The 57,671-nt window shown below is 46.6% G+C and carries 51 protein-coding genes (2 of these 51 cut by a window edge); 22 read left to right on the forward strand and 29 right to left on the reverse strand.

Going from position 1 to position 57,671, the window contains the following annotated elements; translation table 11 throughout:
- Positions 1-1,598, forward strand: the 3' portion of a protein-coding gene (locus tag WH95_RS02960) for a GcvT family protein (RefSeq protein ID WP_046502703.1). It extends 889 nt beyond the left edge of the window; the window shows 1,598 of its 2,487 coding nt (coding positions 890-2,487); its start codon lies off the left edge, out of view; it ends in the stop codon at positions 1,596-1,598.
- Between the two features lie 205 nt (positions 1,599-1,803).
- Here the strand turns inward: WH95_RS02960 and WH95_RS02965 are convergent, their stop codons facing one another.
- From WH95_RS02965 to WH95_RS02980, 4 genes are all read right to left on the reverse strand, one after another.
- Positions 1,804-2,355: a hypothetical protein gene (locus WH95_RS02965; RefSeq protein ID WP_046502705.1), complete on the reverse strand. Its 552-nt coding sequence runs from the start codon at positions 2,353-2,355 to the stop codon at positions 1,804-1,806.
- Positions 2,356-2,488: 133 nt separating this feature from the next.
- Entirely contained in the window at positions 2,489-2,812 is a 324-nt protein-coding gene (locus WH95_RS02970) for a hypothetical protein (RefSeq protein ID WP_046502708.1), read from the reverse strand.
- On the reverse strand, positions 2,805-4,280 hold the full coding sequence (locus tag WH95_RS02975) for a hypothetical protein (RefSeq protein ID WP_046502710.1): 1,476 nt from the start codon (positions 4,278-4,280) through the stop codon (positions 2,805-2,807). The genes WH95_RS02970 and WH95_RS02975 overlap by 8 nt, the downstream gene beginning before the upstream one ends.
- A 421-nt stretch (positions 4,281-4,701) precedes the next feature.
- Positions 4,702-4,935 (reverse strand): type II toxin-antitoxin system ParD family antitoxin, encoded by a 234-nt coding sequence (locus WH95_RS02980; RefSeq protein ID WP_046502712.1) that lies wholly within the window; start codon positions 4,933-4,935, stop codon positions 4,702-4,704.
- A 272-nt stretch (positions 4,936-5,207) separates the two neighbouring features.
- On the opposite strand from WH95_RS02980, the gene WH95_RS02985 reads away from it, so the two are divergent.
- Both WH95_RS02985 and WH95_RS02990 read left to right on the forward strand, forming a co-directional pair.
- A complete protein-coding gene (locus WH95_RS02985) occupies positions 5,208-6,842 on the forward strand; it encodes a hypothetical protein (protein ID WP_046502713.1) in 1,635 nt (544 codons plus the stop codon).
- A gap of 198 nt (positions 6,843-7,040) precedes the next feature.
- Positions 7,041-7,592 (forward strand): response regulator, encoded by a 552-nt coding sequence (locus WH95_RS02990; protein ID WP_157845873.1) that lies wholly within the window; start codon positions 7,041-7,043, stop codon positions 7,590-7,592.
- Positions 7,593-7,701: 109 nt separating this feature from the next.
- Here the strand turns inward: WH95_RS02990 and WH95_RS02995 are convergent, their stop codons facing one another.
- The 5 genes from WH95_RS02995 to WH95_RS03015 all read right to left on the reverse strand — a co-directional run bounded on the left by WH95_RS02995 (position 7,702) and on the right by WH95_RS03015 (position 11,429).
- Complete coding sequence (locus WH95_RS02995) at positions 7,702-8,460, reverse strand: anti-sigma factor family protein (RefSeq protein WP_046502716.1); 759 nt, start codon at positions 8,458-8,460, stop codon at positions 7,702-7,704.
- Complete coding sequence (locus tag WH95_RS03000) at positions 8,457-8,948, reverse strand: RNA polymerase sigma factor (RefSeq protein WP_204247685.1); 492 nt, start codon at positions 8,946-8,948, stop codon at positions 8,457-8,459. The genes WH95_RS02995 and WH95_RS03000 overlap by 4 nt, the downstream gene beginning before the upstream one ends.
- Positions 8,949-9,172: 224 nt before the next feature.
- A complete protein-coding gene (locus WH95_RS03005) occupies positions 9,173-9,673 on the reverse strand; it encodes a MarR family winged helix-turn-helix transcriptional regulator (RefSeq protein ID WP_082113956.1) in 501 nt (166 codons plus the stop codon).
- A 168-nt stretch (positions 9,674-9,841) separates the two neighbouring features.
- Positions 9,842-10,285, reverse strand: a complete 444-nt coding sequence (locus WH95_RS03010) for an organic hydroperoxide resistance protein (protein WP_046502718.1) — start codon at positions 10,283-10,285, stop codon at positions 9,842-9,844.
- A gap of 187 nt (positions 10,286-10,472) precedes the next feature.
- Complete coding sequence (locus tag WH95_RS03015) at positions 10,473-11,429, reverse strand: LysR family transcriptional regulator (RefSeq protein WP_218044429.1); 957 nt, start codon at positions 11,427-11,429, stop codon at positions 10,473-10,475.
- 95 nt (positions 11,430-11,524) lie between these two features.
- Here WH95_RS03015 and WH95_RS03020 point away from each other — a divergent pair, with 95 nt between their 5' ends.
- The 4 genes from WH95_RS03020 to WH95_RS03035 all read left to right on the forward strand — a co-directional run bounded on the left by WH95_RS03020 (position 11,525) and on the right by WH95_RS03035 (position 14,259).
- Positions 11,525-11,818 (forward strand): putative quinol monooxygenase, encoded by a 294-nt coding sequence (locus WH95_RS03020; protein ID WP_046502719.1) that lies wholly within the window; start codon positions 11,525-11,527, stop codon positions 11,816-11,818.
- A gap of 18 nt (positions 11,819-11,836) precedes the next feature.
- Entirely contained in the window at positions 11,837-12,055 is a 219-nt protein-coding gene (locus WH95_RS03025) for a DUF2798 domain-containing protein (protein ID WP_046502722.1), read from the forward strand.
- A 19-nt stretch (positions 12,056-12,074) separates the two neighbouring features.
- A complete protein-coding gene (locus tag WH95_RS03030; RefSeq protein ID WP_046502725.1) occupies positions 12,075-12,449 on the forward strand; it encodes a RidA family protein in 375 nt (124 codons plus the stop codon).
- Positions 12,450-12,726: 277 nt separating this feature from the next.
- Positions 12,727-14,259, forward strand: a complete 1,533-nt coding sequence (locus WH95_RS03035; RefSeq protein WP_046502727.1) for an ankyrin repeat domain-containing protein — start codon at positions 12,727-12,729, stop codon at positions 14,257-14,259.
- 2 nt (positions 14,260-14,261) lie between these two features.
- Here the strand turns inward: WH95_RS03035 and WH95_RS03040 are convergent, their stop codons facing one another.
- The 4 genes from WH95_RS03040 to WH95_RS03055 all read right to left on the reverse strand — a co-directional run bounded on the left by WH95_RS03040 (position 14,262) and on the right by WH95_RS03055 (position 18,068).
- Positions 14,262-14,804, reverse strand: a complete 543-nt coding sequence (locus tag WH95_RS03040) for a GNAT family N-acetyltransferase (protein WP_046503318.1) — start codon at positions 14,802-14,804, stop codon at positions 14,262-14,264.
- Between the two features lie 114 nt (positions 14,805-14,918).
- Positions 14,919-15,974: a cupin domain-containing protein gene (locus tag WH95_RS21660; RefSeq protein WP_046502729.1), complete on the reverse strand. Its 1,056-nt coding sequence runs from the start codon at positions 15,972-15,974 to the stop codon at positions 14,919-14,921.
- A complete protein-coding gene (gene pdxA / locus WH95_RS03050; protein ID WP_046502731.1) occupies positions 15,974-16,978 on the reverse strand; it encodes a 4-hydroxythreonine-4-phosphate dehydrogenase PdxA in 1,005 nt (334 codons plus the stop codon). The genes WH95_RS21660 and pdxA overlap by 1 nt, the downstream gene beginning before the upstream one ends.
- 4 nt (positions 16,979-16,982) lie before the next feature.
- Complete coding sequence (locus tag WH95_RS03055) at positions 16,983-18,068, reverse strand: four-carbon acid sugar kinase family protein (RefSeq protein ID WP_046502734.1); 1,086 nt, start codon at positions 18,066-18,068, stop codon at positions 16,983-16,985.
- Between the two features lie 74 nt (positions 18,069-18,142).
- On the opposite strand from WH95_RS03055, the gene WH95_RS03060 reads away from it, so the two are divergent.
- Positions 18,143-19,012: a LysR family transcriptional regulator gene (locus WH95_RS03060; protein WP_046502735.1), complete on the forward strand. Its 870-nt coding sequence runs from the start codon at positions 18,143-18,145 to the stop codon at positions 19,010-19,012.
- 135 nt (positions 19,013-19,147) lie between these two features.
- Here the strand turns inward: WH95_RS03060 and WH95_RS03065 are convergent, their stop codons facing one another.
- From WH95_RS03065 to WH95_RS03075, 3 genes are all read right to left on the reverse strand, one after another.
- Entirely contained in the window at positions 19,148-19,969 is an 822-nt protein-coding gene (locus tag WH95_RS03065; protein WP_046502737.1) for a bifunctional allantoicase/(S)-ureidoglycine aminohydrolase, read from the reverse strand.
- Positions 19,970-20,276: 307 nt separating this feature from the next.
- Positions 20,277-21,059: a substrate-binding periplasmic protein gene (locus WH95_RS03070; RefSeq protein WP_218044430.1), complete on the reverse strand. Its 783-nt coding sequence runs from the start codon at positions 21,057-21,059 to the stop codon at positions 20,277-20,279.
- A 130-nt stretch (positions 21,060-21,189) separates the two neighbouring features.
- Positions 21,190-22,095 (reverse strand): LysR family transcriptional regulator, encoded by a 906-nt coding sequence (locus WH95_RS03075; protein WP_046502739.1) that lies wholly within the window; start codon positions 22,093-22,095, stop codon positions 21,190-21,192.
- A gap of 114 nt (positions 22,096-22,209) precedes the next feature.
- Here WH95_RS03075 and WH95_RS03080 point away from each other — a divergent pair, with 114 nt between their 5' ends.
- Positions 22,210-22,734 carry a DUF2000 domain-containing protein gene (locus WH95_RS03080; RefSeq protein ID WP_082113969.1) on the forward strand — a complete coding sequence of 175 codons (525 nt, stop codon included), beginning with the start codon at positions 22,210-22,212 and terminating at the stop codon, positions 22,732-22,734.
- 25 nt (positions 22,735-22,759) lie between these two features.
- Here WH95_RS03080 and WH95_RS03085 read toward each other — a convergent pair whose 3' ends face one another.
- Both WH95_RS03085 and WH95_RS03090 read right to left on the reverse strand, forming a co-directional pair.
- Positions 22,760-23,203 carry a methyltransferase family protein gene (locus WH95_RS03085; protein ID WP_046502742.1) on the reverse strand — a complete coding sequence of 148 codons (444 nt, stop codon included), beginning with the start codon at positions 23,201-23,203 and terminating at the stop codon, positions 22,760-22,762.
- 64 nt (positions 23,204-23,267) lie between these two features.
- Positions 23,268-23,837 (reverse strand): phosphatase PAP2 family protein, encoded by a 570-nt coding sequence (locus WH95_RS03090; RefSeq protein WP_046502744.1) that lies wholly within the window; start codon positions 23,835-23,837, stop codon positions 23,268-23,270.
- Between the two features lie 284 nt (positions 23,838-24,121).
- Between WH95_RS03090 and WH95_RS03095 the strand changes: the two genes are divergently transcribed.
- The gene (locus tag WH95_RS03095) at positions 24,122-25,378 is read left to right on the forward strand and encodes a cation:proton antiporter (RefSeq protein WP_046502746.1); all 1,257 of its coding nucleotides are present in this window, start codon (positions 24,122-24,124) and stop codon (positions 25,376-25,378) included.
- Between the two features lie 92 nt (positions 25,379-25,470).
- Here WH95_RS03095 and tenA read toward each other — a convergent pair whose 3' ends face one another.
- Both tenA and WH95_RS03105 read right to left on the reverse strand, forming a co-directional pair.
- The gene (gene tenA / locus WH95_RS03100) at positions 25,471-26,151 is read right to left on the reverse strand and encodes a thiaminase II (protein ID WP_046502749.1); all 681 of its coding nucleotides are present in this window, start codon (positions 26,149-26,151) and stop codon (positions 25,471-25,473) included.
- 93 nt (positions 26,152-26,244) lie between these two features.
- The gene (locus WH95_RS03105) at positions 26,245-26,559 is read right to left on the reverse strand and encodes a ferredoxin family 2Fe-2S iron-sulfur cluster binding protein (protein ID WP_046502750.1); all 315 of its coding nucleotides are present in this window, start codon (positions 26,557-26,559) and stop codon (positions 26,245-26,247) included.
- A 432-nt stretch (positions 26,560-26,991) separates the two neighbouring features.
- Between WH95_RS03105 and WH95_RS03110 the strand changes: the two genes are divergently transcribed.
- Positions 26,992-28,005: a TAXI family TRAP transporter solute-binding subunit gene (locus WH95_RS03110; RefSeq protein ID WP_204247686.1), complete on the forward strand. Its 1,014-nt coding sequence runs from the start codon at positions 26,992-26,994 to the stop codon at positions 28,003-28,005.
- A gap of 135 nt (positions 28,006-28,140) precedes the next feature.
- Positions 28,141-30,171 (forward strand): TRAP transporter permease, encoded by a 2,031-nt coding sequence (locus tag WH95_RS03115; protein ID WP_046502752.1) that lies wholly within the window; start codon positions 28,141-28,143, stop codon positions 30,169-30,171.
- Positions 30,172-30,255: 84 nt separating this feature from the next.
- Here WH95_RS03115 and WH95_RS03120 read toward each other — a convergent pair whose 3' ends face one another.
- From WH95_RS03120 to cysE, 4 genes are all read right to left on the reverse strand, one after another.
- Positions 30,256-31,449: an aminotransferase class V-fold PLP-dependent enzyme gene (locus tag WH95_RS03120; RefSeq protein WP_046503332.1), complete on the reverse strand. Its 1,194-nt coding sequence runs from the start codon at positions 31,447-31,449 to the stop codon at positions 30,256-30,258.
- A gap of 71 nt (positions 31,450-31,520) precedes the next feature.
- A complete protein-coding gene (locus WH95_RS03125) occupies positions 31,521-32,633 on the reverse strand; it encodes a cysteine desulfurase family protein (RefSeq protein WP_046502756.1) in 1,113 nt (370 codons plus the stop codon).
- A gap of 132 nt (positions 32,634-32,765) precedes the next feature.
- A complete protein-coding gene (locus WH95_RS03130; protein ID WP_046502758.1) occupies positions 32,766-33,236 on the reverse strand; it encodes an Rrf2 family transcriptional regulator in 471 nt (156 codons plus the stop codon).
- Positions 33,237-33,374: 138 nt separating this feature from the next.
- Entirely contained in the window at positions 33,375-34,154 is a 780-nt protein-coding gene (cysE, locus tag WH95_RS03135) for a serine O-acetyltransferase (protein ID WP_046502760.1), read from the reverse strand.
- A 245-nt stretch (positions 34,155-34,399) separates the two neighbouring features.
- Between cysE and WH95_RS03140 the strand changes: the two genes are divergently transcribed.
- The gene (locus WH95_RS03140; protein ID WP_046502762.1) at positions 34,400-35,053 is read left to right on the forward strand and encodes an alpha/beta hydrolase; all 654 of its coding nucleotides are present in this window, start codon (positions 34,400-34,402) and stop codon (positions 35,051-35,053) included.
- Positions 35,054-35,154: 101 nt separating this feature from the next.
- Here WH95_RS03140 and WH95_RS03145 read toward each other — a convergent pair whose 3' ends face one another.
- Complete coding sequence (locus WH95_RS03145) at positions 35,155-36,225, reverse strand: anhydro-N-acetylmuramic acid kinase (RefSeq protein WP_046502764.1); 1,071 nt, start codon at positions 36,223-36,225, stop codon at positions 35,155-35,157.
- 216 nt (positions 36,226-36,441) lie between these two features.
- Between WH95_RS03145 and tyrS the strand changes: the two genes are divergently transcribed.
- Positions 36,442-37,710, forward strand: coding sequence for a tyrosine--tRNA ligase (gene tyrS, locus WH95_RS03150; RefSeq protein WP_046502767.1), 1,269 nt, complete (start codon positions 36,442-36,444; stop codon positions 37,708-37,710).
- 151 nt (positions 37,711-37,861) lie between these two features.
- Here the strand turns inward: tyrS and WH95_RS03155 are convergent, their stop codons facing one another.
- The gene (locus WH95_RS03155; RefSeq protein ID WP_046502769.1) at positions 37,862-41,179 is read right to left on the reverse strand and encodes a YhdP family protein; all 3,318 of its coding nucleotides are present in this window, start codon (positions 41,177-41,179) and stop codon (positions 37,862-37,864) included.
- 129 nt (positions 41,180-41,308) lie between these two features.
- Here WH95_RS03155 and WH95_RS03160 point away from each other — a divergent pair, with 129 nt between their 5' ends.
- Positions 41,309-44,245, forward strand: coding sequence for a bifunctional [glutamine synthetase] adenylyltransferase/[glutamine synthetase]-adenylyl-L-tyrosine phosphorylase (locus WH95_RS03160; protein WP_046502772.1), 2,937 nt, complete (start codon positions 41,309-41,311; stop codon positions 44,243-44,245).
- A gap of 61 nt (positions 44,246-44,306) precedes the next feature.
- On the opposite strand, the gene WH95_RS03165 is transcribed toward WH95_RS03160, so the two are convergent.
- On the reverse strand, positions 44,307-45,098 hold the full coding sequence (locus tag WH95_RS03165; RefSeq protein ID WP_046502774.1) for a hypothetical protein: 792 nt from the start codon (positions 45,096-45,098) through the stop codon (positions 44,307-44,309).
- 193 nt (positions 45,099-45,291) lie between these two features.
- On the opposite strand from WH95_RS03165, the gene bcp reads away from it, so the two are divergent.
- Positions 45,292-45,759, forward strand: coding sequence for a thioredoxin-dependent thiol peroxidase (bcp, locus tag WH95_RS03170; RefSeq protein WP_046502777.1), 468 nt, complete (start codon positions 45,292-45,294; stop codon positions 45,757-45,759).
- Between the two features lie 119 nt (positions 45,760-45,878).
- Here bcp and WH95_RS03175 read toward each other — a convergent pair whose 3' ends face one another.
- Positions 45,879-46,544 carry a hypothetical protein gene (locus tag WH95_RS03175; RefSeq protein WP_046502779.1) on the reverse strand — a complete coding sequence of 222 codons (666 nt, stop codon included), beginning with the start codon at positions 46,542-46,544 and terminating at the stop codon, positions 45,879-45,881.
- A gap of 357 nt (positions 46,545-46,901) precedes the next feature.
- On the opposite strand from WH95_RS03175, the gene WH95_RS03180 reads away from it, so the two are divergent.
- The 6 genes from WH95_RS03180 to WH95_RS03205 all read left to right on the forward strand — a co-directional run bounded on the left by WH95_RS03180 (position 46,902) and on the right by WH95_RS03205 (position 56,551).
- A complete protein-coding gene (locus WH95_RS03180) occupies positions 46,902-48,011 on the forward strand; it encodes a hypothetical protein (RefSeq protein ID WP_046502781.1) in 1,110 nt (369 codons plus the stop codon).
- Between the two features lie 63 nt (positions 48,012-48,074).
- Entirely contained in the window at positions 48,075-48,884 is an 810-nt protein-coding gene (locus tag WH95_RS03185; RefSeq protein ID WP_046502783.1) for a ferritin-like domain-containing protein, read from the forward strand.
- A 252-nt stretch (positions 48,885-49,136) separates the two neighbouring features.
- On the forward strand, positions 49,137-50,534 hold the full coding sequence (locus WH95_RS03190) for an MATE family efflux transporter (RefSeq protein WP_046502785.1): 1,398 nt from the start codon (positions 49,137-49,139) through the stop codon (positions 50,532-50,534).
- Positions 50,535-50,704: 170 nt separating this feature from the next.
- Positions 50,705-52,243 carry a sensor histidine kinase gene (locus tag WH95_RS03195; RefSeq protein ID WP_046502788.1) on the forward strand — a complete coding sequence of 513 codons (1,539 nt, stop codon included), beginning with the start codon at positions 50,705-50,707 and terminating at the stop codon, positions 52,241-52,243.
- Between the two features lie 204 nt (positions 52,244-52,447).
- Positions 52,448-54,955 (forward strand): cation:proton antiporter, encoded by a 2,508-nt coding sequence (locus WH95_RS03200; RefSeq protein WP_052741751.1) that lies wholly within the window; start codon positions 52,448-52,450, stop codon positions 54,953-54,955.
- Positions 54,956-55,027: 72 nt separating this feature from the next.
- Positions 55,028-56,551, forward strand: coding sequence for an MATE family efflux transporter (locus tag WH95_RS03205; protein ID WP_046502792.1), 1,524 nt, complete (start codon positions 55,028-55,030; stop codon positions 56,549-56,551).
- A gap of 147 nt (positions 56,552-56,698) precedes the next feature.
- On the opposite strand, the gene WH95_RS03210 is transcribed toward WH95_RS03205, so the two are convergent.
- Positions 56,699-57,671, reverse strand: the 3' portion of a protein-coding gene (locus tag WH95_RS03210; protein WP_046502794.1) for a HEAT repeat domain-containing protein. 140 nt of this gene lie beyond the right edge of the window; only the last 973 of its 1,113 coding nucleotides appear in the window; the start codon falls outside the window, past its right edge; it ends in the stop codon at positions 56,699-56,701.

Genomic DNA, 57,671 nt, shown 5'->3' on the forward strand with positions numbered 1-57,671 from the left:
ACTGGGATCAGTTCACCCCGGCACTGGAAAACGCCATGGCGCGTATTCCTCTATTGGAAAGTGCTGGTATCCACACCTTCTTTAATGGTCCGGAAAGTTTTACCCCCGACAACCGTTTCTATCTTGGCGAAGCGCCCGAGATGAAGAATTTCTATGTTGCCGCCGGCTTTAACTCTACGGGAATTCAATCCGCTGGTGGTGCAGGTAAAATTCTGGCGGACTGGATTGTTCGGGGGCATTGCCCGGTTGATATGTGGGATGTTGATATCCGTCGCGTTCAACCATTCCAAGGCGGTGACCAATATCTCTTTGATCGCACGACAGAGGCTCTTGGTTTACTTTATGAAATGCATTGGCCGGAAAAACAACCCGTGACCTGTCGCGATATCAAGCGATCCCCCATCCACGACCGTTTGGAAAAAGCCAACGCCTGTTTTGGACAAATGGCGGGCTGGGAACGCGCCAACTGGTTTGCGCCCGAAGGTGTCGAACCAAAGTATGAATATTCCTATGGTCCGCAGAACTGGCATGACTATTGTGGTGCAGAATGTAAAGCCGCCCGTGAAAATGTCGCCCTTTTCGACATGAGCTCTTTCGGGAAATACATGGTACAGGGCAAGGATGCGGTGAAAATTCTCAACCGGATTTCCGGTGCCAACATCGACGTGCCAGTGGGCAAGATGGTCTATACCCAATGGCTCAACGAGCGCGGCGGCATCGAAGCCGATCTGACTGTGACCCGTCTGGCAGAAAACAGCTTTATGGTGCTTTCATCCGGGGGCACACAGACCCGTGATTTTCATTTCCTCAACAGCCATATTTCAGAAGACGACCATTGCTTTGCAACAGATGTCACATCGGGCTATGCGCTCTTTGCCGTTATGGGACCAAACAGCCGCGAGTTGTTGAAAAAAGTAACCCCTGCGGATCTTTCCAACGCTGCCTTCCCTTTTGGAACCTGTCAGGAAATAGAGATGGGCTATGCCAAGATCAAAGCCGGACGCATCACCTATGTGGGTGAGCTGGGCTGGGAGCTTTACATACCATCCGAATATGCCGTTCATGTCTTAGATACCCTGATGGAAGCAGGAAAAGACATGAACCTCACCCTTGGTGGCATGCACGCTGTGGATACGTTACGCCTGGAAAAAGGTTTCCGCCACTGGAGCCACGAAATTTCGGACGAGGACACCCCACTGGAAGCAGGTCTGGGCTTTGCCATCGCCTGGGATAAACCCGGCGGCTTTATCGGTCGTGAAGCCTTGCTTGAACAAAAGGGCCAACCGCGAACAAAGCGAATGGTTGCCCTACAGCTCAAGGAAGCCAAAACCGCAAAGGGCGAACCACCGATGATGTACCATAACGAGCCAATCTACAAAGGTGATAAAATCGTCGGCAAGATTACATCCGGCCGTTACAGCCATACTCTCGGCAGTTCAATCGGTCTTGGCTATGTCCACGATGAAAACGGTGTTACCGCCGATTGGGTGAACGAAGATAATTTCTCGGTCGAGATCGCCTGTGAGCGTTTCGAGGCAACAGTGTCACTGAAGCCGCTTTACGATCCAAAGTCCGAACGACCTAAAGCAGACGGGTGAAGGTCCGGGAACAAGCCCCAGCCGATTTGTACCAGCCAGTCATCGGCTGCGGGCAGCTTCCCCGCTCGACACCACCTGCCAAGCGGGCACGTAACAAGCCCGTAGAAAACCACTGTACGTATCACTCAAGCCTCCCAAGTTTGAAGTCGTACACCAAGCCATAACTGGGTTCCATCAACCAAGGGACCAACTCTACCGCAGCACTCTAGCGAGTGTTGCGGTATTTTTTTTGGGAATGCTCCGGAATCATTTTTCCTTTAAGGATTCGCTTAGCTTCATTATCAATTCTTGTTTGGATTTTTTTGATAGCTAATTGTAAGGAGGCCATAATTTTGTTTCCGCCTTCCTTCTGACGTTTACTAGTACTCGAAGTATTTCCCATTCTATCAAAACCAGCTAAGGCTTTATCAATCTCAAGCTCAATAAGTAGATGCCAATCTTCACCTTCAATGAACTTTGAATCATTTGCTTTAGCACAGATCCTATAAACCTCATCCACCAAAGAATTAAATTTCTCTTTCTGCAACTTAGAAACTTCTTGAGCCCGACCCTCATGATTCAAGTCTGCATCAAATATCGCGTTTACCTGCTCTATTACAGCCTCAAGTTTTACAATAATTGAGTTAAGAGGCGTGCGAATTACATCTCGTAATTGTTCAAGCTCGTAATCTTGCCGAATTTTTTTATGGTGTAAATGGCGAGTGTGCAAAAAATTAGCAATGTTGCATAATATACTAACTCCAATAGCTATGGCCATTAAAGTTAGTCTCCAGTCCCACTGCACTGTACCCGGGTTTATTATTAGAGCCGTATCTGTGACCTCGGCAAGCACATAAGACGTACTAAATAAAAGTAGATGCAAAGATCCCCCCTTGGCACCAGCTACAAATTTAATCCAGTGCTGTCCTTTTCATAAGGCTACGATCAATCCCACGATTAATCCATTTCATTAATTCAGCATTCGCATGAAACTTATACTGATTAACAAAACCGTCCTTCCCACCCAACTTAACGATACTCTGAGAAAATAAACCTTGGAAAAAGGAAGGAGTAATTACATCCATGTCATCAGGCACACGGACATGTACGACCTCTTTTGAAGAGTCATATTCATCAATTTTAAGAAAGCGACGGACGGCAATTCCCCTATCTTTACCAGACAAGTTATTTATAGACCCGCCTTTCGTAGCTTTAGCTAGGTTAACTTCAACCATTTTCTCCAACCTTTTCTTGTAAATACCCTTCGTCTAAAGTGAAGCGCATCGTAACAATAGTACCTTGCAACTTATAGGGTAGGTCAAACACATAGTCTTCATCGGGTGGATAGTCCAGTGAATTTTTTGCATTAAACCATTGCATCCGAGGTTCTTCAGGGCCTTTTGAAACCCCATTAGAGTATTGCTCTTTGAACATAATGCAGGATTTTCCTGAAACAATTGTTAATTGCGGTTTTCTTTTTACAATCGGACTTGAGCCTAGATCATTCATAAGGCTTACAAATTCCATGATTCCGACCCCACCGCTAATACCTTCCTTTTCTTGATCGAACCTTGAAACACCATCCTGTAAAGCACAAACAGTTCTTAAAGTTTCTCTATTAAATTTTCTTTTAATTAAATGTTTCTCATGTTTGTCACAGTAGGATTCTATTTTTTTATGAGCGCTTTCGGGGGTACTTTCAATTGTTTCACCAATTGACGACCCGACACTCATAATTGATAAATGACACACGTATTCATACGCAGTTGATGAGCTACCGTTTCCTCTTTTTGCCATAAACCCTGCGATGGTCCAATTTCCCGTTTCGCTTTCAGGGTTACTATGCCTTTCACCATTATCTAAAGCTTCGCCTGCCATAACATTTAATTGATTACGGCCACTTTGAGAGAACTCTAAACCAATCTGATTAAGCCATTCATTAATTTTGATAACAAGTTGGTCTTGAATTTTTTCCTTAGTTGTTGGTTCGAGTGCTAGTTTTGAATAACTTTTCTTTGCAGGAATATTTTTTTGCTTCATTGGAAAAGCCCATACATCTTTTTTATTCTTCAAAGACATAAAAGGACCTATTTCAAGAAAATGGCGCAGACCAACAGCCTCAATTACCTTCATGACAGAAGGCTTCATATGCCCACCTTTTGTAATTGGAAGCATATTTTGTTTAATTACGCCAAAAACCAAAAATGGAGCAACATCGAGAACTTGATCATCATCAAAATTAATAATTAAGGATAGAGCTTCAGCTTCAATTTCAGTTAATTTTCTAAAGAACTCCATAGTCCCAACCGGGTTATCCAAGAATGAGAAATCCTGAATAGATAATTCCGTATCTTTCCTCCTGCTAATAGGTGCTTTCCATTTCTCTTCACGAACAGGGTACAAAGCATCCATAATCCGGCATGTTTCATATTTCCCAGCAAGTATTTTTTTAGAAAAACCATGATATTGCGGACCTTTTCGACCGATAACATGGGGCCGAATAAGCTTTGCAGCACCTCTTTTGGCTGCCGCCATTTTTTCTGGAGTTGTCGTATCAACACTCTTTAAATGTTGATCAACTATCAACTTACGCAGTTGCTTAAATTCATCATTTGCCAGCTGGGAAGATAAGTAAACGGGTATTTGAGTACCGTATGTCTTTAGAAGTTCTTGGAGATTTTGTGTTTTTCTTTTTAACCCCATTCAAAAATCCACAGTTTTAAGCTTATTAAGTAATATAAATTTCAACTTTATGTAAGCTAAGCTCATTCTTTCATACACACAACCCCAACAATATCTATATTGTTATTAAAAGATAAAACGTGGTTTCGTATCAAAAAATAAGCTTAAAATTAATATTGGCTGGTGGAACCATTTACTGATTTTCTTGGCTTCCTATTCACCATTTTTGCGCAACAAAGAATACAGTATTTTTTGTGGGGCTTCTGTTACAAAGCTTGAGCAAGACTTACGAAAGTTCTTCCTAACGTCCTTGCTTCCTTTGGCTTTCTCCGGAGATTGAGAATGAATCTCTATATTACCAAAAAGCGTGCGGACATACGACCAGATCAATGCCCCACTATTCCAAGGCATAGTCCTAAATATCGCTCAGGTCTCTTTTGGCTTACAGGCTTAAGGATCGCTTTTTATGGGAAATAAAGGTTTCCAGATCTAGTGGTGTCGCTGTACCAGATTGCTCACCTTCAATCAGTGCTGCGCGGAGTTTTTCCAACCGCAGGTGGTCTTGCCGAATGAGATCGCGCACGTAGTCAGAGGCATTGGCATAACGTCCAGACTGAACATTGTCCTCAACCCACGCCTTCATCTGGTCCGGTAAAGATACATTCATTGTCGCCATCAGACACCTCCTTTAACTAGAAGTTTTATTTAATGGCAAACTTTGTCATTTGTCAATTTTCAGAAAGATCCCTGCTCTTCTCACCACCAGACCATCGCCCTGCATAATTGTTTTGTAGTGAAGAAAAAGACGACTAAAAAAACCTGTTCTCTTTAGGGAAAATTAAGGGCCACTGTTTTAAATAACATCAGTATTAAACGGCCTATGTATTTTTCGTTGGAAGAAAAACACGTTCATTTCCTTTTGTCCGCATCAACATTAAGAGCACATCCTTGACCGACGGAACATCTTTGCAGCATAGAAAAATATTTCTGAAAAACGCGCTATTAATGTGGGCGGGTCTTACTGTGCTGATCGTTGGGCTCAGTGTTTGGCTCTCGGATGGGCATCTGATCTATACACTGGATGATCCCTATATTCACCTGTCTGTTGCCGAGAATATTACTCGGGGGGGTTACGGTGTAAATGCCACGGAATATTCATCGCCCTCGTCTTCAATCCTCTATCCTCTTTTGCTTGCCTTCGGTGAATTTGTCGGGCTTGGGTTTTATACACCGCTTTTATTAAATATCGTTGCAGCCGGGCTTTCCGTTTATATCATTCTGGATTTTTTCTGGTGTTATGTTCTCCCCAGAACCACACCGTCAACAGACAACTTTGCAAATTTGGCCGCGCTGTTATTGATCCTGTCGATCAGCGGTCTTGCCTTGCCCATGACGGGGATGGAACATTCCCTTCATGTCTTGATTGCTTTGACAACCATACGCGGCTTGATTACACTAGCCGAAGGAACGCGCACGCCCCCCTGTCCCAACTGGTTTATCCTTGCTGTGATTTTGGGGCCGCTGGTCCGTTTCGAAGGCATCGCCCTTTCAGGGGCAACACTTGTTGCGCTTTTGTTTTTAGGGCGTTGGCGGCTCGCTGTCTTTATCGGTCTGACGATAACGACACTTATTGCCCTCTATGGCGTCACAATGCTTTCGATCGGGCAATCTATTTTGCCAAGCTCGGTCATGGTTAAATCCAATGTTTTTGTATCTGGAACTGAACAATCAGGTATTGGCAACAGTCTGCTGGCATTGGTAAATAACTTTCAGAACTCCCTATCAGAACGATGGGGAATTATCTTTCTGGTGGCTATTCTGCTGACCTCGCTGTCGATTGTTTGGGCGTGGAGTAAAGGCTCTTTATTCCGTGATCGGCTTTGGTCATCACCCAAATTTATTATTGGCGGCGTTCTTATTCTGACACTGCTGGCCCACATGGTTGCCGGGCGGTACAACTGGTTCCATCGCTACGAAGTCTATGCTGTCAGTGTCATGATCCTTGGCGGTCTTTATCTTTTGAGCAAGAACATCGATACATCAATAATAACCAGCAACTTCAAGGCAAAATTACTCTTTATCGGAACCCTGTTGCTTCTCGTCATCCCCTATGGTCTAGCAACAATCGCAACCCCCTTTGCGTCCAGAGGGATTTATGAGCAACAGTATCAACTGCACCGCTTTGCAACCGATTATTTTGTCCGGCCTGTTGCCGTGAATGATCTGGGGTGGGTATCCTATCAAAATGATCAATATGTGTTGGATCTTTGGGGATTAGGATCGGAAAAAGCACGCAAATTACGTGCGAACGGTAAGTTTGATCCCCAAACAGTTCATACACTGTCGACCAGTAAACAGGTTGACTATGCCATGATCTATCCCGATTGGTTTGAGCAGAGTATTCCTTCGCAATGGTGTCTGATTGCCACGTTGGAAAGCGAAGCAGTAACGGCAGCTTCTGGTACAGTACATTTTTACGCCATTTCAGATTTCGCCACCAAGAACATGCCAGCTTCTTTGGATCGTTTTAGTAAAACTTTGCCTGATAGAGTTATGTTGGAGCGTTTTAAATGCACAAAATAAATGCCTTCATCCGGCTCTAGAACACAACACTGACGCTTAACGAAAAATAAACCATGCTTGGCGCATATCTATTTCTTTGAATATGCAACAACTCTGAAAGATAAGCCTTACGATCGACAATAGACTAAAGTCTGGCCATGATCGGGTTCGGTTATTTTTGATGGGTACTCAGTAGCATGTTTTTGCCAATAGTATGTGTTGAGTGAAGTAAAATTGACTGCCGCCTGTGACCTGAAAAACGTCGAATTTTTGATCGTAAATGATAATCCCGTTATGCAGCGTATTGTGAAAACAATCCTGCGTGCCTTTGACGTAAATGCCCCACGCGTTGCTTCATCTGCCGAAGAGGCCATACAGGCCTTGCGGAATATGCCATCGGATATCGCGATCATTGACCTGGACATGGAGCCAGTGGATGGAAATCAGCTTATCCAGCAACTGCGTACCGAAGAAAATAGTCCGGCCCCTTTTATTCAGATCATTGCTTTGACGGCCTACGCTGAAAAAGAGTTGGTCACAACATCACGAGACAAGGGTATGAATGAATTCTTGCTCAAGCCTCTATCGCCCATGATGCTTTACAAAGCAATCGAACGGATTATCAAACGCCCCCGTCCCTTTGTTCGTATTGACAACTATGTAGGTCCCTGTCGACGCCGTCGGCATGACGACCCGAAAGAAGATCAACGTGAAGACGAAGACGTCAGCTTTATTCCCGAAAACACCTTTCCATGGAATAGAAACGCCTAGCCCGAGGCATCTCTAGAGAAGGTATAGCCCCCTCCTAAACAATAGGGACAGCTAAAGAGCCTTGTTTCCCGTAAGCTTTATAGCCCGTAGATTTATAGCCGAGTAAACTTTATAGTAAGGCCTGAAAACGGGCTGCTCCCTCACGGATAACTGTATCATTTTCTCCCCCAATAAAGAGAAAAGCGTATCCATTTTTACGCCAACTGGCCGCTGCCATGCCTTCCAGCTTTTCCATACCAATGGCTTCAGTATTGCCCTTGTTTGTTTTAATAATGCACAGGGCAACAGGCTGCCCATCGGGGGATAGGTAAGCCATTTGAACCAAGGGCTTCCCCTTGAACCCGAGCAACTGTGCACGTTTGAATGACAACTCAGAATCAGCGGTCATTTTAACCAGATCAAACCCAATCTGTCCTGATATGTCTTTCAGATTTTTCTGTATCTGTTCCGGGGACAACTGAATATTACCGAGGGTATCGCCAACATACAGCGATTGATACGCTGCAACGTAGTGCTTCCACCCCTGCGCTTCGCTTGGTGCAAAATACGTCTTTCCAACCAAACCACCAACAACCAGGCTAATTAAAACCGACGCAGCCAAAGACCCCGCATAAATCAAGCTTCTTGGGCTTTTATTTGATGGTGATGTCCTATCGGTCAGAACATCAGGTAAACCAGGGGCCTGATCCGTCGCCTGTTGCATAGCCGCCTTAAGTTCATCCACCGGGATAGAAAGATCTTCGACGCGCTTTATAAGAACGGCATCATTTTCAAGAGCGGACTCTATTTTTTGTGACAACTCCACAGAGGCTTCGCCATCCAGAAAAGCCGTCAGATCTTCGTCTGAGAAATGTGTCTGCTGGCTCATTCCGACCCCGTCCCTTCTCTGTCCATTCGTTTCGAAATTCTGCCCCGTGCCGCAGCCAGTCGGCTCATAACCGTGCCAATAGGTATATCCAGCACCTGTGCCGCGTCTTTATAACTAAAGCCTTCGACGTAAACCAAAAGAACCGCTATGCGCTGCGCTTCTGGCAATAGGTACACCTCTTTCAACACCTGAGAAGCGTAAATATTCGTTTCTGTGTCCGTTTTTGTATCCGGCACATCAACATCATCAACAGATACCAGCCCGCCGCCCCGACGAACCGCTTGTGATCGTAGCTCATTCAACCAGATCCGTTGCGCAATACGGAAAACCCAACGATCAAGATGCGTACCGGTTTTAAACTTGTCAGCCTTTTCTAAGGCGCGTTCACACGCAGCCTGTGCAAGGTCGTTCGCATTGTCTTTATTTCGCGTCAGAACCAGACAATAGCGCCATAAGCGGGGAAAGATTTCAGCCAATCCCCGACGCACAGTCTCTCTTGATTTTTTTTGACCAAAGATCGGAATAGCCCGGCCTTTCCCTGTTAAATTTGGGTAAAACTAAATAGCTTTAAATCTTCCCATCTAGCAGCTTTAACAAAAGCCAAAGCAATAGACCAGCCCCGACATGAAAGCCTTTATGATTTTGAGGACAATATCCGATGCAGCTCGGAAAGAGGTCAGTTTATTTTGCGCCTGATCTCAAGTCTTCGAACTTATCCCTTCGCACCCATGACCTTTGCCATGTGGTTGAGCTTGGTCAGAAGATCTTGAAATTCATCGAACGTCAGGCCAACAGAACAAGATACATCATGCTGCATCTTTGCCACCCCCTGTTCCAGTAATCGCCCTTGTTCCGTCAGCTTGATCATAACTCTGCGTTCATCCTCGGACGAACGCTGACGGTTGACAAACCCGGCCTGTTCCATTCGTTTAAGCAAGGGAGATAACGTACCAGAATCAAGCCCAAGATCTTTTCCCAAAGCATTCACCGTGGTCTCGTCCTTTGGCTCCAGCGCCAGATACACCAGATACTGCGGATAGGTCAGGTTCAGTTGCTTGAGATAGGGTTGGTACTTTTTTATGATCGCCTGTGAATTACGATAAAGCGCAAAGCACAGCTGTTCTTCCAGCTGTGATACCTTTACCAACGGCAAATCTGCGCCCTCGGAATTAACCTTGGTCCGGGGCAGTGTTTTAAGTGCGCTTTTTGTCATGATCCACAGAAATCATATCAATAAAAACAATAAGAATGGCTGCCTAAGATTACCGTGCTGTTCCAGCTTTGCAACGGGAAAGCCCACAAGCACCAAAGCGCATCGCCTGTCATTTGTGAAGAAGCAGGCAATGCGCTCTGGTTTAACCTTATCAATTAAACAGCCTGATTATGACACAAGCTTGAGTTCAACATCCACATTGCCGCGTGTTGCATTTGAATAGGGGCATACCTGATGGGCTTTTTCAATCAGGTCATTTGCCACAGATGCCTCGATACCTGGAAGACTGATGTTCAATACAACCGCAATGTTAAAGCCGCCAGGGATTGGCCCGATACCAACTTCACCTGCAATTTTTGTTGTATCCGGCAGAGCCACTTTTTCCTTGCCCGCAACAACCTTGAGCGCGCCAATAAAACAGGCAGCATAGCCACCCGCAAACATCTGTTCCGGGTTCACACCGAATGTTCCGGCACCACCAAGTTCTTTTGGTGTTGTCAAAACAATATCCAGCGCCCCGTCATCTGACTTAATGGTTCCTTCACGGCCCCCTGTTGCTTCTGCATAGGCGGTATAAACAACTTTCTCCAGCTTTTGTGCTGCTTGGCTCATAACATTTACTCCTAATAAATTAAATTGTGACAAATTATATTGTGCACAATTTAATTTATGCAAGAAATTATTTTTGTTTTTATAAATGTACTGGACCAATAGTCATTCAACGACCCAAACAACAAAGCCACAAAAGTAAAATAAGACGTTGTGTTGCAACAATTGAACAGCAGGACAAAGTCCAAATTTAAAGTGGTATATGCCCCTGCAAAATCCTGTTCTTTGCGATAAAATCTTGCATAAAGTCTCGTAAACATTTCGCCCGGGCACTCAACAAACGCCCCGTGGGCCAGACAGCAAAAATTTCGCGCTTTGCACCTTGCCACTCTGGTAATACACGTACCAAAGCCCCCTCACTCAATTCCTTTTCAATTTCACTAACAGGTAAAAGAACGATACCATGTCCATCACGGGCAAGTTGGCTTGCCAAGCCTATATCATCGATAATGGTTGTTGCTTGAGGGCGGATCTCTTCCCAACGATGTTTATCGCTATAACCATCGGGACAATACTGAAGTTTCCATAGCGGCACAGTATTTACAAGAATGATCCTGTGTTCTTCTAACGCGTCAAGACCATCTGGCTCTCCTTGATCAGCAAGATAATCTGGTGAAGCAACCAGAATAGTCGACGTCCCCCCCAGCTTCTTTTGAAAAAGCAGAGAGTCTTCCTGGGGACCAACACGCAAAGCCAAATCGACATGCCCCTGATGTATATCCTTGGTCTGATTACTCAGGAAAAGGTTGAGCTGTATTTCCGGATAGAGTCCAATAAATGCCGACCACATAGGCTGTAAGATGCCAACAGAAACATTTGTGGGTGCCAATACAGTTAGCTTACCGTTAAGTTGATGTACATCAGAACTCAAGTTCCTGCTTGTCACCTCAAACTGCTGCACCAAATCTGCATAAGCCCGGTAATAAACCTCTCCCTCTGCTGTAAGACTGAACTTGCGAGCAGAGCGATGAAGTAACTGACACCCCAGCTTGTCTTCGAGCTTTTTCAAGCGACGAGAAACAGTCGCCGACGGCAAGTTCGCATCCAACGCAGCAGCAGCCAGGCTTCGCTTTTGGACAATACGAATAAAAAGAGAGATATCGTCAAACATGATTTCATTAATGGAATTTATAAACTCATTATTCAATATATATCTCATTAATGAAATTTATTAAAGCTATTGCCTGTACCACTCGTCATTTAACCCTCGAGAAATTACTCGAGTAATTAACGGAGCAGAAAATGAACAAACTCTGGATTAGTGCAGGCATCGAACTTCAGGACGGTGCGGATTTAAATACTGTTAAATCAGCGCTCAACCAACTGGTAGCCGACACCGTCAAGGAACCGGGCTGCATCAAATTTGAAATACTACAGCAACAGGATAAGCCTGAATGCTTTACCCTATGGGAATGCTGGGTGAACGATGATGCCCTCAAGGCACATTTCGAAGCCCCACATACCGTCGACTTTCTGGAAAATAATTACACCAAAGTGAACTATATCGAACGCCTGCAAATGAACACTGCGGCCTAAAAAAACAAAGGACGGCACATGAAACACCGCATCGTCTTTTCAATCCTGATGTCCTTCATTCTTTCCCTGTTGATGACCTGTTGGGTTACCTGGATCAATTTGGGATGGGGACCAGACTTCATTGATAAATGGTTTATTGCTTTCCGGCTTGCCTGGCCCGCAGCAGCTGTTATCGCCTTTGCTCTGGGGCCCTTTATCAACATAACGACCCAGCAAATCGTTCGTAAAATTTCGTAATAAAGATAGGTAGGAAATCATGTTACTGGAACGGATCAACTATCCAGAACTGGGATTACCCGTGGGCCCCTATACCCACGCGGTCATACAGGGCGACACGCTCTACACCTCAGGCTTCACAGCCTTTGGCACTGCTGATCAGGATGCGTCAATCGGGGATCAGGCCAAAGCAATCTTTTCTCAACTAAAAAGCATTGCGAAGGCACAAAACATATCTTTACAAAACCTAGTCAAAGTCACTGTTTTTGTGACAGACATGTCAGATATGGATGCCTTGCGAGCCACTTTGGCCGAGATTTATGGGGAACATATTCCCGCAAGCTCCCTCATCAAAATCGAGGCCCTCTTTGCCCCGGAGCTAAAGATAGAAATCGAAGCCATTTTTGCGCTTTAGTAATGCATCCGGCTTGCCCAAAAGGAATGCCAGTCCAAGACCTGTAAAATTTGATTGGGTTTTGGACTGCCCACCTATAAACCAACACGCAACGGGTGCAGCAAAACCAAGCAATCATTCGTTTGCAATAAATCATACAGTTTGATATTTTCCCTGTGGCCGATCAAAGAGGCCGCCGGGTCCGCGGAAAGCTTCATTGCACTTTGCTAAATATTATTGCTTCTGGATTTTCCATTCCCCAGATCAGCGGACCATCGGGTGAAAAATGGGAAAGCCAATGTCTAATCAAACCCCAAATATCGACACATTCAAAAAGCAGGCTAAACGCCTGAAAAAAGCCTACGAAACCGGTGATCATGAGGCACAGAACAGGGTACAAAAAATCCTGTATGACAAGTCCTCACTAACCCACGCAGATTTCCTGTTTGTCATTGCCCGGGAACAGGGGCATGAAAGCTGGCCAAAATTCAAATTTGCCCTTGAAACTCTGGCTATGAACAAAGAACAAAAAGCGGAACGTTTGCGTTCAGCCCTCTATCATGGTCATCAATGGATCATTAAGAAGCTCCTCGACGAAGCCCCAGATCTTGCCTCGTATGATCTCGGTCTCCAGATTGCGACTTATGATATCGAGGCCGTCAGAAATGCGCTGGCTGATACGCCGGGTTTGGCAACCACGCCAATCAAAGGACGCTTGCCTTTTCACTATCTTTGTTTTTCTCATTACATACACCAAGCGCCAGAAAAAGCAGGCAAGATGTGCGACTTGGCCCAGTTGCTGCTTGATAGAGGTGCAGATATTGATCGCGGCATGTCACCTGATTTCAGCCCATCAGAAGATAATGCGCACACTCTATCCCCACTGTATGGCGCAATCGGACATTCAAATAATATGGCTCTGGCCGAATGGCTTTTGGAAAAGGGAGCTAATCCCGATGATAACGAAAGCCTTTATCACGCGACAGAACTGGGACATCACGAAGGTTTAAAGCTGCTCTTAAAACATGGTGCAACCCCCAAAGGTACCAATGCGCTGCCACGGGCATTGGATTTTAAAGACCTGACAGCGGCGCAACTTTTGCTGGATCATGGGGCAGACCCCAACGAAGTTGCAAAAGAACATCCCAGCGGCCAGCCCGTTGATACTATACCAGCACTGCATCAAGCCGCACGCCGACAGTGTGGGTCGGATATTGCCAAACTGCTTTTGAGATACAGCGCTGATGCCAGTTATGTTTGGCAAGGGCATACAGCCTATGCATTGGCTCTTATTCACGGCAATACTGACTTTGCAGATACCTTGACAAAGGCAGGCCATGCGCATCCGCTTAGCCACAACGAAGAAATTCTTGCCAGCTGCTACACAGGACATCCCAAAGGCAAAATTACAGAAGATCTGGAAGATGAAGATCGTCTATTGATTACCCAACTCATTACCCAGCCTGATCGTCTTGATCATGTAAAGTCCCTGGTTGCCGCGGGGTTGGATATCAATCAAAAAGATGCCATGGGATTATCGCCTCTTCATGCCGCGTGTTGGGCTGGCTTGCCGGATCAGGTTGCATACCTGTTAGAATTCAACCCCGATCTCGAACAGCTTAATAATTTTGGCGGGAATGCCTTTTACACAAGCCTTCACGGGGCGTCTAACTGTCCGGAACGCAAACAAAGAGATCACATTTCCTGTGTCAGATTGCTTCTAAAAGCTGGCGCAAAATTTAATCCCCAGGATATCCAGAATGTTGGCTCTGAAAGCATGGCGCAGTTTCTTGAAAGTTGGCTCGAAGATCAGCCCCAAGCAGTGAACTAGCGCTACTCGGGCAGACTGTTACTGCCGTCATTAAGGGGCCGCTGCATGAGAACACTATCCATCCAGCGGCCAAACTTAAACCCGATAGATTTGATTGTCCCGGCCAGCTCGAACCCCATTTTTTGATGAAACGCGATAGATGGCAGGTTTTCAGAATCGCCGATGACCGCGATCATCTGACGATATCCCCTGATCTCGCACTGATTAATCAGGTCCTTCAGCAACAGACGACCAAGCCCTGAACCACGGGCATCCTTGTGGATATAGATCGAATTTTCCACCGTAAAACGGTATCCCGGACGGGGGCGATAGGATGACGCATAGGCATAACCCACAACCCTGTCATCTTGAACAGCAACCCGATAGGGATAGCCCCCGCCGACGACACCATTTTTTCGATTAAGCATTTCAGCTTGATCGGGTGGGATTTCTTCCCAACTGGAAACACCGTGCAAAACTTCATCAGCATAAATTTCCTGAATAGAAGCAATATCGGCATCTTCTACATTTCGAATGGTAATTTGATCTTCGGGCAAGAGGCTCATAATGGTTTTATCTTTTGAAAACAAATAACGTTTACAGCCTTGGCTGGTCACTCACTATCATCGCTATAGACAGATTCTTGCAAGTACAATGAACGCCTTATCCCTAAGACCCCGCTAGATTTCGGCTAAATCGGTCACACGCCGCTCATCCTGCGCATTGCCCGTGTTCACCGTCGTTGCAGGTTCCAGAAGCAAAACCTCACAGGTATCCGATATGGCAACCGGACAATGCTCGACGCCGTGTGGAACAATAATAAACTCCCCTTCGTTGATCACTTCATCACGATCGCGGAACTTCATCATCAAGCTACCTTTGTGAACAAAAAACAACTCATCTTCGACCGCATGATGATGCCAGACAAATTCACCTTCAAACTTGGCAAGTTTAACCATCATATTATTTACCCGTCCTGCAACACGCGGGCTCCAGGTTTCGGTAAATTTGCCAAAGGACTCATCGAGGTTCTTTTTCGAAATCCGGGAAACATGGTCATTTACATCCGCAACGTCTTTCAGAATAGCGCGCAGCTGCGCATCCAGATCATTGCCCTGTGCCGGATATATACCATCCAGAGCAGCGGTCCCGATGGTAAAGCCCCCGGCCCCGGAACTTTTAACAGCAGCAATGCGTTCTTTGGTATCAATCGACCCCGCCATAATCACAGGCTTGTCCGTCGCGGCACAGACCGCAGCCATTAATTTCCCAACATTCTCTGGTGACCGATAGGCCAAAAGGTCCAAGCCATCAACACCTTCGCGTGAAGCCAAACTCTTTGCGCTGGCAACGATTTCATCAATAGATCCCGCAAGGACGCTCGGATGCCCCACAATGTTCCCTGGAAAAGGATAATACTGAATACCAGAGCCTTTAATAATCGGTAGAACAGCATCAACATTGGTTCCCCCAAGCAATATATCCACACCGATCTCTACCGCGGCTTGTGCAGAGGCAATCTCGCTGTCCTGATCCAAAGAGACAACTTCCAGATAACTTGTCGCGCCCCCGTCCTTGATTGACTGATTTAGCTTCTTCAACCGGGCAAAGGGAAGTCCAACATCTTTGAAACCGATATGATGAACACCTGCGGCCAGCGCCGTTTCCAAATGTATCTCGGCATCATCAACGGTTTGGTCATTACGTGTGAGCATAAAGATAAATCGTAATCCCATTACGCGGTATCCTTCATTTTAGATCTAACCAACTGATTTGCATATTTGATCGCGGTCTCAAGGCTTGCGGAATCTGCAATGCCCTGCCCGGCAATATCAAACGCTGTCCCATGATCCGGGCTTGTTCGAACAAAGGGCAGACCAAGGGTAATGTTAACCCCTTTTTCCAATCCCATGTACTTTACAGGGATCAATCCCTGATCATGGTATTGGGCCACAACAATATCAAACTGCCCTTTGCGCGCCTGCATAAAGACCGTATCCCCGGGCCAAGGGCCAGAGACATTAATTCCTTCCTTTTGTGCGGCTTTAATCGCCGGAGAAATAATCTCAATTTCTTCACGGCCAAACAAACCACCTTCACCCGCATGCGGGTTCAGACCAGCAACGGCCACTCTTGGATTTTTAAACCCAAGAGCTATTGCCCCTTCGTGGGCCAATCGGATCGCTGCTATTTGCGCCGCATAGTCGCCGCGCTTGATCGCTTCTGACAACGAGCAGTGAACCGTCACAAGAACGGTGCGGACCTCGTCATTCCCCAGCAACATCGCAACACGCTCTGCCCCGCCCAGATCTGCCAGTATTTCAGTATGTCCGGGGTAGGAAATACCCGCCGCGGACAGCGCCTCTTTGTGTATCGGCGCAGTAACAATGCCGCTGACCCTTCCCGCCACAGCGTGCCGGATGCTTTGGACAATCGCATCATAGGCCGCCTTACCGCACACGGCATTTACCGAACCAAAAGGCGGCAGAGTGTCGAAACAACTTGTCTGTAGCACTTCGATAACACCGGGAGAAAATTCAGCTTCATCAATCTGATCCAGAACCCGTACCACTAAATCACTTTGTGACAGCTTTACCGCGCGCTCCATAACCTTTGGGCATCCGAACACAATGTTTTTCAAGCCATCCGATGACTTGCTTAAACTTGCGACAACAATCTCTGGGCCAATGCCCGACGGGTCACCCATTGTTATTGCCAAGGGCTTTTGTCTATTCTTCATCAAGTCACTTCCAATAGTTCGGCTTTGACAACCGAAGTTGTTCTGCCGCGCGTAACAAGGTATCCGCCGCGCCAAAGCCACCAGCTTTCATCGCAATGACGATATCTTTTCCGCACCCGAGCCGGGCAACCCCGATTGGAAACCCCTGTTCAAACTCACCAACAAGAGAAAACTCATCAATATCCAGTTTCTGCAAGAGCGCGTCCATCGTATCACCACCCGTTGCAATTACCGCCCCGTACTCACCACTTTTGACAAGTTCGACTGCACGTGATGTCAACTCACAGAGAATGGTATCAGCATTTTCAGCTCTTTCTTCCGGCATTGCCAGGCAAGTAATAAAGTCCTTATCTTTCAATAGTTGCGTCTGTTCTCGACTGACCGCATTTGCACTCCCCACAACAACAAGTGCGTTTTTGGCATATGGTATTTCTGGTCTGTCAATCTTATCGCCAAACAATGCCGTCGCCAGCGCAATCGCCATTCCAGGTGAGCCAACCCACAAGATTTCTTCCGGGTGAGGAAAAGCGGCAACCTTTTCATTCAATTCGCTTTGGGTGTTTGCATCCAGAATATGTACTGTTTTAACTTCCCCAGTTTCAATCTCTTCGGGGATCAACTCAGAAATTCGGGATGTTCGTGCCGGATGAACCGGATCGTTGGCATAGGAAGTCTCGGATACTGGCACCCCGTCAACCAGTTGAATACCCTTTTCTGTTGTTCTGCCTGCTGCGGGGAAAGCTGGTGCGATGACAATTCGTGTACGCCCGGAAGCCTCATAGACCGCTTTCAGTTCTGCTTTGATGTTTCCGCGCAGGGTTGAATCAACTGTTTTCAGCAAAATCACCCCATCGGATAGATGCTTGATCACCTCTCCAACGACTTGGGCAGCACCTGATTCATTCAGGGATCGACTGCCGCAATCAACTGCCAGAACCTCTACAGATGTTTTGGCTGTAACATTCCTCTTTTGTCTGTGGACAGCAACATTAAGCCCCCGACCTAAAAAGGGAGCAGCACCATCCGCCGCACTGGTAAGATCATCTGCAAGAACAAGAATGGTTGGGTCTGTTAGATTTGCATTTTTCATATCGTGATAATATCAAACATATAAAGAAATAATATCTATATAAAATAACCAATATTCGTGATATATAATCACGAATGAAACGATCTGAAATTCCATCTCTTGATGATATTCGCGCCTTCGAAGCCGTGGCTCGCCTGGGATCTGTCAAGGCAGCTTCAGAAGAACTTTCCCTCACCCATGGTGCTGTCAGCAGACGCATAACCAAGTTATCCCGGGACATTGGCATCAAACTGTCAGAACCCGATGGTCGTGGCATTGCGATCACCAGAGACGGAGAAATTCTGAGCAAAGCCGCGCGCAATGCCTTGGATGAACTATCCAAAGCCGTGGCAACAATTAAACAGGATACAAACAACAACCCCATTGTACTGTCTTGCGAACGGTCAGTTGCCATGCGCTGGCTGATACCAAGATTAAGTCACTTTCAGGACCGACACCCAGATGTCGAGCTTCACCTATCTGTCGGGGGCGGCACGCTTGACTTTAAACGTGACAGGATCACACTTGCTATTCGACGGCTGGATTTTCCAATAGATCCCCATTGGGAAGTTGACGTTCTTATGCAAGAAAAAATAGGCCCGGTTATGAAACCCGAAATGCGGGTTCATTTTGATAATCATAACTACATCGGTCTGGCATCAAGAACCCGTCCAGATGCATGGGAGACATGGTCAAGGCAGGAAAAGCACGCACCACCGCCAAGAGAAATCAGATCCCTGGATCATCATTTTCTGATGGCCGAAGCAGCCGCGAATGGCTTGGGTGTAGCACTTTGCCCCTATGTCCTCGCGATTGATGATATTGAAAAAGGGCGCATCGTTGCCCCAATGGGCTTCAAAGAGGATGGCAGCGAGTACGGGCTAATTTACCCACGCGATCTTGTATTAACAAAACACATTCATCTTGTAAAAAACTGGCTCACTGAAATCGCGGCAGCTATTTAACATGTAAAACGTCCAATAATTAACTCCCACAACGAATAAGGATAACATTCAAATCATTTTCTGCCAGACCATTTGCTGTTAGACCATGGCTGGCAAACAGAGAATACAAATACCTTTTGGTTCAGGTGCAATTCCCTAGCCCAGTTTCATATGGCGATTTACGTCTTTATAGAGCAGGTAACGGAAGGGACCGGGGCCGCCGGCGTAGCAGGCTTGCGGGCAAAAGGCCCGCAGCCACATGTAATCGCCGGCCTCGACCTCGACCCAATCCTGATTGAGACGATAGACCGCCTTGCCCTCCAGCACATAAAGCCCATGTTCCATGACGTGGGTTTCTGCAAATGGGATCACACCGCCGGGCTGAAAGGTAACGATATTGACGTGCATGTCGTGGCGTAGATCGTCCGGTTCGACAAAGCGGGTGGTCGCCCATTTGCCATCGGTATCGGGCATGGCAGTGGGGACAATATCTTTTTCATTGGTGACAAAGGCGTCGGGCTTGTCTAGCCCATCAACGGCTTCATAGGCCTTGCGCACCCAGTGGAACTTTACCTGGGTATTCGTATTGTTGACGAGGCTCCAGTTACAGCCCGCAGGCAAGTACGCATAACCGCCCTCGGTCAGGTCGTGAGTCGTTCCTTCAATGGTCAGGCTCAGGCCGCCCTCGACCACAAAAATCACCCCTTGCGCCTGGGCATTCGGCTCGGGCTTGGTACTACCGCCGCCGGGCTGGACCTCCATAATGTATTGGCAAAAGGTCTCGGCAAAACCAGACAGCGGCCGCGAAAGCACCCAGAGCCGCGTCTTGTCCCAATGGGGCAGGAAACTGGTGACGATATCGCTCATGGTCCCCTTGGGGATCACGGCATAGGCCTCTGTAAACATGGCGCGGTCAGTTAAAATCTGGGTCTGCGGGGCCAGCCCGCCCTGGGGGGAATAGTAAGAAGAGTGCGACATGTCTTAGACCTCGAAAAAGGGGTAGTGAAAAGGAAAATGGATTAAATAAATATTGTTGTGAGGTAATATCACTATTCTAGGCTCTGTTGCAAAAATTTCAGCAGTCCATATGCATTCTTGCAAGGTCCTTTTAAGCAGCTAACCTATCTGTGCCGTCACGATAGAACCGAAAAACTTCGCTCAAAGCATTCTGCCCTATACTGAAGGAACTCTCAATAAGACGTACTTCTCCGATGATACCAAGCTGAACTCATAAGACTTTGGCTTGACCTTACTTTACTGACATTATGGCTTCGTTACGTATCAATCAACCACTTGGACTAGACGTCACGCCATAGAGGCGTAAATAGCGGTCGTAAATTTTTTCGTACTCACCATTATCTTTTATCTTTTGCAGAGCCTTGTTAAATTTTGCGCAGAGTTCTGTATCCCAAAAGCCCATGTGTGTATAAACAACGGGCAGAATGTCATGTATTTTAAACAGACTTGCCGGAACGTTATTTCCGGACAGGTTCTTTAAGCTATTCAAAAAAATGAACATATCCCCAACACTCACATCAACACGCCCATCCCACAAGGCTTGCGCCTGAACCCCCGGGTCTGAAGCCACAGAAAACACGCTATCTTCTACCGTTTCTGAAAACTCTGGACCAAAAAAATCTTTTGCCCCCTGAAAGGAAATTATGTTCAACCCTCTCAGGTCTTGAACCTTCTCAAGAGTAAGATTTTTCTCTGCAAGTGAAATAGCAACATCACGAAACCTGAAAGCGGGATCAGACCGACAGGCTTCGACCTCGACACTGTCAAATAAGTTAGAAACTGCATCAACTTTTCTACGATTAAAATCCTGCCACAAGCGATTATTTGGGCGCCCAAAAATAAAAACCGGATCATGATCTGGAATTTCCTTAAAAGCAGCTGTAATAATCTCGGTAAAAATACCCCCATGTTCTTCGGCGATATAATAAGGTTCAAAATTCCCCATACCAATTGTAACGTCTTTACTCGACGCTTGGGTTGAAAAGAAAACCAAACCAACAAGAAATAAAAGCAACTGCTTAATGCGTAGAACTGGCAAAAATGACGCCAAACTTCCTCTCCCCACAGAGAACCCCAGACATCAGCCTTATAAATCACAATATAAACAAAAGATGATGATTTTTATCATAGCCTTTTTTTTTACTTTTCACCAGCCAAACAGTCGCTTTAGTGAACGTTTACTATGGCGAAGATACAGATTGTCGCTTTTTCCCAGACAGCTCTAGATAATGAATAAAACGATGGGTAAGCCCTTCGCGTGGTGCATTCGGGGGCCATATTGCATAAACGGGTAAGCTCTCTACCTTCCATTTCGGGAAAAGCTCTATCATTTTGCCTTGCTTGATATCTTCTGCCACCAGAAAATCAGGGGGTGTAATCACCCCCAAACCTGCGCGCGCCATTTGCACAACCGCATGAATGTTATCCAAGACAATCTGGGGCTCATAGGCCAAGCAAATCGACTCTCCAGATTTATTTGTCAGTCGTTTATCATTAGGCCTCATTTTAAGACCAATAAAATCCCAGCTGGACAGATCCTGAATTTTTAATGGTTTGGGACGAGATTCCATATAAATGGGGGACACAACAAGTTTGCGCTCCAAATCAGCAAGCTTCTTGGACTTTAATGTACTGTCCTGAACTGTTCCAACACGAATGGCAACATCGATCCCATCGCGGATTATATCCTGTTGATGATCACTAAAGTTAACCGACAATTTAACATTTGGATGGTCTTGGGCAAATTTAGCCAAATCATCAACCATTGGCCCCTGAATAAATCCCGCAGGTAATGTTATCGTCAGTTTACCACTAGGCACGGTCGCTTTGGTCGCAATCGCATCAAAACCATTTTCGGCCAAGGCCAGCATTTGCTTTGCAAAGCCGAACAGCTTTTCCCCATCACTGGTAAGGGACAATCGCCGTGTTGATCGATACAACAGGGCAACACCAAGTTTGTTTTCCAGTTGGGATACATGATGACTAACAACCGATGGCGACAGCCCCAATTCACGAGATGCAGCCCGAAAAGATCCGGTTTCGACCGTCTTGGCAAAAACAGTCATCGCTCTTAATTCGTCAATCATTGAATAACTTTTTCAAACAATCAATACCAATTAGATCATATTATCACAGCAACAAGATAAAGCTATAGTTGTCCGAATTTACCAATTCCTATTTGCCGACAGGACATAATGAAAATGGATAACAGATTAGAAAAAGGCACCTTTGCCAGCAACGGTTTGATCGTCGAAAAGACGACAACAGAAAAAGTTTCGCCTCATTCACCTGTTGAAAAATCCAGTAACCTTCCGACGACACACAAATGCGTTATTATCGTGGACCATACAATGGCCATCGGCTTCATAGCCAATACGGCCTCTGTCCTTTCACTATCAATCGGAAAACAACACCCGGAAATAATCGGCAAAGACATTAACGATAGCGACGGGCACAATCATCACGGCATCACAATCCTGCCAGTTCCTGTTTTGAAGGGCACCGCCCCCTTATTGCATCACTTACGTGAACAGGTAAGGCCGTACGAACATCAGGTCACGGTTGTCGATTTAATCGATACGACCAGAACGACCCAGACTTATATGGAATATTCAAAACAAATGTTAAGCACACCGACAGAACAGCTTATTTTCTGTGGAATGGCACTTTACGGCCCGAAAAAACTGGTCAACAAGTTTACGGGGAACCTTGGGCTTCTTCGGTAAATCCCCTGATTTGTTATCCGCCCAGCTAGATCCAGCGACGCACCTTAGCCTTATAGTCCATGTAATTCTGACCAAAGGTATCTGCCATCACGCGTTCCTCATAGGCGATATACCAACGATCTGCGATAACAATGAACAGAATACAAATAAAGAAAGGCGATAAAGCACCCAAATAAATCGCAACGCCAATGATTGCAATCGCAAAACCCAAATACATGGGATTACGGCTAAACTTGAAAAGCCCCGATGTGACAAACTGATCAGGTTTGTTAAAGGTTTTCAAGTTGGTTTTAGCCCGCATAAACTGGATGCCAGCAACTAACGTGATGCCCAAACCACCAATCAAATCCAGTATTCCGATCAGTGTCCACGGATACTGTAAAAAACGAATAATCGGATAATCTGTGCTCAACAAAACCATCATAACGACACAGATCAAAAACAAAAAAGGCGGTAATAATCTCTGCATGTTTTCTAACCTTTAATCCGTTTTTTATTCTGGTCTTTATTCAGGTAATTTGGAAAGCTTGCAATCAAGACATTGTACTTAAAGTATTCTCACTGGATGTGGCGTAGTCTCGTAATTTTCTCTGACCATGAACGCACAGAACAACCAACAGAGTACCGGAAGCCCCGATAACCATTCCCAACAAAAATTGAGACGGAAAATAGTTCCCCACAAGAACCACTCCCCAGGCATTTGCTATAACAAGACAGCAAAGGCAGCCACAGAACAGGTAATTCCTGAACCATATCATGCAACTAAGTGTAAGTGTGGATAGAAAGATCGGATAAGGCCCCATCCACTGCCCAAGAGAAGCGCCTCGCATCCAGGAATATCCCATATGGATATCGACAGGAGATACCAAAGGATATGCCCACGCAAGCGTATGATTCAGCCCAGTTGCCACACCAATGGTTGCTAGAACAGGTAATATTCCCCCTGCGGTATCATCGTTTTTACCCAGGATAAAGATTAACAGCCCGCAAACGGCAATAAGCTGTGGCCACCACGACAAAAACCGTCCCCAGTCAATCAACCACAAGGCTGTGTCCGATGTCGCATTGATCATCTCAAAGACACTTAAGTTCAATTCCTGCATTCACACACCAGATTTTTAAATACCAAATGAAAACTGCCACAACAGCACTTCAAACTTTGCGTTGCATCAATTTTCATGAAATATATCTTTCAAAGAACCTGTGATACCCACACAAAACTCTCATTATGTAATGATATAAAGCGTGTTCCTTACAGAAACCTGACAGTTTATCTATATTCGATATTAATTATGAGGAATATTTCCTGCTGACATTTCTTCTGTTGAACTCTGTCTATTCCGCGATAAGCTGCCGTATCCACAGGTTTCAAAACAGCGATTGATTTATGCCAACTCTTTCTCTTTTTAATATTGCCGCCATCACCATCACACTCGCCGCCAGCTTCGGATACATTAACCACCGCTGGCTTCGCATGCCCATTTCTATCGGGCTGGTTATCATTGCCCTGATTGCTTCATTCATTGTGATGCTGGTTGATGTTATCTTGCCGGACTTGGGCATTCAAAACGCTGTAAGACTTTCCCTTGCACAAATCGATTTTCATGAAACCTTGATGAAAGGCATGTTGTCTTTCCTCCTTTTCGCCGGGGCACTTCACGTTGACATCGAAGATCTATTACATCGCAAATATGCCATTACACTTATGGCAACTTTCGGTGTACTGATATCCACTTTCCTGATCGGCTTCGCCATGTTTTATCTGACAGGGTTGATCGGGCTTGACATTCCGCTGATCTATTGTCTGATTTTTGGTAGCCTTATCGCACCGACCGATCCTGTTGCGGTTCTAGGAATTCTCAAAACAGTAAAGGTGCCCCGTTCGCTTAAAGCCAAGATTGCCGGGGAGAGCCTGTTCAACGATGGTGTCGGCGTTGTCGTCTTTACCATTCTGGTCGCCATTGCAACCCAATCCCCGTCAGATGACGCGATCGGGACATATGAAATCACTCGCCTCTTTTTGTTGGAAGCTGGCGGAGGCGCCGTTTTGGGGCTAGCCACCGGGTATATTGCCTATCTGGCCCTGAAAAGTATTGATGAATATACGATAGAGGTTCTCATTACACTCGCACTGGTCATGATGAGCTATAGCCTGGCCTACGCCTTGCATTTTTCCGGCCCGATAGCCGTTGTCATTGCCGGGCTTTTGATCGGGAACAGAGGCATGCGCTTCGCCATGTCAGAGAGTACGCGGGATCACGTCAATAAATTCTGGACCCTGCTGGATGAAATAATGAATGCGGCCCTATTCCTGATCATCGGCTTTGAAATTCTCGCGATTACGGAAACAGCAACAAACCTGGCTGCGACCCTGCTCATGATCCCCGTTGTTCTTATCGCCCGTTTTATTGCTGTGGGCCTGCCGATCAGCCTGCTGAGCCTAAAGGCCAAATATACACCGGGCGCTGTTGCAGTGCTCACTTGGGGCGGCCTTCGCGGCGGTATATCTGTCGCACTGGTACTCTCTCTTCCCAATATTCCAGAAAAAGAAAGCTTGCTTGCCATTACCTATGGCGTCGTTATTTTCTCGATTATTGTTCAGGGTCTAACGGTCAAAAAGGTCGTCGAACACTTCGTGAAGTAAGCGATTATATGCAAAACAAAAAGGCAGCGGGAAAATTCCTGCTGCCTTAATGCATATGTCAAAAAAAGCCAATCAGCTTTACACAATTGACCCTACATAGATCCGGTCATACCCATTTCCCAAAAACCCGCTTCCAGTCTGGTTGCCGTCGCAAAGGTGTTGCACAGATCTTTCCAACGCCCTGAATTCTGATAGTCTTCACCCAGTCGGGACATAGCCACCCGCTCCAGCTGGCCATAAGCACCCGCCGCAGCCTGTTGATAATCGCTAGAGGCATACATTTCAATCCATGGACGATAAGGATTGTTTTCCATATCTGCCATATGTTCATCCGCCAAACGCGATCCGATTTCTGCATAACCCATGACACAAGGGGCCAAAGCAACCAATAAATCCAGAACATCACCGGAAAGTCCGCGTTCCATCACATAGCGTGTATAGGCCAGATTGGCAGATGCCTCTCTCTCCGCTTCAAGAACATCCTTTGCAATTCCCCACTCGGCACAATAGCTGATGTGCAACTGCATCTCGTCATTCAAAAGCGCGTTCATCGTCGCCGCTGCCTGACGCATATCGTCCAGATTATCGCTTTTGAAAACGGCCAATGCATAGGCACGGCCAAAGTTTATCAAAAAAAGATAATCCTGAATGAGGTAATGCTTAAAAGCCTCTTTTGGTAAAGTCCCTTCGCCCATCCCCTGAACAAAGGGATGATAGACATATGATGTCCAGTCGTCAGGGCACTGTGCTTTTAAATCTTCATAGAAAGACATGGTTCGATAATTTCGATTATAATGGTTTAAGACAATCTGCTTTTGATAAGAAAAAAGCGGTTTGAGAAACAAACCGCTGTATTGATAAAGAACCTAAAGTGAGTCTGGAAGCTTTACTTTAAGGCCATCCAGTTCTTCAGAGATAATCAACTGACACCCCAAGCGGGACGTTTCAGTCAGATTAAAAGCCAGATCAAGCATATCTTCTTCGTCTTCGGACACTTCTTCCAGCTTGCCATACCAACTGGGGTCTATGACCACATGGCAGGTCGCGCAGGCCAGAGAGCCTTCGCAAGCACCTTCGATATCAATATCATTACGTTGAGCAATCTCGAGGACGGAAAGCCCCAGTGGTGCATCCACTTCTTTTTCTGTTCCGTCGTTTTCGACAAAAGTCATCTTTGGCATCTGCCAATTCTCCTAACTTAACCTCTATCTGCCATCGCTTTTATATGGCAACCAAGGCAGCAACCTGAATATTGCAGCCTATATACGCTGTCAAAGACCATTTTGGGAAGTTATTTTCGCCACCTGCTTGCGGAATAACGACGCCTACATTCCTTTACAGACATTTCCGGACCTGAATTCAGCTGCTAGACACTCGCCTTGCAGGTGCTTTCTTTGTGGTTTTAAAATTTCTCAGGGTAATTTAAAATCTTTTGTTGTGCATTTGAAATACAAAAACTACCCTGATACGGTAATTAAAAGTAACTATCACTCAAAACCAATCCAAACGTTTAATTCCACAATATAAAAAATCAACACTGCCAATAATACTATTCGGCAACCCGATATTATTAATGGCATCAATACGTGATCCATTTGAGGAGGAAATCGACAATGAAATTTATGGCCAAAAGAATGGCTGCAGGAATAGTAACTGCAACCGCTTTGACCCTGAGCGCTGTCTCTGCACAGGCACAGGAAATTAACTTCTTTACCATCGGAACTGGTGGTACAGCCTATACCTATTATCCAGTTGGTGGTGTCATTGCCAATGCCATTTCCAAACCACCGGGGTCCCGTCCCTGTGAAGAAGGCGGTAGCTGTGGTGTTGATGGCTTGATCGCCTCTGCCGTATCATCACGCGGTTCAGTTGATAACATCAATGCGGTTCTTTCCGGTCTGCGTAATTCTGGTTTTGCCCAGTCTGATGTTGCCTATTGGGCCTATACAGGCACGGGTACAATGGACGGCAAAGAGCCAGCAACAAAATTGCGTTCCATCGCGGCTTTGTTTGAAGAGCATATCCATCTGGTTGCCCTTGATAAAAGCGGTATCAACTCTGTTGCCGATCTAAAAGGCAAGCGCGTTTCGCTGGATGAGCCAGGCTCAGGAACCTATGTGGATGCTGGTCTTATTCTAGAAGCCAACGGTCTGACACTTGATGATGTTACCGCCGAAGCCCTAAAAGGAAACGCCGCCGCAGAAGCCTTGAGAAACGGCAAGATTGATGCCTTCTTTGTAGTGGCTGGCTACCCAACTGGTTCCCTTGTTGAATTGGCATCTGCCGATGACATCAAGCTTGTCCCAATCGACGGTAAAGGTGCCCAGGCACTGGCCGAGAAATACGGCTTCTTTTCACAAAGCGTAATCCCGGCGGGAGCCTACGAAGGTGTCGAGGAAACCGCAACAGTTGCCGTTGGGGCCCAATGGTATACATCCGCCGATCAGGACGAAGAACTGATTTATCAAATCACCAAAGCTCTTTGGAACGATAAATCACGTAAACTGTTGGACGTTGGTCATGCCAAGGGTAAAACAATCACCCTTGAAACAGCGCTTTCAGGCATTGGTGTGCCTGTGCATCCAGGCGCAGAGCGTTATTACAAGGAAGTTGGCCTTATCAAATAATCCAACTTCTTTTCCGGCGTTTTCCAAATAGGAAACGTTTAAAACAAACCAAGATCCCGAAGTTATCGTCAATGATTTCGGGATCTTGGTTAAATAAAAACGGGAACCAACCCCGATAATCAGGGAAACCAAAGTATGAGTGGCGAAAATTTAACAGCCGAACAACTGGCCGAAATAGAAGAAAAATACGATCCCGAAATGGCTTTTCGACCAACTGGCCGCATGATCACTCTGTTGGTGACCCTGTTACTGGTTTCCATGTCTCTTTACCATTTTTATGCCTCTGGGTTTGCCCTTATCCGCGAGGTTTTACACCGGGGTATCCATCTTTCTTTTGTCTTGAGTCTGGTGTTTTTACTTTTTGGGTTTCGAAAAAAGGCCTCTAAAACCCCACAAACAGGTTTCTTTTATTTTAATGGCATTTCATTTCTTGATTTAATTTTTGCTATACTGGCAGTGGTCACCGCCCTTTACCTGCCACTTCTACCACCTGAACAGCTTGCGACCAGGGTCGGGAACCCCTCGCAAAATGATATTTTAATGGGAACGGCTCTGTTGGTGCTCACCCTAGAGGCCGCAAGGCGATCTGTTGGGCCAACGCTTCCCATTATTGGATTGATATTCATTCTTTTTGCCCTTTTCGGTCCGTTAGCCCCTGGCGCACTGAAACATGGCGGCACCAGCTGGGCCGGGCTGGTTAATCATCTCTATCTGACCAATCAGGGAATTTATGGCATCGCCATTGGCGTCATGGCCCAGTATGTCTTTCTTTTCATTCTCTTTGGTGTTCTTGCAACACGTATCGGGTTGGGACAGCTGTTTATCGATCTTGCCATGGTCATCGCCGGGCGCTATTCCGGTGGACCAGCAAAGGTTGCCATTTTTTCATCTGCCTTCATGGGGACCATTTCCGGGTCTTCCATCGCCAACACAGTAACCACAGGTGCCCTGACCATTCCGGCGATGAAGCGGGTTGGCTATCCGCCACACTTTGCCGGGGCCGTAGAAGCAACCGCATCAACAGGTGGGCAAATCACGCCACCGATACTTGGTGCAGCAGCTTTTATCATGGTCGAGTATCTGGAAATACCTCTCAGGGATATTCTGGCCGCTGCTTTATTCCCCGCCCTGTTACATTACTTCGGCATATTTATCATGGTTCACCTAGAGGCCAGAAAACTTGGCCTCAAGGGATTATCAAAAGATGAATTACCCAAAGCCGTTCTGGTTCTGAAACAACACTGGCTGTCGATCATACCGCTGGCAATCCTTGTTTATTTAATACTGAGTGGAAAAACACCTGACTTCGCGGCTGTTTATGGAATTATTGCCTGTGTCGTTGTCGGCTTTCTTAATCCGGTTAATCGACTAACCTTCAAAGACCTGTGGAACGCGCTTTCCCTTGGCGCAAAAAATACGCTGGCGGTTGGGGCTGCGGCGGCCTGTGTCGGTATTATTGTTGGTGTTGTCACCCTGACAGGCGTTGGCTTTCGCTTAGGTTATGTTGTTATACAAACGGCTACGGACCTTGGTAATCTTGTTGGCAACATTTGGCCCCTTTCTTACTTTGCCATTGAACAGTGGGCACTGTTTTTCACACTGATATTGATTGCGATATCCTGTATTATTATGGGCGCAGGTATCCCCACCACAGCAACCTATATCATTTTAGTGGCCGTCGCGGCCCCTGCCCTTGCGCAGCTACAGATACAGCCACTGGTTTCCCACTTTTTTGTCTTTTATTACGGCGTTCTAGCAGACATAACACCGCCCGTAGCACTTGCCGCCTATGCAGCGGCTGGAATAGCCGGGTCCAATCCCTTTCAAACCGGGAACACGGCCTTTAAACTGGGCATCGCCAAAGCTCTGGTGCCATTTATCTTTGTCTATTCCCCGGCCCTGTTACTGGTTACAGATGGCTTTACCTGGACGGCGTTTACAATCACGCTTGCGGGGGCAATGATCGGTATCAGTTTGATCGGCATGTCTTTTGCCGGGTATTTTCTTGCCCCTCTCAGCAGTCGACAACGCTGGTGGGTCGGCTTGGTATCCCTGTTATTTATTGCACCGGGGTTAGAAACCATGGGCATTGGCATCCTGCTGTTTGCCCCTGTTCTTCTGATGCAGCTAAAACAACGTCAAAACCACGTACCAGAACCCAGGTAGCGGTTGGGATAAATCAAGAACAGGCTATGAAAGAGATTACGAACAGGATTTGATGCAATAAATGTAAAAGATAACGACCGAATTTTAGGTGCTAGACGATCGCATCTTTTTGACTGTCGCCACCAAAATATCAACAGCTTCGTCAATCTCTTCTTCCGTCGTAAAACGGCCAAAACCTATCCGTAACGAAGCCAAGGCCTGATCATCGTCATGGCCCAGCGCCTTTAAAACATATGACGGGTCCAGATCCGCAGATGTGCATGCCGATCCCATAGACATTGCCAGTTTTGGCGCCGCCTTCATAATATCTGCCCCGGATAGTCCCTCAAAGGTAATATTCAGATTACCCGGAATACGTTGGTCTTCATCGCCATTAAAGCACAGGCCATCTACCTTGGCTTCAAGGGCCTTTCTAAATCGCGTACTCAACGAAGACAGACGGTCATACTCTGTAAACAAAGCCTCGTTAGCGTATTGAGCGGCAGCCCCCAACCCAACACAAAGCGGTGTTGCCAATGTTCCGGACCTAAACCCACGTTCCTGCCCACCGCCATCCATCAAAGGCTCTAAACGAACCCGGGGACGTCTACGCACATAAAGCGCCCCAATTCCTTTCGGACCATAAATTTTATGGCCGGATATACTCATCAGATCAATCTGCATCCGGTTCACATCCAATGGAATTTTACCAATGGCCTGTGCGGCGTCGCTATGGAATTTGGCCCCGACCTCTTTACAGATTTCCCCTATTTGAGTGAGGTTCTGAATAACACCGATCTCGTTATTAACCGCCATCAAGGAAACCAGCGCCGTCTTTTCAGAGACGATATCTTGCAGTTGGTCCAGATCAATCAAACCACCAGCATTAACAGGCAAGCGTACAACCTCAAAACCTTCACGTTCCAGACGGGCGACAGATTCCAGAACACATTTATGCTCGGTAACAGCCGTTATAACCTGATTGCGAGGTGTTCCTTTGGGATTATCCCGGATAAAACGCGCTGTACCTTTAATCGCCAGATTGTTTGATTCTGTAGCACCTGATGTGAAGACAATTTCCCGTGGATCAGCCCCAATAGCGTCTGCAATCTGCTCTCTGGCTTTATCAACCACCTCTTCCGCTTCCCAGCCATAGGCGTGATCGACAGAGTGCGGATTGCCAAAGCTTTCGGTAAAATAAGGCATCATATCCTTCACAACCCGGGGATCCGTCGGGGTTGTGGCCTGATAGTCAAGATAGATCGGCTTTTCGGACCGGTTGGCTTTTAACTGTGGCATTGGCTTTTGATTATTCATTCTAGCTATTGATCAGAGCATCGGCATTTTGTTTCTATCAACGGATAGTTCTCTTAATCCGGGCGCTCTCCCTTGCGTTTGAACAGCGCTATCCAAGCGTCAGCAAATTGATCCAGATCGGTATCCGTGCTGGCCCACCCCGTAGAAATGCGGATGGCTTCCCCAGCCGTTTTTTCATCTGCCCCCATTGCCTTTAGCACATGGGATGTTTGCACCTTGCCCGAAGAACAGGCCGAACCGGATGATACGGCATAGCCTTCCAGATCCAAGACCATGAGTTGGGTATCAGATGGCACCCCCGGCATGGTTATGGTCGTGGTATTTGGCACCCGTTCCACCTCTGCCCCGAACACCCGCGCCCCCGGTGCAGCCGCCAGCATCTTCTGTTCCATTGCATCCCGAAGATATGACTTTTCTTGAATTTCAGCCAACCCTTCGCGCGATAATCTGGCCGCAACGCCAAAACCAGCGATCCCTGGCACATTTTCTGTGCCACCCCGGCGGCGGCGTTCCTGTCCCCCGCCAAGCTGCTGTGATTTTATTTCCAGCCCCTTGCCCAGAATAAGAGCGCCTGCACCTTGTGGACCACCCATTTTGTGCGAGGAAATTGTTGTAAAATCCATATTCAGTTCTTCACAGTTAATATCTGTCTTTCCCGCGGCCTGAACGGCATCACAGTGCACCAAAGCTCCCTTTGCATGAGCAAGGGACACAATTTCTTTTACGGGCTGTAAAACCCCCGTTTCATTGTTCGCCATCATCACAGAAACCAACGTGTTTTCAGGATCAACAGACAATAGATCTTCCAGTGCGTTTAGATCTATCCGACCATGCGTATCCACGGGTATTCTGATCGCGCCTTCATGAACCTGTAAAACGGAATCGTGTTCAATGGACGAGATTAAAACCCGGGATCGTTCTGCCCCACGCAAGGCCAGATTATTGGCTTCCGTTCCCCCAGATGTAAAAACGATCCGGGCCGGTTTTGTCCCCATCAGGGATGCAATCTCGGCCCGGGCATCTTCTACCAGCCGGCGTGCAGATCGACCATATGTGTGAATAGATGACGGATTCCCCGTTTGCTTCATCGCAGTCGTAACAGCTTCAATTGCTTCGGGGCGAACGGGGGCAGTCGCATTATAGTCCAGATAAATCGGGCTGTTCATATAGGAAATCACATTCTAAAACAGGTCAACGAGCTTAATAGCTAAATCGGGTTATACTATTTGGGATTTATACCACTAGCTTTTAAACAGCTTATTAACTTTACGATGGGCAGGTCCAGTAACTGGCCCCTATTATTGGGCTGCAACGCCATCATTGGGTTCGGGGGACATAAAGATATCGGATCCGGGGTCAACACGGCGTTCAATAACATCGGCGATCGATACACCATGAAGATAGCGATATATGTGATTGGAAAGGCCCTGCCACAAATCGTGCGTCACACATCTGCTTTTATCACTACGGCAACCATGCGGAGACATCGGATTACAAGCCGTTGCCCTTATAGGCTCTTCAACTGCTTTGAAAATTTCAGCAATATCAGTCTCGTTTGCTTCTTTGGCCATACGATAGCCACCACCGGGCCCGCGAATTGACATCACCAGTTTCTCGCGCCTGAGTTTTGCAAATAACTGCTCAAGATAAGAGAGCGAGATTTCCTGTCGATCCGCAATCTCTGCGAGGGACACAGGACGCTCATTGGCATAAAGAGCCAGATCAACCATCGCCATAACGGCATAACGACCTTTTGTGCTCAGTTTCACAACCTTCTCTCCTAACCTAATGGATAGTTTTCTTTCGAACTATCCAATCACCTTTGGTCAATAGCTTTTTTTGATAGCATATCATCAAGATACCGCCTGACGAAGCAGGCTATCATTATTTTACGTCTATCATTTTTTTTACGAGGGCGTTTTGTCCCCTACGTCGTCTTTCTTGTCATTCTCTGCCGTTTTTGTCAGTAGATTTTTTTGATAATCTTCCTGACCTTCCAGTGCATTCAACCGACTTCGCAATGACTGAACCTCGTTCAACAGACCTTCCAGCGTCTTTGCCACCGGATCAGGAACATCCCCGGTCGGGGTTCCATAGGCAACAAAGGGCTGATCTTCGATAACAGGCAGCGTCGGCGCAGAAAGGCGATCAGATTTGGTATTCACAACCTTGCCCGGAATACCAACCACTGTTGCACACTTTGGAATATCTTTGGTGACCACAGCATTGGCCCCGATACGCGCGCATCTGGAAACCGTAATAGGCCCCAACACCTGTGCACCGGACCCAACGATCACCCCACATTCCAGCGTCGGATGTCTTTTTGTTCCCCGCTGACTGTCAGAATCGACACTAGGGGCAACACCGCCCAAAGTCACGCCATGATAAAGCGTCACATTGTCGCCAATGATAGAGGTCTCTCCGATAACGACACCCATGCCGTGATCAATAAAAAAGCCCTTACCGATTGTCGCGCCGGGGTGAATCTCTATTCCCGTGATAACCCGCCCGATATGGGACAGACTGCGGGCCAGCAAGCGCCAGTTACTTCGCCAGAGCTTGTTCGATAAACGATGGAGCGTAACGGCCTGAAAACCGGGGTAACACAACACCACTTCCATACGTGATCGCGCGGCCGGATCACGGGACATCGTTGCATCAATTTCGGCCTTGATTCTGTCGAACATGGGTTCGTTTCCTTGTGAACCTTTTTACTTTATTGAAAAAGGTATTTGGCTCAGGGCAAGCACTGGCTTATATACAATGCATTGAAAACACATTGCACATTGTCTGCGATATAATTATCAAGATCGTCAGGGTCAAGTGTAACTATAGTGTTTGGACCGACCACCTTGGCTATGTCCGGGTCAGTCTAAACAGGTGCACGGCTGAAATAAAGCCTCGAAATTCGACGAAGGGGAACTGTGACTGCATGCCTGATATTATTTTGAACGGTCCGGAAGGACGTCTCGAAGGACGCTATTTTCACAATCCAACACCAAATGCGCCCATTGCCTTGATGCTTCACCCGCATCCACAGCACGGCGGCACAATGAACAACAAAATCGTTTACACGATGTTCAATTCATTCAAGGCACAGGGCTTTTCCGTTCTGCGCTTCAACTTCCGTGGCGTTGGCCGTTCACAGGGAACTTTCGACGAAGGTGAAGGCGAACTGTCTGATGCTGCATCCGCGCTTGACTGGCTACAGTCCGTTAATGCCAATGCAAGCCAGTGCTGGGTTTCCGGCTTCTCGTTCGGTGCCTGGATCAGCATGCAGCTTTTGATGCGCCGCCCGGAAATTGACGGCTTTATCTCTATCGCGCCCCCGGCAAACATGTTTGATTTCAGCTTCCTCGCCCCGTGTCCGTCATCCGGCCTGATTGTTCAGGGCGAGCGTGATGATGTTGTACCGGAATCTGCCACAGCCAAACTGGTTGACAAGCTAAACGCCCAAAAAGGTATCGCTATCGATTACCGCGTTGAGCCAACCGCCGGACACTATTTCGAAAACGAGATGGAAATCATCGACAGCCATATTCAGGATTACGTCAGCCAGCGCCTGGTCGCCCCGGTTGAAGAGTAAGAGCTTGAGAATAAAGGTTGCAGGATAAATCTGAGATATATTCCTCTAACCAAGTATAGAAAAGGCCGCTTAAGATTGATGTTCTTGAGCGGCCTTTCTTCTTATGCCGCGTGCAACACACCGCCAAGGCAGGGTTCTGGAACCTTGGTTGTGGTTGGCAGAGACAGCGGCAATTCCAACTGGCTGCGTTTGGCGAGGAAGGCAAAGGCTTGTGCTTCCAGCGCATCCCCGTCCCATCCAACGCGTTCTACCGGGTCAACTGCTACACCCAAAGCAGATCGCAAAGCCTCCATCAAAACCGGATTATGCCGCCCGCCACCTGTGACGACCCAGCGTTCTGGCCTTTTTGGCAGGAAGCCGACAATCTTTGCATTTACCGCAGCAGTGAAAGCCGTCAGGGTTGCGGCACCATCTTCCGGGTTAAGGTTCTGAACCGCATCCAGATTAAAATCATATCGATCCAGTGACTTTGGCGGGGCCTGATCAAAGAAAGGCTTGTCGAGCATGACGTCCAAAGCGGCTGTATTCACCGTTCCTTTGGCTGCAATCTTTCCACCTTCATCCATTGCTTGCCCGAAATGCTTTTCCACCCAGTCATCAATCAAACCGTTTCCCGGGCCAGTATCACAGGCCAGCACCGTTCCATCCGGGTCAAGATAGGTAATATTGGAAACCCCGCCAATATTGAGCACCACAAGCGGTTTTTCTAGGTCCTGTGCCAATGCCTGGTGATAAAGCGGCGCAAAGGGCGCACCTTCGCCCCCCGCAGCAACATCGGCTTTGCGAAAATCATTCACCACGGGGATACCGGACAGTTTGGCAAGCAGGTCGCCATTCCCAATCTGGACAGTGATACGCCGGGACGGATCGTGAAAGGTCGTTTGGCCGTGGAAGCCGATAAGCTCAACATCCTCAGAAGTTAGATTAGCTTTATTCAGTAACGCCGTTACAGCGTCATGGTGCCACCGGGTCATCTGTTCTTCGGCAACCCGCACGTCCTTACCCTCCCCCATAACACTTTGAAGCAAAGAACGCTGTTCCGGGCTGTAATTATAACTGAGTGTCATGCCCGTTTCTGTCACACGGTATCCATCACTTTTAATCAGGGCCGCATCAATCCCATCCATGGACGTGCCGCTCATCAATCCCAGAAGCCACTTGCCCACACTCATTTGCCCATATCCATTTATCTGCCCTTATCCTAGCTATCTGATGAGCTTTCCGCCCGATGAGAATAAACTCATTGTTCCGGCATCGTTTCGGAGCCGGATTTGTTTGGCCCATTGTTTATGGGAAATGATTGTGGTAAATCCCAGCGGCTACGGCAAGAGGCAGGTTGTCTCTTGCCCCTATTTTAATGACCTTTTTCGAAACAAGCGAGAGTTACAATGACTGCGCCACAAAAAACCGATTTCCGTTCAGAATTCCTTCGTGAACTGAGCGCACGCGGTTATATCCACCAATGTACGGATTTGGACGCCCTGGATGCAAAACTCGAAAAAGGTCCTGTGGCAGCCTATATCGGTTTTGACTGCACAGCAGATTCCCTGCACGTTGGCGGTCTAATACAAATCATGTTGTTGCGTTGGCTCCAGAAAACGGGCCACAAGCCTATTGTTCTAATGGGCGGCGGCACCAGTAAAGTTGGCGACCCCTCCTTCAAGGACGAGGCTCGCAAGCTGATTACCGAAGAAGAAATTCAGCGTAACATGGACGGTATCAAAAAGGTCTTTTCAAAATACCTGACCTTTGGTGATGGGCCAACTGACGCGGTTATGGTCAACAATGCCGACTGGCTCGACAATATTAACTACCTCGAATTCCTACGCGATTACGGCGTTCACTTTTCGGTCAACCGGATGCTGAGCTTTGATTCTGTCAAACTGCGTCTCGACCGTGAACAGTCCCTGTCGTTCCTGGAATTCAACTACATGATTCTGCAAGCTTATGATTTCATGGAGCTGAACAAGCGCCGGGACTGCCTGTTGCAAATGGGTGGCTCGGACCAATGGGGTAACATTGTTAACGGTGTGGATTTGACCCGCCGGATCAGCCAGAACGAAGTTTACGGTCTGACCTCTCCGCTCTTGACCACATCTTCCGGTGTGAAAATGGGTAAAACCGTTGGCGGTGCGGTATGGCTCAACGAAGAACGTCTTTCCGTTTATGACTTCTGGCAATACTGGCGTAATACTGAAGATGCCGATGTCGGTCGATTCCTGCGCCTGTTCACAGAGCTTTCCGAAGATGAGATTCAAAAACTGGAAGCCATGCAGGGCGCAGATATCAACGAAGCCAAAAAGATTCTGGCAACAGAAGTTACCCGACTATGCCACGGTATTGAAGCTGCTGAAGCTGCCGCTGAAACCGCACGCAAAGCCTTTGAAGAACGTAGCATGAGCGCCGACCTGCCAAGCCACGATATTGAAAAATCGCGCTTGGAAGAGGGCATTCCCGCATTCCTGCTCTTCAAGGAAATCAGTCTCGCGAACAGTAACAGCGAAGCCCGTAAACTGATCAAAGGCGGTGGTGGTCGTCTGAATGATACTCAGATCAAAGATGACAGTCTTTCAATCAGTCTGTCAGACCTGAATGATGAAGGATCAATCAAGATTTCAGCAGGCAAGAAAAGGCATATTCTGGTGAAGCCTGTTTAAACACAAAAAGTTTAAAACCACATCTATGTGAACAAAGTCAAAGGGCTGCCTCAACCGCAGCCCTTTTCCTATTTGCTGAATTTTAATATACCCAGTTTTCAATAGACTCAGTTATTAATTCACTCGGGTTTATATCTGCCAAAGCCAAAAACTATTTTGCTGGGTTCGTCTCATCCAAAGTTTCTTTTTTCTTCTCGGGCTTCTGTTCCGTCGTTGGTGTCGCGTTGCCAAAAATATTTCTCAAAAAGCCGGGGGCCAGCCCTGAAAGCGGATTGATAGCAACCTCTGGCTCATCCAAATCACCCTTTAAGCTGTACTTGAAAGCAACAATACCCTGACCATCGCCGCCAGTTAAAATATCCCCCAGGATCGGAATTCCCCCAAGAATACGGTTAATGGTATAGGCAGGGACGATTGTACCATCCATCGCCACCAGCTTTTTATTTGTATCAACTTCGCCCTTGGCCGTCAGGCCGATAGAAGACGAATAGAGTTTGATCAAATCACTGCGCAGCAATCCGTCTTGGAGTGTAAAGTCACCCTTGAGTTCGTTAAAGGCGATACCCTCGGTGGTCAAGGTTGTCACAGGCCCAGTCAAAGAAGCAAAGGCCAGCATTTTGGCAAGCGTTGGTGCTTTGACCAACCGTAAACCACGCGCCTCTATATTTCCCTTTAACAGGCTTTCACTATGATAGTCTTCAGCCAAACCAGTTATCTGTAGCGACCCACCCTGCACCGTGTCCTGTACATCAAGCGCCCGTAACATGGCCCCAAAGTCATTTGCCGTGATATTCAGGCCCTGACGTCCATCTTCCAGCGGCTGATAAGCCATAGAGAAAGTACGTTTAACATTTTCCGTCTCCGGGTTGGCTTTCGCGCCCTCTGCATACCAAAGTTCCTTTGGAATTTCGCCGGAAAACTGCATACGTTTCCAACCTTCAGGCTCTTTATCAAGCCACAGGGATGCATTGCGGAAAAATCGATCTTCGGCCATGTATATGGCATCCAGCTTTTCAGCAATCACACTAATGGGCGCGGTCTGTTTTTCTTCTTCGCGCACAGGATCGTCCCCGGTTTCAGTTGACGCATCGACTTGTTCAGTACCAACTACTTCCGGTTCTCCGACAGGTTTGCCTCGGTCTTCTACAGTATTTTCGTCGGAACTCTCGTCACCAATAAACCATTCGGCATCCAACACGCCGCCACCGATGACAATCGACGGTTTATCAGATGACAGATCGGCCTGTACGTCCGTCAGTAAAGATTTACCCAACTGAAACTGATCCAGATCTGCTTTGGCAATCTTGCCCTCTACCAGTGACAATTCGCCCTCAGCCGCAAAATCATTCGCCTCCAGATTAAAGCTGTCGATATGTTCCGCTTCGCCATCATTCAATGAAACAATGGCCTGTATCTGTCCGGGGTCCCCGGGTTGTTTATAGTAATTCAGATCTTCAATTTTCAGTAAAGCGTCCTGTAAATTCGCCGCGATCTGAACAACGCCGGTATCATCAACCTTGTTTTCCAAAGCCAATGCCAGAGACACAGGACCTTCCAGATAATCCGTTACGGGAATACCAAGCTTTGACAATCCGTCCGGTTCAATACGTGGAATATCTGCATTCAGATTTGTTCTGATCGTAACGTCGCTGCCAAACTGTTCCTTCCAATCCACCGTCAAGGGAATATCAGCCAGCAAAAGCGGCCCTGTCACGTGCATTCCTTCCCTAGTGACATTGAGTTGCAAGTCACCGTCCGTAGCGTCATGTCCGTTATAGATTTTGCCAATTTTTGCTTCTTTTATTTCAGCAGAAGCATCAATGGACATGTCTTTGAACTTAAGATCCTTGAGCAGTAAAAACGCAAAATCCACAGCAACGGCGGCATTACCGCTGGTCTCTTCCGGTTTGATCCCCAGCTCATCAATAAGTCGCAAATTTTCGCTATTGAGAATGGACAGGGCCGTGTTAACAGGTCCTTCAACAGCGGTTTGAATGGCAATATGCTCTTCTTCGATGTCCAACCCGGTTATTTCGATGGTCGACGGCAATACTGACATGTCTTCCAGCTTGCCACCTTCTGTAAACAGGGACAAACCATCAGCCCGTACCGTCGCGGAGCCCGCAACATCTTTTACAGGCGGTAAAGGACGCAGATAATGAACATCAAGACCACGATATTTCATGCTGCCGTCCAAAGACACCAACTTGGCCTGATCAAAAGCACCTGCAGGAATATCCAAAACGGCTTTGACCACCGCTTCTTCAGCAATCCCCGTTTTGATGTTTTCGGTTACCCATTCCCGTGCATCTGTCGCCATGGGTTCCGGCCAATACAAAGCCAGATCATCAACGGGGACTTCAACGGCCTTAACACCCGCAAGCACCTGCATATCACCGTCCAGCCCCGAAACAGAGCCAGCCACAGAAAGTTGTGGGCCCTTTTCCCCCTCGGGCCCAAAGTTAATGGCGGCATTGTCAACGGTAAGTTTTTGGTTACTGCGGCTATAGCTACCTTTCAGAAAAAGTCCCTGAACAGGAATTTGCGGTACTTTCAGGTCAGGAATTTCAATTGTTCCACTCCCGCCAGAAACTTCAAATCGGCTCCGCCCAAATTCCCCCAGTACATTAACAGACGTCGCAACAGAGGCCGCGAGAGGGATCTCAAAGGTTTCCAATCCCGCAAGGGCTGGATCCAGTTGCGCCAAAGTAGGGGGGGTGATCCCGGCAATTTGAAAGGCAAGATCAACAACCTGAAGCTCGCTATCATAGACAAAAGCGCCATTTAAAATCGCTTCTTCACTCGCGATATCAACGGTTAAATCAATATCCCCCTGCAAGCCAAGTTTGTCGCGACGAATACTGATATTCGCATAGGGAACGTCAAAGATCATTCCCAGCTTGCGATCATCAATCTGCATTTTTGCGCCAACAATCTGCAACTGATTAAAATAGGCCAGTGGGTGTCCGGCCTCACGTTCTGCCATTAAATTGTCCAGAATTTCCGGCAGCGCGTCACCAAAACTTTGTCCGGTTTCATCTTCGCCGTTATCCAGGGCGTCATCAATTTCGAAATGACCATCTTCTGCGCGAACAAGTTTTAGTTCCGGACCAATAATATCAACCCCTGTGGGGACTATGTTTCCGCGAACCAGCGCACCAGCGTCCAGATCTATCCCCATCAGGGGAATAGCAGCAATCACATCGTCAGCATTATCCAAAAGCCGGACGTTCGCGACCTGGATTGCAATGGCCCGCTCTTTTGGTAACCAAACCAAAACAGTTGTATCCACATCCAACTGTATTTCACGGTCAGGGTCGGCAAAGGCCTCTTCTACATAGGGAGTTAAAAAATCAAGTTGTACAGGGCCAGAAGAAAGACGCCACATAGCGATGCCGGCCAAAATAGCTGACAAAACTAGAAAAGCAGCAATAACTTCCAGAATAACGACTGATGTTTTACGAATCATACGTCAAAAGAGCTCCGCACACGCACAACAGTTGTCAGGCGATTAGAATAGGGCATATATTTACGAACGGTGATCTTTGACCATTTCCTACAGCCTTTGCACTGTACTCGAAACAAGCTAGCGGCGCTCATGATACTCTCATTTTCCTATTCCGAAGAAACATTACCCAAAATATCCTGTTCCGACAGGGCCGAACTCGGCTTCTCTAACTGGAACGAACGTATCGAGCGTATCGAAAATTCTGATTTAAAGCAGGATCTTATCCATTTTCAAGAGATTCCGAAAGTGAAATCACTGCTTGCAGCCATCTTCTCAAACAGTCCTTATCTTTCCGATTGTCTTTTGAGTGATATGGAATTTCTCTGCCAGCTTTTAAAGCAGGGACCTGAAAAAAGTCTGACAAAAATCCACCACCATCTACTACAGGAAGTCGCAAATTCGACTGATCGTCAAAGGGTTATAAGCCAGCTTCGCCGGGCAAAAAAAAGAGCATCTCTGACCATTGGCTTGGCTGATATCACGGGACAATGGACAGATCGACGCGTTGTCGAAGAGCTGACGGGCTTTGCTTCAACGGCAATATCCACAGCTGTTTCACACCTGTTGCGGGAACTGCACGAACGCGGACAAATTGAGCTAAAAAACCCGGACCTACCCGAAGATGATTGTGGGTATGTCGTTATGGCCATGGGAAAACTTGGCGCTTGGGAGTTAAACTATTCATCCGATATTGACCTGATTATTCTCTATGATCCTGAAAAAATTAATTACCTTCACCACCGCGGTGTTCAAGAAGGTATGGTGCGACTGACAAGGGATTTGGTGCGCTGTCTGGATGATCGAACCAAAGACGGCTATGTCTTTCGAACTGATTTGCGCCTCAGACCGGACCCCAGCGCCACGCCGCTGGCTTTGTCATTCAACGCCGCAATGACCTATTATGAAACCACGGGCCTAAACTGGGAACGCTGTGCCATGATCAAAGCAGCTCCCATCGCCGGAGATGAAGAACTAGGTCAGCGTTTTATCAATGAAATCAAGCCTTTTGTTTGGCGCAAACACCTCGACTTTGCGGCAATCAACGATATTCATAGCATAAAGAGACAGATTTACGCCCACAAAGGCGGCAGCAAGATTGCCATCAAAGGACACAACATAAAACTTGGGCGCGGCGGTATTCGTGAAATAGAGTTTTTTGCACAGACACAACAACTGATTTGGGGTGGACGAAACCAGGACTTGCGCAGTAACTCAACCGTATTTGCCCTGGAACAACTCCACAAAGCACACTTGATATCGCCCAAAGTGCTGCACGACATGACCGAAGCCTATTGGTTTTTACGCCGTGTTGAAAACCGATTACAGATGGTGGATGATCAGCAAACCCAGTTTCTACCCGACACCGACGAAGAACTGGCACAAATTTCTGCGTTCCTTGGGTACGATAGTTCTGATGAATTCAGCGAAGAGCTGTCAAATCACCTTCATGTTGTTGAAAATCACTACGCCGCCCTTTTCGAAGAAGATCATACCCAGCCAAGTACCACCAAAAAACTGATCTTTAGCGGGCACGAAGCAGCACCAGAGCTTGTCACAGAACTGGAAAGTATCGGTTTTCAAGACGGCGTACGTGTTTTTCAAATCATCACAAAATGGAAACAGGGAAAGTACAGGGCCGTTAGATCTGATCGGTCTCGACGATTGATTACGGAAATAGTGCCTGTCCTACTGGAAGCATTCGGAAAATCATCGGCACCGGACACGGCTTTAAATAAATTCGATGATTTTCTGTCTGGTCTGCCCACCGGGGTCCAACTTTTCTCGATGTTACAGACAAACCCAAACTTATTGGATTTATTGGCAGAAATCATGGGGTCGGCCCCTGCACTCGCTGATCGTCTTAGCCATTCACCCGCCCTGTTAGAAGCCGTATTAAGCGACGATTTTTTTGCCCCCCTGCCAGAATTACCGGACTTGCAAAATCAACTGGAACATCTGTTAGAAGAAGCCAGGGATTTTCAAGATATTTTGGATGAAACACGTCGTTGGGCCAATGATCAAAAATTCCGTATCGGGCTTCAAATCTTGCGAACAACCTGTTCCATCGAACGTTCCAGCAAAGACCTTTCCAACATCGCAGAGACCAGTATTACGTCTTTGTTGCCCCATGTTCAAAGTGAGCTACGCAAAAGGCATGGCGAAATACCCGAAAGCAACTTTGCCATTATGGCTATGGGCAAGCTTGGCTCGCAAGAAATGACCGTCACATCAGACCTTGACCTGATCAGCCTCTATAATCTTGTAGAAAAGGATCAACATTCTAACGGGGACCGTCCACTGGACCCAACGCAATACTTTGCCCGGCTAACTCAACGCTTCACCAATGCCCTGAGCGTTATGACACCCGAAGGCCGGTTGTACGAAATAGATATGCGCCTGCGCCCATCCGGTGGTTCTGGACCGCTGGCTCTCTCACTCGAAGCATTTGAGAAATACCAACGTAACGAAGCCTGGACATGGGAACATATGGCCCTGACCCGCGCCAGAGCCATCGGGTACAATCAGGCGTTCTGTGATCAAATCAACCGCGTCATAAAATCAATACTCTGCACGGAAAGAGACCCGCAAAAACTTGTCAATGACATCGCCAACATGCGCCAACGCATCGCCCGGGAAAAACCGGCCCAGAGCGATTGGGACATCAAACTTGTCGATGGCGGACTGATTGATCTGGAGTTTTTAAGCCAATATCTGCAACTAAGATATGCGCACACTGACCCATCAATATTACACAGCAATACCAAACAGGCTTTCAAACAGCTGGGCAAAGCCGGGATTATCAGCTCAGCAGACACGTCCGATCTGTGCGATGCCTTTGACCTGTTCCATCAATTGCAAAATCTCTTTCGTCTCACCACAGGTGAATATCTGGACGAAGACCAAACATCCCCCGAAGTTTTATTCCGCCTTGCCAAAGCCTGTAATGAGCCGGGGTTCCAAGAGCTAAAGCAGCGATACCTTCAGACAAAAGCTCATGTATCGAGAATTTACGGCCAATTAATATAGACGTAACCAAGAGCAGAAAATCAGACAACTATAAATAACTATTTATAAATCCGCGCTTTGGTTAGTGAATCTTCGTTGTCACAGTCCTATAAAAATTTATTTTATTTTTATGGCTAAATTTAGCCTGCAAATAAACCTCGCTATAGGCAAATACACCCGTTGCTGTATCCAGTATATAATACCCGTCAAAAGTCCCTTTTATTTTCTTCCTATTGATAACTAGCAACGATAAGGGACCTCTATAATCTATAACTATAGCTTCTCTATCATTAAATATCGTTTTACCTAAGACCGTTCCTGTTCCTTTTAACTCCATACCTCCCAAATCAAAATCAGCTTTAAATTCATACCCAGTTTCAATGCCTGACGCCGGAAACTGAACGATTACTTCCTTAACCATACCAGACATTACTTCTTTGGTTTGCTGTATTTCTTTTGGCGTTAGTTCTGGAGAATAAAGGCTAAAGTCATGTACCTTACCAAATGGAGAAATATCAAACGACATCTTTAAATTATCAGTGATTGTTTCTTTACCATTCTTGTTTATCAACTCAGTTGTAAAAGCAGAAATCACTAAATTTAAATTTTCATTATCTTTCAGTATCTCAATAGCACCTCGGCCAATCGACTTTTCCTCAATAACTCTATCATTTATTTTTCCAAATATAGTTATTGAATCAATAGTTTGTCTTTCAGAGAGAGGAGTGTAGCGAATAATAATCGGCTTATCGATTGCCGAAACCTGTCCCTGATACACAGGCTTATTTTTAATATTTTCGTCTGCATACGTTAGTGAAAAAACTGATACGCATGGTAAAACGATAACAAGACCTTTAATGAAACGCTTAAACATACTTCCCCCAAAATTCAAAGATATATAAATTTTTTATTCCCTTTCTATTCGTACAGATAGCCCACAATCATTACAACTATAGGATTTTAAAACCCTCATTTTAAACAAGTGTCTTTCTTCCATGCCAGATCTTGCTATCAGGCAGTACAAACGATAGGTATCTAACGGAATTCGACTTAAAAGGATTATCATTATGACGCTTGAAATTGGCGATATCGCCCCGGACTTTACCGCCCCTATTCAGGGCAATGGTGAATTGACCCTTAGCTCACTTAAAGGACAGGCCGTTGTTCTTTATTTTTATCCCAAGGATTCCACCCCCGGCTGTACGACAGAGGCTTGTGATTTTCGGGATGCACAGCCGGATTTCACCAAATTAAATGCAAAGGTCATTGGCGTTTCAAAAGACAGCGTCAAGCGCCATGATAACTTTATTGCCAAGAATACGCTGAATTTTGATCTTGTTGCTGATCTGGACGGAGAGATTTGCGAAGCTTACGGAGTTTGGGTTCTGAAAAAACTCTATGGTCGGGAATACATGGGCATCGAACGTGCTACTTTTCTGATTGATGCCCAAGGGGTCGTGCAGAAAATCTGGCGCAAGGTAAAGGTGAAAAACCACGTCGCAGAAGTCAAAGCCGCTTTGCAAGAGCTAGCTTAATAATCACCCCAAGACTTTCACAAATAAGATATGGGCGGCGATAAATCGCCCATATCTTATTTACGCATCTCTGTTTTACCCGTACCAGTCTTACCCATCTCGGCCTATCGACATAGAAACTACTTCAAAACGCTGTCCGGGGAAAAACCACACCATGCTGCCATCTTTCGATAGGCTGCGGAAAACCCGCTCAGGGAACCAACATATAAATCACCACCGGAATAGTCATCTATCAAGACCACTTTGTCCCCCTTGGCAAAGCCGCGCAAAATATTCAACTCCTGCCCATTTCCACTGACATTTGCATAGGGAATGCCGTCATCATCAATGCCTGCGTAGGCCAAAGATTCGTAACTTGTGCTTGTACCTGCCTGACTGATAACCCAAAGAACAATCTGATTTTCCTGAAGATAGGTTGGGTATCCACGGGCCGTTGCCTCCTGATATTCAACATAAGGCATTGCCGCCGGGGGTAAGGCGTCCCCATTGGATATCGAGACCGTAATAGAATCATCACCGTCCCCCCCGGTACGGATAGAGCATATTGTTCTCAACTCCCCATCTTCGGTGACAAATGTTTCTGCGTTTGCCTGCCAATCTTTATATTGCTCATACAAAAAACCTTCCTTTTTCGGACGTTCGTCTTTGTATGCAACGTTTATTACCGCAAACGTATCAGGCTGTTTATGGTTGACCACCCCCACCGCAAATGCTGGTATCGCCAGACCCGAGAACAGAATAGTAACGCTGAAACCAGCAACAAATTTGCGCAAAAATCTTGTCATAAGAAACGCCCCCTAGTTTGGAAAGATCCAATAATGACAAGCAGAGTGATACAAGCCTCTTACGATTGCGTTAAAACCACGCCAACTTCTAACCATAACAAACGGCACTTAGGCCATACAGACGATCTCGCGACGTAGCAATTGGGTCATGCGACGGATAAATCGAATTTGGCTTATGGCAATTTTGCCAAAATAAAACTATTGATTTACGACTTCATTGGTTTATACCGAAAAGCTGTTTCCCAACGGGTCATACCTAATTCACCAACGTCATCCTTTTGACACAATGGTTGTGTTAACTTGCACTATCGATCAGCTTGCATAAATTTTTCCTGATACGCTGCTATAGCAAAGACAATGTTCAAAGAACTAAAAAGAATTTACAAGACGTTCAAAGCTGGGAAAAAGTTTAATGACAAGCATGATTCCCCCACAATAGAAACGCCGGGGTCGCCCTATTCGACTCCCCCAAATTCTACCCCGGAAAAAGAGACAAAAAACAAGAATAACGGATCCTCCGATCTGGCCCCTTTACAACCCGGTTCCTCTGTCCTGGAACCTTTGGGACAAGATCAGGGTAATGCATCTCTGGCTGCCAATCACTTTTCCCGTGCGGTAAAAGAAAAAAACGAAAAACCGACGCCTTTCTTCAAGCGACTGTACAGTGCTCTTTATCTGGAAGCGCTTTTTCTGGCTCTTGTCCAAGTAGGATCGGCAAATGCTGAAGATAAACAACAGATTGCAGCCCCCAATGCATCGGCTCTTACCAATGATGCAAACACACCGGACGACATATTGTCCTCGCCCACGAATACAAACTGGTCAGAACAAGCCGGCACTTTAAAATCACTGACTTTGAAAATTGATGACTTTATCGATAGCCAAAATCATTTTGGTACATCAACCGAATTTAAATCGGATGACATTCGACTGGATCGTCTTTTGGAAGATGTGGTGACACATCGTAACTTCAGCCCCATCAAATTTAAAACGCTGGATAAATTCCAAAAAATCAGCCTGCAGGAATTCAACCAGGAAAATCAATTCGATATTATCGATCAAGACAATGATATTCTCATTGAACTGGATGATGATGCTCTTCTCTTTGCCACCGAAGAGCTGGCCGTTTTTGGTGGGGATGGTTTTAACTTTTTTATTGTAAACAACGAAGCGCTTAATCTGTTCGACAACAATACAACACATAACAGTTGGGAGAGCCTGCGCCCGGACCAAGAGTACTTTGTGCTCAAAAAAGAAGATGTTCTGGAAGAGGATGTCGACATCATTTCTGTTGAAGAAGAAGTATCTTTTGATGACAATGATCACCCCCCCGAGGATCAAACGACAGAGACGATCACCGTGCATTATTTCATTTATCAAGAAACAGTCATCGGCATTTCATTTGATTTACCTCCTGATTTTTATGAAAAACACGGCGATCTTGATTTGGCAGCACTTTTAGCCTAGACACAAAAATAATCGACACAGAAATAATCTCGTTTCATCCAACATCTTCTCGCAGGCACCTCTATGGCAAAGATACCCTCTACCCTGTCAGAAGCAGCCCGTATCGCACTGACCACAGCAAATTCAATAGAAAAAGCTGAACTTAGCAGAGCCTTTGCCAAAGCCTGGCAGCAGGGTGACATTCAAAGCGTCGGCACCGCGGAAATTCCAAAAGAGCCTGCACGCGAAGACAAACCCGAACTCGTCCCGCCCCGTGAAGTTCCCCGCAGAAAAATCACCCCGGAAGTCGAAGGACGTATAGCGCTACTTCATGCCCTCACCCATATCGAGCTTCACGCCATAAATCTGTGCTGGGACATTATTGTCCGCTTTGCTGCAACCGAAATGCCCAAAGGCTTTTACGATGACTGGGTATCTGTTGCGGACGACGAAGCCAGACACCACCTTTTGCTGTGTGAAAGGCTTGATCAGCTGGGATCTTATTATGGGGCTCTGCCTGCCCATGCGGGTCTATGGCAAGGCGCAGAGGTAACAGAACACAATCTCAAGGCGCGTTTGGCCGTTGTCCCCATGGTGCTGGAAGCCCGTGGAATTGACGTCACACCCGGCATGATAGACAAGCTCAAACTAGCCAAAGATTATGAAAGCGCCGATCGTTTACAGATTATCTATGACGACGAAATCACGCATGTTGCCAAGGGAAAACGCTGGTTCGAATACCTGTGCCATCAAGATAACGAAGATCCGGTAGAAAGCTGGCAGAACATAATCCTCACCCTCTTCAAAGGGCGGGTAAAATCACCCTTTAATGTCGATGGGCGCAACCAAGCTGACTTTCCAATCGACTTCTATGGTCCAATTGCGGATCTATAAACAAATCAACGGTACGGCTTGAGCTAAAAAAATTACCTGGATCTATAAATAGCAATCATGACGACATTATTGTTGCGGCCCAAACCACTTTAACATTAAATACCAACCAGATGGCCAATATTTGTTATTAGGGCAATCCTGATCAAAACAACTGCTGGCCGATAAGATACTATCCTCTGCGCTTCTTATTATATCCCTGCCGCGCACACCAAAATTTTTGACTTATTTCTTTCGAACTCAAAGGATTTCCTTGTGAGCAACGCTTCTCAACCTCAGCAAAATTTCTTTCTCTTTGGGTCTTTACCACTCCTGTTCATAAAAACAGCAACCCCCATTATTCTGGTCATGGTGGTCAATGGTCTTTTTACCCTTGTAGATGCATATTTTCTTGGCGAATTTGTCGGGGCTGATGCCCTGACAGCAGTTACGATGATGTTTCCCGTGTTCATGCTTATTGTTGCCCTATCAACCTGGGTATCAGGTGGGTTCTCCTCCGTTCTGGCCCGACTGCTTGGGGCTAAAGAATTTGGCAGAGCGAGTACGGCCTTTACCAGTGCCTATATGCTTTCCGGTGTTGTTTGCCTGTTGCTTATTTCGATTTTTGGTTTTGGCGGGGATCAAATGATCCAGTGGGTGACCAAAGGCTCAGATACACTCAGCGCAATGGGTTATACCTATATATCCATACTTATCTATGGCTCCCCCCTGATTTTTATTCTGACGATCAGTGTTGATGCCTTCCGGTGCGAAGGCAAACTTGGGTTCATGACCTTTATCTCGGTCCTCTCGACCCTGTTGAATGTGCTCTTTAACTATCTGCTTATCGTGCAACTAGATCTGGGCGTCGCGGGCTCTGCTTATGGCACCCTGCTTGCGCAAACACTATCCCTGAGCGCAGTCATCATCTATCGCTACAATACAATATCAGCCATTTCTCTGATGCCCTCCCCGCTTCATCGCATTACCGGATTTTGGCGCGACTTCCTCGCACTGGGGGCGCCACAAAGCCTGTCTTATCTGGGGATTTCCTTATCATCCGGTGCTGTTTTCTATTCGCTCCAGAACTGGGGTGGCGCGAATTATGAGGCCACAGTAACGGCCTATGGCATTACGACCCGTATTCTCACCTTTAGCTTCTTGCCCTTGCTGGGCTTGAATCTCGGCTTTCAGACAATTGCAGGGAACAATCAGGGGGCGCAAATCTTTCCCCGCGTGAACAACAGCCTGAAGATTGCGATATTTGCTTCTTTTGGCTATTGCCTGTCATTACAGTTGATATTTCATTTTATGGCTGGGCCACTGGGGTCAATTTTTGTCGACGATCAGAAAATCATTACAGAAACCGCACGCATATTACCTCTGATCACGCTGTTTTACTTTCTCTTCGGTCCCAGTATGATTCTATCCGGTTTTTTCCAGGCTATTGGTGACGCAAAAAGATCTGCCCTTATCAGTCTGACGAGAACCTATCTTTTTTCCATTCCCCTGACCTTTGTTCTTCCCCTCTATTTTGGTGAAGTCGGAATCTGGTATGTGGGGCCAGTTACGGAAATTTTGATGACTGTTCTGACCCTGTTCATACTTTTTCACAATGCAAGCAGAACAGGATACAAATTAGGGCTATTCAGAACTGATCCCGCACCTTCGTAAATTGAAACCAAACGCTAAACATTTCATTTTAATCTTACAAGGGGAACGCAAATATTTGCGTTCCCCTTGTAAGTTCTGTTACCTTTTGTTTTCTTATCTAAAAACAAGCTCTTCCAAATAAATTAATAAAAACAGAGCTTAAAAAGTTTGTTGTTATAAGAGGACGAGAATTGCCAACCCCGGAATCCTTATTCACGGACTTCAAGCTTGATTCAGCCGAACTTCTGGAAGCCATTTTTGCAGCCTCCGGTACGTATTTTGTCATCACCGACCCTCAAACAGGATTAATCCACGCAATTAGTGATGCGTGGTTAAAAACCCTGAAGTATAAAAGGGAAGAAGTCGTAGGACATACATCTCAAGAGCTAAATATCTGGTTAGGCCCGGAAAAAAGAGCCGAGATGATACGCCGCATAAAAACCGACAAAACGGTCAGTCGTTTTCATGCCTGTCTGAAAGGCAAAGATGGATCGTTACATGATTTTTCAATGACAATCCAATCCATCATTCTTGGGGAAAAAAGCTACCTCTTATTTTGCGGCTATGACATTACAGAAGAAATAAAAGTTAAAAATTCGGCCGTATCTTCGCGAAAAATGCTGGTCGATGCGCTGGAAGCAATGAGCGAAGGTTTTGTCCTGTACGATCCCGATGGATTGTTGGTCATTTGTAACAGCAAGTTCAAAGAATTTTATGGTTACAGTGATGAAGAGGCAACGCCCGGAGTTCACGAGCGTGCATTAGGCAAACGCGACATAGAAAAAGGTATGGTTATTACAGAAGGCGATGGCCAGGAATATATCAACCGACGTGCAGAGCTCTCCAAAGGTCCCCAAAAACCAAACGTCGTAACGCTTAAGGATGGGCGCTATCTTATGCTAAGCGATCGCCTTACCGAAGACGGGTATGTTGTCAGTATTCAAAAAGATATCAGCGATATAAAAGAAGCCGAATTTGCGCTTATGCGGGCCAGAGACGAAGCCCATGTCGCGAACAATACCAAGTCCGAATTTTTGGCGCATATGAGCCACGAATTAAGAACACCGCTGAATTCCATTCTGGGCTTTACCCAAGTCATGCGCGATGAATTATTGGGGGAATTGGGCCACCCCAGATACAGGGAATACATCAATGATGTGCATCATTCCGGGGAACATCTGCTAAACCTGATTAATGATGTTCTGGATATATCCAAGGTCGAGTCAGGAAAGTTTGAACTAAACGAAGATGTGCTGGATCTGAAAGATACCATTTCGGCCTGCATGCAAATCATCCGTGGTCGACCAGATGCTGCAACCCTGAACATCCAGATCACAGTTCCCGATGAAAAGGTTTATTTTCAGGGCGATGAACGCATCATGCGCCAGATCCTGCTCAACCTGCTCACCAATGCTGTAAAATTCACCCCCAAGGATGGGAAAGTTCTCCTCAACCTTGAAAAGAACAGTGATCACAGCATCCGTCTAATGATCAGTGATACCGGATGTGGTATAGAAGAAGCAGATATTCCCGTTGTCCTTGCCCCCTTTGGACAGGCGCGTGTCAATGCCCGCACAGCTCACGAAGGAACGGGGTTGGGCCTTTCCCTCAGCAAGATGCTAACCGAACTTCATGACGGCACGCTGAACCTGACAAGCAAAGTCCAGGAAGGAACACAAGTCACTCTGAACTTCCCCCCGGAAAGGCATGTTGACCCGGCGTCAATCTGACACCCTATCCCCAAGATTTGATGGCCCCAAGATTTGATGGCCCCAAGATTTGATAAGTAAGCATCTGACAAAAAGCAGTTTCATCAGACAAATCCGGTCAATCTTGTTTACTGATAAAAAACAGAAAGACTTGGGACAGACCCGAAAGCAACATATATAGTCATCCCTATAGATGTGGATGCTCTAACTTAACGGATACCTGAGTTGCCAGTTTCAGATATTGTTCTCACCATTTCTGCCCTTCTTATCGTCATCGCCTGTACCCAGCCGCTGGCCCGAAGAACGGGTCTGCCCTTTACGGTTGTGCTGGGTATTATCGGCGTCATTATTGCCTCTGGCGCAAGCTGGCTTCTCCACACCCGGCTGACGGACCAATTCAACGAAGTCGCTGCACTGGTCGTCAACATGCCCGTATCATCAGCAACTTTTCTGGATGTTCTGTTGCCGATTCTGCTTTTTCAGGGGGCCATAACCATTGATGTCCGGCGCCTGACAAAAGACACCGTTCCCGTTATATTTCTTGCTGTTTTAGGGGTTTTTATTGCCATTGCCTTAATCGGCGGGGCTGTATCTCTGGTATCCAGTGCCCCCCTGGTTATTTGTCTTCTTTTTGGCGCTATTGTTGCCACCACCGATCCCAGCGCGGTCATCAGTCTCTTTCGGGATCTGGGGGCGCCTGAACGCTTGACCCGGCTGGTCGAAGGCGAAAGCCTGTTGAACGATGCCACAGCCATTGCTGCTTTTGGTGCGTTTCTAACCCTTATTATTTCGGGTGGTGGCTATGAACCCGGCCTTCTGGTTCAACAACTCGGGTTTGCCTTTCTCGGCGGTGTTATTACCGGCGTAATCTGTGGTCGCATAGCGATCACCCTGATTTCCTGGCTTAGCTCTTTTCGTTCGGCGCAGCTAACTATCACCGTTGCGCTGCCTTTTGTTATCTATATTCTTGCCAAAAACTACATCCAGATTTCTGGTGTTGTTGCTGTGGTTACCAGCGGCCTTGTCCTCAGCGCCATGGCACGCCCCCGCTTTGAACCTGAAACCTTCAAGTTTTTTCAAGAAACACTGGAACAGCTTGCATGGTGGGCGGGGGGGCTGGTCTTTATCCTTGCCGCATTGGTTGTACCCGATCTGTTATCGGATTTTGTCCTGTCCGATGTCCTGATTATTTTAACCGCTGTCATTGCAGCGTTGATTGCAAGGGCGGTTATCCTGTTTGGGATTTTTCCCTTACTGGCTGCTCTCAAACTAACTCAGCGTGTCGATAACCCGACCAAAATTGTGATTGTCTGGGGCGGATTACGCGGTGCAGTGACCCTGGCCCTTGCCTTGGCCGTTACCGAAAACCCGTTAATTGATCGCGAAACACAACGCTTCATCGCAATACAGGCAACTGGCTTTGCCCTCTTCACACTGCTGATACAGGGAACAACGCTAACGGCCTTGATGAAGTGGTTAAAACTTGACCAGCTTTCCCCCATTGAACGCGCCTTTCGAATTCAGGTTTTAACCCAGTCTCTTTCTACCGTTAAATCCAGCCTGAATAATTTTGCAACCCGTTTTCAGCTCGACCCCAGACTGACTGAACAAACTGCGCAGCAATACATCAACCGCCTGTCCCGTATCGCAGACGATAAATCATACAAACAGGAGATAAATGATCAGGATCGTCTGATAATCGGCCTTGTTGCTTTAACCAACCAAGAAAAATCCCTTTTACTTGATCAACGATTAAGCGGCATCCTGCGCCACGATCTGGTGGACAGGTATTTACTGGTCATCGAAGACATGATCGATGCTGCAAGGGAAAGCGGGCGCGAAGGGTATATTTCCGCGGCCAAAAAACCCTATCGCCACAGTACAAAATTCAGAATATTGAGCTGGGCGCATACTCACCTGGGTTTTAACCGTCCCATTGCATCGCATTTGGGCAAACATTTCCACTTCCTGCTGATTAACCGCATTCTGGTATTAGAACTGAAAAGTTTTCTTGATCAGCGCCTTCAAAACCTTTTGGGCACACAGTCCGTTACTGTTTTACAGGAAATCCTTGATCAGCGACTGGACAGTATTGAACGACACCTTGCGGCATTGCGTCTGCAATATCCCAAATTTGCCAAAACACTTGATCGCCGCATTTTGGAACGTATCGCCTATCGGGATGAATTGGAACAGATTAAAAATTTTCGCGATGCCGGCATCATTAGTCTGGATCTCGCGCGCAGCCTGACAAGCGAGGCAAACTTCTTTCATGCCGCAAGACGGTCACAAACGCACGTTGATATCAAATCAAAAACCGCCGAGCTTCTAACGGCTTTCCCCGTATTTAAAAACCTTGAAGTTTCAGAACTGACACAGGTTATAAAAGAACTTCACCCCCGCGTTCTTGCCGATGGTGCTTATGTCTTCAAAAAAGGAGATAAGGCAGATGGCCTCTATTTTATCGAAAGTGGTGCGGTAGAAATTCGGGTAGGAGACGATGTTCACCGCCTTGGACAAGGCGATTTCTTTGGTGAAATGGCACTTCTTAATGAAACCAATAGAAGTGCATCGGTAAAATCCATTAGTTTTTCGCACCTGCTATTACTAGAAAAAGACACCTTTCACGAATTGGCCCGCACCCATCCAGATTGGCGCAGTTCCCTGAGTGACGTTGCAACCAAACGAAAAACCATGAACAGAGAAACAAGAACAGATTTGAAAACCGATTGATTTTTGCAATCTACCGCAATGATATAGACCGACCAAGCTCCCCCTGCAGACACTTATACAGAAAGTTTCCCCGTGGCCCAAACCAGCACGAAAAGGACAAAAAAAGCCCGGGAAAGAGACCTTGTGCATGGCAGTCTGCCAGCACACTTCAAAGCGCTGGCCATTCCCGCTGGCATCGGCATGCTGTTCAATACTCTCTATAATGTGGTGGACACCTTCTTTGCCGGGATGATCTCTACGGATGCCCAGGCCGGGCTTTCCGTTTCTTTTACGGTGTTTTTTATTCTCATCGCCTTTGGCATCGGGCTGGGACAGGGTATCTCTGCCCTTGTTGGGTCAGCCATTGGCGCCAACAGGAACAAGGTCGGTAATGACACGGCCAGCGATGATGAAAAACAAACCCAGACAACGGAACATTCCTCAGAAGACATTACCTCACCAAAAGATATAGCTGCGCCCAAGGACATATCTGCACCCAAAGACATATCTGCACAGGGCCTCAGCTTTGCCACGCTCTTCTCTTTCCTGCTTTGTTTGGCTGGCTACTACGCTATCCCTCACCTGCTGGATTTACTCGGAGTTTATAACGGCTATCGAACACTCGCCCATGATTACCTGATCCTTATCCTCTTTGCCGCGCCAGCCTTTATGATCGCCTTTGCCGCCAACGGTATTCTGAGCGCTCAGGGCGATACAGTGACAAACCGCAATGCCCTGATCGGGGGATTTCTCGCCAACTGCCTCTTGAACCCGCTGTTTATTTTCGGGGCCTTTGGCATTCCAGGGCTTGGCTTTGACGGCCTCGCCATATCCACCGTGATCATCGAATGGTTCGTGGCCTTCTACCTTTTGTCCCACGCCCTGAAATCGCGGGCAATGGCACAGACAAGGCTGTCCTGCTTCATCCCCCATCTGAAGATCATCAAAGACATCGTGGCTCAGGGTGCCCCGGCAAGCCTGAATTTCCTGACCATCACTGTGGGTGTTTTTGTCATCCAGTATTTCCTGCAACCCTTTGGCGCAACCGCGGTCGCGGCCTATGGCATTGCCCTGCGCATTGAACAGCTTGTCCTGCTCCCCGGCTTGGGGCTGACAATCGTTCTCTTGCCGATCATTGCGCAAAACTATGGTGCCAAAGAACTCGACAGAGTGCGTTATGCCTTTTGGTGGTGTGTGCTAACTGGCATCGGCATGATGCTTGTTGGTACGGTATTGCTCTTGCTCGGCGGCAAGTTCTTGCTGGGCCTCTTCACCCCGGATCAAGATGTTATCTCGGTCGGCTTCGATTACCTGATCCTCGCCGCGCCGATGCTGCCCGCCTACCTCACCCTCTTTGCGATGATGTCCTTTTTCCAGGGCATCAAACGTCCGATCTGGACCGTCTGGATCGGGATCTACCGACAAATCTTCGCCTCGGCAGGTTTCGCCGCCCTCTTTATCTATATCCTGAACTGGAACGAATGGGGCGTCTGGACCGCCGTGTTTGCCTCTGTCTGGAGCGGCCTCCTGCTCTCCACGATTATCCTGATCATCGTCGCGAGAAAAAGCATACAAGGATTGGGTGGACCGGGAGTTTTGAGAGTGTATGAGAGTTAGATAAATCTGAAGTTTAAGGTAAGTCATAAAAACTTATACAGATGTATACACTGGTGTAATTTATACAGGTTTTTTAAACTAAATTTATCAATGAGCTATAAATTTCATAATGCTTCTAACTGATTAAGACCACAAGTAAACGTTGAATTATTTCAACCAATTTTTAATAGCCTCAATATTCGCTTTATTGCTTAAAATCGCCTCCTCATAATCTTCCTCATTATCAAACTCGTACATCCATTCATCTTTTGCCCAACACTGCATGTCATGAAGCTCAACTTTCATGTACTTATGAATAATTTGCAGATTAGAATTGAGAGCAGGAATCATTTGATCAGGCTTATCGATGCCAGATAATGTTTCTAAGAAGGCTTTTTGAATTTCGAAAAAATCATTCTCCCATGATTCTAGTTCAAGCATTTGCGCATATCTCGTTGAAAGCCATAAGAAGGCTCCTGGCTCTGTCGGGTTTTGAATAAAATCAATAATCATATGACTGTTGTGATTACACTCAGGGCCAATAAACTTTTGTAAAGATGACCATGAAAACTTGATTTCTTGTTTTGCTAAATACGATAAAAGATCAAAATTAGTTTTATCTTCTTGCAACATTCCAGCATCTAAAATTAGTTCAGACCTTCCTCCATTTATCAAGATAAACATTATCTTTTCTAAAATGCTAGCATCATGCGCCTGTAAAAGTAGTTTGGCTATAGCCGGAGCGTTTTCATCATCTAACAAAGCTCTCTTATCCAGCTGCTCAAGGCTTACCATTTGAAGTGCAGGGTCCGAGGGTTCAATGAAAGTAATAATATCGTTGAATGAAAGCGTTAGAAGCTCTTCCGGTGCTTCTTTTAAAATCGTTATTTTAATTATATTTTCTGAATCATTGATAAGTCTTTTATACAAAAATTCGGAAAGGGGTTCGTCGTTGGGGTCGGAGATTCTGATCAAATACTTTAACGCATCAGCACGAACTGAAGCATCTGGGTCGTGCTTCGCCAAACTATACAATACATCCGATTGTTGCATTCCGGCCAAAACAACGATTAAATTTCTGCGCACACCAGAAGAAGGCTCACCGTCGGGTAAACTTTGCAATTTTGAAGCAGAACTTTTC

The sequence above is a fragment of the Kiloniella litopenaei genome (assembly GCF_000982415.1).
Lineage (GTDB): Bacteria > Pseudomonadota > Alphaproteobacteria > Kiloniellales > Kiloniellaceae > Kiloniella > Kiloniella litopenaei.

What these genes read in the sequence shown, in the direction of transcription:
- WH95_RS02970 (WP_046502708.1), bottom strand. Translation starts at nt 2,812, where the DNA reads ATGGTTGAAGTTAACCTAGCTAAAGCTACGAAAGGCGGGTCTATAAAT.
- WH95_RS03060 (WP_046502735.1), top strand. Translation starts at nt 18,143, where the DNA reads ATGAAACGATCTGAAATTCCATCTCTTGATGATATTCGCGCCTTCGAA.
- WH95_RS03140 (WP_046502762.1), top strand. Translation starts at nt 34,400, where the DNA reads ATGCCTGATATTATTTTGAACGGTCCGGAAGGACGTCTCGAAGGACGC.
- WH95_RS03120 (WP_046503332.1), bottom strand. Translation starts at nt 31,449, where the DNA reads ATGCCACAGTTAAAAGCCAACCGGTCCGAAAAGCCGATCTATCTTGAC.
- WH95_RS02980 (WP_046502712.1), bottom strand. Translation starts at nt 4,935, where the DNA reads ATGGCGACAATGAATGTATCTTTACCGGACCAGATGAAGGCGTGGGTT.
- WH95_RS02995 (WP_046502716.1), bottom strand. Translation starts at nt 8,460, where the DNA reads ATGAGCCAGCAGACACATTTCTCAGACGAAGATCTGACGGCTTTTCTG.
- WH95_RS03125 (WP_046502756.1), bottom strand. Translation starts at nt 32,633, where the DNA reads ATGAACAGCCCGATTTATCTGGACTATAATGCGACTGCCCCCGTTCGC.
- WH95_RS03065 (WP_046502737.1), bottom strand. Translation starts at nt 19,969, where the DNA reads ATGTCGCACTCTTCTTACTATTCCCCCCAGGGCGGGCTGGCCCCGCAG.
- WH95_RS03080 (WP_082113969.1), top strand. Translation starts at nt 22,210, where the DNA reads ATGGATAACAGATTAGAAAAAGGCACCTTTGCCAGCAACGGTTTGATC.
- WH95_RS03095 (WP_046502746.1), top strand. Translation starts at nt 24,122, where the DNA reads ATGCCAACTCTTTCTCTTTTTAATATTGCCGCCATCACCATCACACTC.
- cysE (WP_046502760.1), bottom strand. Translation starts at nt 34,154, where the DNA reads ATGTTCGACAGAATCAAGGCCGAAATTGATGCAACGATGTCCCGTGAT.
- WH95_RS03025 (WP_046502722.1), top strand. Translation starts at nt 11,837, where the DNA reads ATGAAACACCGCATCGTCTTTTCAATCCTGATGTCCTTCATTCTTTCC.
- WH95_RS03090 (WP_046502744.1), bottom strand. Translation starts at nt 23,837, where the DNA reads ATGCAGGAATTGAACTTAAGTGTCTTTGAGATGATCAATGCGACATCG.
- WH95_RS03020 (WP_046502719.1), top strand. Translation starts at nt 11,525, where the DNA reads ATGAACAAACTCTGGATTAGTGCAGGCATCGAACTTCAGGACGGTGCG.
- WH95_RS03030 (WP_046502725.1), top strand. Translation starts at nt 12,075, where the DNA reads ATGTTACTGGAACGGATCAACTATCCAGAACTGGGATTACCCGTGGGC.
- WH95_RS21660 (WP_046502729.1), bottom strand. Translation starts at nt 15,974, where the DNA reads ATGGGATTACGATTTATCTTTATGCTCACACGTAATGACCAAACCGTT.
- WH95_RS03085 (WP_046502742.1), bottom strand. Translation starts at nt 23,203, where the DNA reads ATGCAGAGATTATTACCGCCTTTTTTGTTTTTGATCTGTGTCGTTATG.
- bcp (WP_046502777.1), top strand. Translation starts at nt 45,292, where the DNA reads ATGACGCTTGAAATTGGCGATATCGCCCCGGACTTTACCGCCCCTATT.
- WH95_RS03110 (WP_204247686.1), top strand. Translation starts at nt 26,992, where the DNA reads ATGAAATTTATGGCCAAAAGAATGGCTGCAGGAATAGTAACTGCAACC.
- WH95_RS03075 (WP_046502739.1), bottom strand. Translation starts at nt 22,095, where the DNA reads ATGATTGACGAATTAAGAGCGATGACTGTTTTTGCCAAGACGGTCGAA.
- tyrS (WP_046502767.1), top strand. Translation starts at nt 36,442, where the DNA reads ATGACTGCGCCACAAAAAACCGATTTCCGTTCAGAATTCCTTCGTGAA.
- WH95_RS03105 (WP_046502750.1), bottom strand. Translation starts at nt 26,559, where the DNA reads ATGCCAAAGATGACTTTTGTCGAAAACGACGGAACAGAAAAAGAAGTG.
- WH95_RS02965 (WP_046502705.1), bottom strand. Translation starts at nt 2,355, where the DNA reads ATGGCCATAGCTATTGGAGTTAGTATATTATGCAACATTGCTAATTTT.
- WH95_RS03010 (WP_046502718.1), bottom strand. Translation starts at nt 10,285, where the DNA reads ATGAGCCAAGCAGCACAAAAGCTGGAGAAAGTTGTTTATACCGCCTAT.
- WH95_RS03005 (WP_082113956.1), bottom strand. Translation starts at nt 9,673, where the DNA reads ATGACAAAAAGCGCACTTAAAACACTGCCCCGGACCAAGGTTAATTCC.
- WH95_RS03155 (WP_046502769.1), bottom strand. Translation starts at nt 41,179, where the DNA reads ATGATTCGTAAAACATCAGTCGTTATTCTGGAAGTTATTGCTGCTTTT.
- WH95_RS03180 (WP_046502781.1), top strand. Translation starts at nt 46,902, where the DNA reads ATGTTCAAAGAACTAAAAAGAATTTACAAGACGTTCAAAGCTGGGAAA.
- WH95_RS03055 (WP_046502734.1), bottom strand. Translation starts at nt 18,068, where the DNA reads ATGAAAAATGCAAATCTAACAGACCCAACCATTCTTGTTCTTGCAGAT.
- WH95_RS03145 (WP_046502764.1), bottom strand. Translation starts at nt 36,225, where the DNA reads ATGAGTGTGGGCAAGTGGCTTCTGGGATTGATGAGCGGCACGTCCATG.
- WH95_RS03185 (WP_046502783.1), top strand. Translation starts at nt 48,075, where the DNA reads ATGGCAAAGATACCCTCTACCCTGTCAGAAGCAGCCCGTATCGCACTG.
- WH95_RS03115 (WP_046502752.1), top strand. Translation starts at nt 28,141, where the DNA reads ATGAGTGGCGAAAATTTAACAGCCGAACAACTGGCCGAAATAGAAGAA.
- pdxA (WP_046502731.1), bottom strand. Translation starts at nt 16,978, where the DNA reads ATGAAGAATAGACAAAAGCCCTTGGCAATAACAATGGGTGACCCGTCG.
- WH95_RS03035 (WP_046502727.1), top strand. Translation starts at nt 12,727, where the DNA reads ATGTCTAATCAAACCCCAAATATCGACACATTCAAAAAGCAGGCTAAA.
- WH95_RS03165 (WP_046502774.1), bottom strand. Translation starts at nt 45,098, where the DNA reads ATGTTTAAGCGTTTCATTAAAGGTCTTGTTATCGTTTTACCATGCGTA.
- tenA (WP_046502749.1), bottom strand. Translation starts at nt 26,151, where the DNA reads ATGTCTTTCTATGAAGATTTAAAAGCACAGTGCCCTGACGACTGGACA.
- WH95_RS02975 (WP_046502710.1), bottom strand. Translation starts at nt 4,280, where the DNA reads ATGGGGTTAAAAAGAAAAACACAAAATCTCCAAGAACTTCTAAAGACA.
- WH95_RS03040 (WP_046503318.1), bottom strand. Translation starts at nt 14,804, where the DNA reads ATGAGCCTCTTGCCCGAAGATCAAATTACCATTCGAAATGTAGAAGAT.
- WH95_RS03175 (WP_046502779.1), bottom strand. Translation starts at nt 46,544, where the DNA reads ATGACAAGATTTTTGCGCAAATTTGTTGCTGGTTTCAGCGTTACTATT.
- WH95_RS03160 (WP_046502772.1), top strand. Translation starts at nt 41,309, where the DNA reads ATGATACTCTCATTTTCCTATTCCGAAGAAACATTACCCAAAATATCC.